53 protein-coding genes (2 of these 53 cut by a window edge) are annotated in these 56,726 nt (G+C 67.8%); 34 read left to right on the top strand and 19 right to left on the bottom strand.

Features of this window, described 5'->3' with window-relative positions; translation table 11 throughout:
• A protein-coding gene (locus tag AC3A56_RS06335) for an aminopeptidase P N-terminal domain-containing protein (RefSeq protein ID WP_487770028.1) crosses the window boundary here: on the top strand, positions 1-43 show its final stretch. It extends 1,298 nt beyond the left edge of the window; 43 of the gene's 1,341 nt are visible here — the last part of the coding sequence; its start codon lies beyond the left edge, outside the window; its stop codon occupies positions 41-43.
• On the opposite strand, the gene cydX is transcribed toward AC3A56_RS06335, so the two are convergent.
• From cydX to AC3A56_RS06300, 7 genes are all read right to left on the bottom strand, one after another.
• On the bottom strand, positions 40-180 hold the full coding sequence (gene cydX, locus AC3A56_RS06330; protein WP_056718487.1) for a cytochrome bd-I oxidase subunit CydX: 141 nt from the start codon (positions 178-180) through the stop codon (positions 40-42). The genes AC3A56_RS06335 and cydX overlap by 4 nt on opposite strands.
• Before the next feature lie 15 nt (positions 181-195).
• Complete coding sequence (gene cydB, locus AC3A56_RS06325) at positions 196-1,326, bottom strand: cytochrome d ubiquinol oxidase subunit II (protein WP_487769723.1); 1,131 nt, start codon at positions 1,324-1,326, stop codon at positions 196-198.
• Positions 1,319-2,869, bottom strand: coding sequence for a cytochrome ubiquinol oxidase subunit I (locus AC3A56_RS06320; RefSeq protein WP_487770027.1), 1,551 nt, complete (start codon positions 2,867-2,869; stop codon positions 1,319-1,321). The genes cydB and AC3A56_RS06320 overlap by 8 nt, the downstream gene beginning before the upstream one ends.
• Positions 2,869-3,099 (bottom strand): cytochrome oxidase putative small subunit CydP, encoded by a 231-nt coding sequence (cydP, locus tag AC3A56_RS06315; RefSeq protein WP_487769722.1) that lies wholly within the window; start codon positions 3,097-3,099, stop codon positions 2,869-2,871. The genes AC3A56_RS06320 and cydP overlap by 1 nt, the downstream gene beginning before the upstream one ends.
• Before the next feature lie 82 nt (positions 3,100-3,181).
• Positions 3,182-4,498: a Xaa-Pro dipeptidase gene (gene pepQ / locus AC3A56_RS06310; protein ID WP_487769721.1), complete on the bottom strand. Its 1,317-nt coding sequence runs from the start codon at positions 4,496-4,498 to the stop codon at positions 3,182-3,184.
• 133 nt (positions 4,499-4,631) lie between these two features.
• Entirely contained in the window at positions 4,632-4,979 is a 348-nt protein-coding gene (locus AC3A56_RS06305) for a PilZ domain-containing protein (RefSeq protein ID WP_056718482.1), read from the bottom strand.
• Entirely contained in the window at positions 4,976-7,342 is a 2,367-nt protein-coding gene (locus AC3A56_RS06300) for a DUF1631 family protein (RefSeq protein ID WP_487769720.1), read from the bottom strand. Before AC3A56_RS06300 ends, AC3A56_RS06305 begins: the two co-directional genes overlap by 4 nt.
• Positions 7,343-7,720: 378 nt before the next feature.
• Between AC3A56_RS06300 and AC3A56_RS06295 the strand changes: the two genes are divergently transcribed.
• Positions 7,721-8,566: a LysM peptidoglycan-binding domain-containing protein gene (locus tag AC3A56_RS06295; RefSeq protein WP_487769719.1), complete on the top strand. Its 846-nt coding sequence runs from the start codon at positions 7,721-7,723 to the stop codon at positions 8,564-8,566.
• A gap of 48 nt (positions 8,567-8,614) precedes the next feature.
• Here AC3A56_RS06295 and AC3A56_RS06290 read toward each other — a convergent pair whose 3' ends face one another.
• The 5 genes from AC3A56_RS06290 to rph all read right to left on the bottom strand — a co-directional run bounded on the left by AC3A56_RS06290 (position 8,615) and on the right by rph (position 13,583).
• Positions 8,615-10,339, bottom strand: coding sequence for a protein kinase domain-containing protein (locus AC3A56_RS06290; RefSeq protein WP_487769718.1), 1,725 nt, complete (start codon positions 10,337-10,339; stop codon positions 8,615-8,617).
• Positions 10,340-10,349: 10 nt separating this feature from the next.
• The gene (locus AC3A56_RS06285) at positions 10,350-10,964 is read right to left on the bottom strand and encodes an FHA domain-containing protein (RefSeq protein ID WP_487769717.1); all 615 of its coding nucleotides are present in this window, start codon (positions 10,962-10,964) and stop codon (positions 10,350-10,352) included.
• Positions 10,965-11,033: 69 nt separating this feature from the next.
• Positions 11,034-12,200, bottom strand: coding sequence for a radical SAM family heme chaperone HemW (hemW, locus tag AC3A56_RS06280; RefSeq protein WP_056718477.1), 1,167 nt, complete (start codon positions 12,198-12,200; stop codon positions 11,034-11,036).
• The gene (gene rdgB, locus AC3A56_RS06275) at positions 12,197-12,799 is read right to left on the bottom strand and encodes an RdgB/HAM1 family non-canonical purine NTP pyrophosphatase (RefSeq protein ID WP_056718476.1); all 603 of its coding nucleotides are present in this window, start codon (positions 12,797-12,799) and stop codon (positions 12,197-12,199) included. Before rdgB ends, hemW begins: the two co-directional genes overlap by 4 nt.
• 52 nt (positions 12,800-12,851) lie before the next feature.
• The gene (gene rph / locus AC3A56_RS06270; protein WP_056718475.1) at positions 12,852-13,583 is read right to left on the bottom strand and encodes a ribonuclease PH; all 732 of its coding nucleotides are present in this window, start codon (positions 13,581-13,583) and stop codon (positions 12,852-12,854) included.
• A gap of 91 nt (positions 13,584-13,674) precedes the next feature.
• On the opposite strand from rph, the gene AC3A56_RS06265 reads away from it, so the two are divergent.
• The 7 genes from AC3A56_RS06265 (at position 13,675) to AC3A56_RS06235 (ending at position 18,897) form a co-directional block, all read left to right on the top strand.
• On the top strand, positions 13,675-14,535 hold the full coding sequence (locus tag AC3A56_RS06265; RefSeq protein WP_056718474.1) for a YicC/YloC family endoribonuclease: 861 nt from the start codon (positions 13,675-13,677) through the stop codon (positions 14,533-14,535).
• 120 nt (positions 14,536-14,655) lie between these two features.
• Positions 14,656-15,288 carry a guanylate kinase gene (gene gmk / locus AC3A56_RS06260; RefSeq protein WP_056718514.1) on the top strand — a complete coding sequence of 211 codons (633 nt, stop codon included), beginning with the start codon at positions 14,656-14,658 and terminating at the stop codon, positions 15,286-15,288.
• 74 nt (positions 15,289-15,362) lie between these two features.
• The gene (locus tag AC3A56_RS06255) at positions 15,363-16,199 is read left to right on the top strand and encodes an ABC transporter ATP-binding protein (RefSeq protein WP_056763775.1); all 837 of its coding nucleotides are present in this window, start codon (positions 15,363-15,365) and stop codon (positions 16,197-16,199) included.
• A complete protein-coding gene (mlaE, locus tag AC3A56_RS06250; RefSeq protein ID WP_204110520.1) occupies positions 16,196-16,972 on the top strand; it encodes a lipid asymmetry maintenance ABC transporter permease subunit MlaE in 777 nt (258 codons plus the stop codon). The genes AC3A56_RS06255 and mlaE overlap by 4 nt, the downstream gene beginning before the upstream one ends.
• A gap of 34 nt (positions 16,973-17,006) precedes the next feature.
• On the top strand, positions 17,007-17,858 hold the full coding sequence (gene mlaD, locus AC3A56_RS06245) for an outer membrane lipid asymmetry maintenance protein MlaD (protein ID WP_056718471.1): 852 nt from the start codon (positions 17,007-17,009) through the stop codon (positions 17,856-17,858).
• A 50-nt stretch (positions 17,859-17,908) separates the two neighbouring features.
• Positions 17,909-18,586 (top strand): MlaC/ttg2D family ABC transporter substrate-binding protein, encoded by a 678-nt coding sequence (locus AC3A56_RS06240; RefSeq protein ID WP_056718470.1) that lies wholly within the window; start codon positions 17,909-17,911, stop codon positions 18,584-18,586.
• Positions 18,583-18,897 (top strand): STAS domain-containing protein, encoded by a 315-nt coding sequence (locus tag AC3A56_RS06235; protein WP_056763778.1) that lies wholly within the window; start codon positions 18,583-18,585, stop codon positions 18,895-18,897. Before AC3A56_RS06240 ends, AC3A56_RS06235 begins: the two co-directional genes overlap by 4 nt.
• A gap of 97 nt (positions 18,898-18,994) precedes the next feature.
• Here AC3A56_RS06235 and AC3A56_RS06230 read toward each other — a convergent pair whose 3' ends face one another.
• Positions 18,995-19,822, bottom strand: a complete 828-nt coding sequence (locus AC3A56_RS06230; RefSeq protein WP_056763780.1) for an MlaA family lipoprotein — start codon at positions 19,820-19,822, stop codon at positions 18,995-18,997.
• A 195-nt stretch (positions 19,823-20,017) separates the two neighbouring features.
• On the opposite strand from AC3A56_RS06230, the gene rpoZ reads away from it, so the two are divergent.
• The 7 genes from rpoZ (at position 20,018) to AC3A56_RS06195 (ending at position 28,306) form a co-directional block, all read left to right on the top strand.
• Positions 20,018-20,308 (top strand): DNA-directed RNA polymerase subunit omega, encoded by a 291-nt coding sequence (gene rpoZ, locus AC3A56_RS06225; protein ID WP_007509529.1) that lies wholly within the window; start codon positions 20,018-20,020, stop codon positions 20,306-20,308.
• A gap of 126 nt (positions 20,309-20,434) precedes the next feature.
• Positions 20,435-22,600, top strand: a complete 2,166-nt coding sequence (locus AC3A56_RS06220; RefSeq protein ID WP_056718468.1) for a RelA/SpoT family protein — start codon at positions 20,435-20,437, stop codon at positions 22,598-22,600.
• 122 nt (positions 22,601-22,722) lie between these two features.
• Complete coding sequence (locus AC3A56_RS06215; protein WP_056718467.1) at positions 22,723-23,106, top strand: RidA family protein; 384 nt, start codon at positions 22,723-22,725, stop codon at positions 23,104-23,106.
• A gap of 95 nt (positions 23,107-23,201) precedes the next feature.
• Positions 23,202-25,316: an ATP-dependent DNA helicase RecG gene (gene recG, locus AC3A56_RS06210; RefSeq protein WP_487769716.1), complete on the top strand. Its 2,115-nt coding sequence runs from the start codon at positions 23,202-23,204 to the stop codon at positions 25,314-25,316.
• 122 nt (positions 25,317-25,438) lie between these two features.
• Positions 25,439-26,374 carry a nucleoside hydrolase gene (locus tag AC3A56_RS06205; RefSeq protein ID WP_487769715.1) on the top strand — a complete coding sequence of 312 codons (936 nt, stop codon included), beginning with the start codon at positions 25,439-25,441 and terminating at the stop codon, positions 26,372-26,374.
• A gap of 81 nt (positions 26,375-26,455) precedes the next feature.
• Entirely contained in the window at positions 26,456-26,710 is a 255-nt protein-coding gene (locus tag AC3A56_RS06200; protein WP_007807226.1) for a type B 50S ribosomal protein L31, read from the top strand.
• Positions 26,711-27,010: 300 nt separating this feature from the next.
• On the top strand, positions 27,011-28,306 hold the full coding sequence (locus AC3A56_RS06195; protein ID WP_007807225.1) for a citrate synthase: 1,296 nt from the start codon (positions 27,011-27,013) through the stop codon (positions 28,304-28,306).
• Positions 28,307-28,370: 64 nt separating this feature from the next.
• On the opposite strand, the gene AC3A56_RS06190 is transcribed toward AC3A56_RS06195, so the two are convergent.
• The gene (locus AC3A56_RS06190) at positions 28,371-29,045 is read right to left on the bottom strand and encodes a hypothetical protein (RefSeq protein ID WP_204110527.1); all 675 of its coding nucleotides are present in this window, start codon (positions 29,043-29,045) and stop codon (positions 28,371-28,373) included.
• A gap of 67 nt (positions 29,046-29,112) precedes the next feature.
• Positions 29,113-31,638: a penicillin-binding protein 1A gene (locus AC3A56_RS06185; protein WP_487769714.1), complete on the bottom strand. Its 2,526-nt coding sequence runs from the start codon at positions 31,636-31,638 to the stop codon at positions 29,113-29,115.
• Positions 31,639-31,910: 272 nt separating this feature from the next.
• On the opposite strand from AC3A56_RS06185, the gene AC3A56_RS06180 reads away from it, so the two are divergent.
• From AC3A56_RS06180 to AC3A56_RS06130, 11 genes are all read left to right on the top strand, one after another.
• Entirely contained in the window at positions 31,911-32,969 is a 1,059-nt protein-coding gene (locus tag AC3A56_RS06180; protein ID WP_056718462.1) for a pilus assembly protein PilM, read from the top strand.
• Positions 32,969-33,688 carry a PilN domain-containing protein gene (locus AC3A56_RS06175; protein ID WP_056718461.1) on the top strand — a complete coding sequence of 240 codons (720 nt, stop codon included), beginning with the start codon at positions 32,969-32,971 and terminating at the stop codon, positions 33,686-33,688. The genes AC3A56_RS06180 and AC3A56_RS06175 overlap by 1 nt, the downstream gene beginning before the upstream one ends.
• 2 nt (positions 33,689-33,690) lie before the next feature.
• Positions 33,691-34,350: a type IV pilus inner membrane component PilO gene (locus AC3A56_RS06170; protein WP_487769713.1), complete on the top strand. Its 660-nt coding sequence runs from the start codon at positions 33,691-33,693 to the stop codon at positions 34,348-34,350.
• Positions 34,347-34,892 (top strand): pilus assembly protein PilP, encoded by a 546-nt coding sequence (locus AC3A56_RS06165; RefSeq protein ID WP_204110530.1) that lies wholly within the window; start codon positions 34,347-34,349, stop codon positions 34,890-34,892. Before AC3A56_RS06170 ends, AC3A56_RS06165 begins: the two co-directional genes overlap by 4 nt.
• Before the next feature lie 55 nt (positions 34,893-34,947).
• Positions 34,948-37,107, top strand: coding sequence for a type IV pilus secretin PilQ (locus tag AC3A56_RS06160; RefSeq protein ID WP_487769712.1), 2,160 nt, complete (start codon positions 34,948-34,950; stop codon positions 37,105-37,107).
• A gap of 179 nt (positions 37,108-37,286) precedes the next feature.
• A complete protein-coding gene (locus tag AC3A56_RS06155; RefSeq protein WP_487769711.1) occupies positions 37,287-38,282 on the top strand; it encodes an AAA family ATPase in 996 nt (331 codons plus the stop codon).
• Positions 38,279-39,214, top strand: a complete 936-nt coding sequence (locus AC3A56_RS06150; protein WP_487769710.1) for a DUF58 domain-containing protein — start codon at positions 38,279-38,281, stop codon at positions 39,212-39,214. Before AC3A56_RS06155 ends, AC3A56_RS06150 begins: the two co-directional genes overlap by 4 nt.
• Positions 39,211-39,717, top strand: coding sequence for a DUF4381 domain-containing protein (locus tag AC3A56_RS06145; protein ID WP_487769709.1), 507 nt, complete (start codon positions 39,211-39,213; stop codon positions 39,715-39,717). Before AC3A56_RS06150 ends, AC3A56_RS06145 begins: the two co-directional genes overlap by 4 nt.
• Positions 39,710-40,696, top strand: a complete 987-nt coding sequence (locus AC3A56_RS06140; RefSeq protein ID WP_487769708.1) for a VWA domain-containing protein — start codon at positions 39,710-39,712, stop codon at positions 40,694-40,696. Before AC3A56_RS06145 ends, AC3A56_RS06140 begins: the two co-directional genes overlap by 8 nt.
• Entirely contained in the window at positions 40,693-42,585 is a 1,893-nt protein-coding gene (locus AC3A56_RS06135; protein ID WP_487769707.1) for a tetratricopeptide repeat protein, read from the top strand. The genes AC3A56_RS06140 and AC3A56_RS06135 overlap by 4 nt, the downstream gene beginning before the upstream one ends.
• On the top strand, positions 42,582-44,282 hold the full coding sequence (locus AC3A56_RS06130) for a BatD family protein (RefSeq protein ID WP_487769706.1): 1,701 nt from the start codon (positions 42,582-42,584) through the stop codon (positions 44,280-44,282). The genes AC3A56_RS06135 and AC3A56_RS06130 overlap by 4 nt, the downstream gene beginning before the upstream one ends.
• Positions 44,283-44,314: 32 nt before the next feature.
• Here the strand turns inward: AC3A56_RS06130 and AC3A56_RS06125 are convergent, their stop codons facing one another.
• Complete coding sequence (locus tag AC3A56_RS06125) at positions 44,315-44,833, bottom strand: O-acetyl-ADP-ribose deacetylase (protein ID WP_487769705.1); 519 nt, start codon at positions 44,831-44,833, stop codon at positions 44,315-44,317.
• A 71-nt stretch (positions 44,834-44,904) separates the two neighbouring features.
• Between AC3A56_RS06125 and AC3A56_RS06120 the strand changes: the two genes are divergently transcribed.
• The 4 genes from AC3A56_RS06120 (at position 44,905) to AC3A56_RS06105 (ending at position 50,316) form a co-directional block, all read left to right on the top strand.
• Entirely contained in the window at positions 44,905-45,360 is a 456-nt protein-coding gene (locus AC3A56_RS06120) for a MarR family winged helix-turn-helix transcriptional regulator (RefSeq protein WP_487769704.1), read from the top strand.
• A 207-nt stretch (positions 45,361-45,567) separates the two neighbouring features.
• The gene (locus tag AC3A56_RS06115; RefSeq protein WP_487769703.1) at positions 45,568-46,680 is read left to right on the top strand and encodes an efflux RND transporter periplasmic adaptor subunit; all 1,113 of its coding nucleotides are present in this window, start codon (positions 45,568-45,570) and stop codon (positions 46,678-46,680) included.
• 4 nt (positions 46,681-46,684) lie between these two features.
• Positions 46,685-49,810, top strand: a complete 3,126-nt coding sequence (locus tag AC3A56_RS06110; protein ID WP_487769702.1) for an efflux RND transporter permease subunit — start codon at positions 46,685-46,687, stop codon at positions 49,808-49,810.
• Positions 49,811-49,926: 116 nt separating this feature from the next.
• Entirely contained in the window at positions 49,927-50,316 is a 390-nt protein-coding gene (locus tag AC3A56_RS06105; RefSeq protein WP_487769701.1) for a hypothetical protein, read from the top strand.
• Positions 50,317-50,452: 136 nt separating this feature from the next.
• Here AC3A56_RS06105 and AC3A56_RS06100 read toward each other — a convergent pair whose 3' ends face one another.
• The 3 genes from AC3A56_RS06100 to AC3A56_RS06090 all read right to left on the bottom strand — a co-directional run bounded on the left by AC3A56_RS06100 (position 50,453) and on the right by AC3A56_RS06090 (position 53,263).
• The gene (locus AC3A56_RS06100) at positions 50,453-51,889 is read right to left on the bottom strand and encodes a M20/M25/M40 family metallo-hydrolase (protein WP_487769700.1); all 1,437 of its coding nucleotides are present in this window, start codon (positions 51,887-51,889) and stop codon (positions 50,453-50,455) included.
• A gap of 196 nt (positions 51,890-52,085) precedes the next feature.
• Entirely contained in the window at positions 52,086-52,499 is a 414-nt protein-coding gene (mscL, locus tag AC3A56_RS06095; protein WP_204110543.1) for a large-conductance mechanosensitive channel protein MscL, read from the bottom strand.
• Positions 52,500-52,576: 77 nt separating this feature from the next.
• Positions 52,577-53,263, bottom strand: a complete 687-nt coding sequence (locus AC3A56_RS06090) for a fumarylacetoacetate hydrolase family protein (RefSeq protein ID WP_487769699.1) — start codon at positions 53,261-53,263, stop codon at positions 52,577-52,579.
• A 189-nt stretch (positions 53,264-53,452) separates the two neighbouring features.
• Between AC3A56_RS06090 and AC3A56_RS06085 the strand changes: the two genes are divergently transcribed.
• From AC3A56_RS06085 to AC3A56_RS06075, 3 genes are all read left to right on the top strand, one after another.
• Entirely contained in the window at positions 53,453-54,718 is a 1,266-nt protein-coding gene (locus tag AC3A56_RS06085) for an efflux RND transporter periplasmic adaptor subunit (RefSeq protein ID WP_487769698.1), read from the top strand.
• A 67-nt stretch (positions 54,719-54,785) separates the two neighbouring features.
• Complete coding sequence (locus AC3A56_RS06080; RefSeq protein ID WP_204110546.1) at positions 54,786-55,475, top strand: ABC transporter ATP-binding protein; 690 nt, start codon at positions 54,786-54,788, stop codon at positions 55,473-55,475.
• Positions 55,476-55,725: 250 nt separating this feature from the next.
• Positions 55,726-56,726, top strand: the 5' portion of a protein-coding gene (locus tag AC3A56_RS06075; RefSeq protein ID WP_487769697.1) for an ABC transporter permease. It continues 160 nt past the right edge of the window; the window shows 1,001 of its 1,161 coding nt (coding positions 1-1,001); its start codon is at positions 55,726-55,728; the stop codon falls past the right edge of the window.

The following is a 56,726-nucleotide window of genomic DNA, read 5'->3' as shown; positions in this document are numbered from 1 at the left end:
CCGCCAGGCCGAGGAGATCGAGGCGCTGCTGGCCGCGCGCTAGCTCAACTCGTCCGGCAGTTCGGCGTCGCTGCGCAGACGATTCGCTTCGTCCGTGGCGTGCACCTCGTACCACATGGCGTTGAGGATGGCGAAGGCGCAAGCCAGGCCCAGACCGAGGATCCACGAGAAATACCACATCGGTTCGTACTCCTCTTAATAACCGCCGTGCGCCTTGCGCACCTGCTCCAGCGTCACCCGTCCGCGCATCACCCGATAGACCCAGCCGGTATAGATGATGACGATCGGCAACAGCACCGCGGTGACCAGCAGCATCAGTTGCAGGGTGCCGCGACTGGACGAGGCATCCCATACGGTCAGGCCGGAGCGCGGGTCCAGGCTGGAGGGCAGCAGGAACGGAAACAGCGCGAAGCCGGCCGAGGCGATCGTGCTGCCCACCATCAGGCTGCTGGCGATGAAGCCGGCCACGCTGCGCCGGCCGATCAGTGCCTGCACGCCCACGGCCGAGGCCAGCGCCAGCAACGGCGCCACCCAGAACCACGGATACTGCATGTAGCCCGCAAACCAGCTGCCACCCACCGCGACCTGCTTGAACAGCGGATTGGCCGGGCCGTCGGTCACCACCGGTCCGGCGATGGCAAAACCGGGAACACCCCAGGCCAGCCACACCCCGGCCAGCACGTACAGCACGGCGAACAGCAGGGTGGTCCAGCGTCCGACCGTCACCGCCCGCGCCGCGATCGCGTGGTCAGCCTTCATCGCGGCGAAACAGCTGCCATGCGCCAGCAGCATCGCCAGCGAGACCAGGCCGCACAGCAGCGCGAACGGATGCAGCAGGTCGAAGAAGCCGCCCTGCCAGCTCATCCGCAGATCGCCGTCGAAACGGAACGGCAGGCCCAGGAACAGATTGCCGAACGCCACGCCCGCCACCAGCATCACCACCACGCCGGAAGCGCTGAGCACCCAGTCCCACGATGATGCCCAGCGCGGGTCGTGGATCTTGCCGCGGAAATTGAAGCCGACCGGGCGCAGGATCAGTGCCAGCAGCACCAGCGCGATGGCAAAGTACATGCCCGAGAACGACACCGCGTACAGCATCGGCCAGGCCGCGAAGGTGGCGCCGCCGGCCAGGATGAACCACACCTGGTTGCCTTCCCAAGTCGGCTCGATGCCTTCCAGGAGCACCTGTCGTTCCTCGTTGTTGCGGCCGAGTATTTTCAGCAGGCCGGCCACACCGAAATCGAAGCCGTCCATGATCGCGAAGCCGATCAGCAGCGTGCCCAGGATCGCCCACCAGAGCACGCGCAGCGTGGCGTAATCAAACATGGCGATCTCCCTGTGGCCAGATGCGCAAACCATCCGGCCCCTTGCGCACGAACTTCAGCATCAGGAACACGTCGATCACCGCCAGCGCGGTATAGAACAGCACGAAGCCGCCCAGCGACGTCATCACCTGGCCCGCGCTCACCGACGACACGCCAAGCGCGGTGGGCAACACGCCCTCGATGGCCCACGGCTGGCGTCCGTACTCGGCGACGATCCAGCCCAGCTCGATCGCGATCCATGGCAGCGGCAGACTCCACAAGGCCAGGTGCAGATACCAGCGCTGCGTATCGAGCTGGCGCGTGCTGGCCTTCCAGAACGAGAAGGCGAACAGCGCGATGAAATAGAAGCCGCAACCGACCATGATGCGGAACGCCCAGAACAGCACCGGCACGTTGGGGATGGTGCTGTCGGCGGCCTTCTGGATGTCCGCCGGCGTGGCCTGGCGCGGGTCGTCCACGTACTTCTTCAGCAGCAAGGCATAGCCCAGATCCTTGTCGTGCGTGGCCAGCGTGGCCCTGGCTTTTGCGTTGTCCCGGTCCTGGCGCAGCACCAGCATCGCGTCGTAGGCCTGGATGCCGGTGCCGATCCGACCCTTGGCGGTCTCCACCAGTTCGGCGATGCCGGGCATCGTCTCGTCGATCGAACGGGTACCGATCAGGCCCATGACCCAGGGAATCTTCACGGCATAGTCCGTGCTGCGTCGTTGCACGTCCGGAAGGCCAAACACGGTGAACGAGGCCGGCGCCGGTTCGGTGTGCCACATCGCCTCGATCGCGGCCATCTTCATTTTCTGGTTCAGCGACACCGTGTAACCCGAGGCATCGCCCAGCACGACCACCGACAGCGCTGCGGCCAGGCCGAAGCTTGCCGCCACCGTCATCGAGCGTTTGGCGAAGTCCACGTTGCGGCCGCGCAGCAGGTACCACGCGCTGATCGACAGCACGAACATCGCGCCCAGCACGTAGCCGGCGCTCACCGTGTGCACGAATTTCTCCTGCGCCACCGGGTTGAAGAACACCTCGGAGAACGAGGTCACTTCCATCCGCATCGTGGTCGGGTTGAACGCCGAGCCGACCGGGTGCTGCATCCAGGCATTGGCGACCAGGATCCACAACGCCGACAGGCTGGTGCCCAGCGCGAGGAACCAGGTCACCAGCAGGTGCTTGATCCGCGAGATGCGATCCCAGCCCATGAAGAACACGCCGATCAGGGTGGCCTCCAGGAAGAACGCCATCAGTCCCTCGATCGCCAGAGGCGCGCCGAAGATGTCGCCCACGTAATGCGAGTAATACGCCCAGTTCATGCCGAACTGGAATTCCATGGTCACTCCGGTGGCCACGCCCATCGCGAAATTGATGCCGAACAGCACGCCCCAGAAGCGCACCATCTGCCTCCACACCTCGCGCCCGGTCATCACGTAGACGCTCTCCATGATGGCCAGCATCCACACCAGCCCCAGGGTCAGCGGCACGAACAGGAAGTGGTACATCGCGGTCAGCGCGAACTGCAGGCGCGACAGCGTGACGACATCGGCGTCGATGATCATGGGCGGGTTTCCGCAGCGGCGTGGGACGCAGGGGCGAGCCGCTGCGCGATCGCCTCCGCGCTGGTGTCGGGCTTCGGCTGCGGTGCAAACACCACCCACCAGATCAGCGTCAGCGCCACGATCTTCAGCGCGATGATCGCGAACAGTTCAAGGCTCAACCGCCGCAATGGCCGCGGCGACGTGCCGAAGGTCTCGGCGGAAGTGCTGGAAACCGGGGAGCTGGACATGCGACGAATCCGGGCCTTGCCTGGCCGTCAGCATACGCCGCGGGGATGTCTCGGCCATGTGGACGAATGTCGCAGCGGCGACTTACAGCATGCCGAACGCATCCCGGGTGAGGTTTTCCGGCGCGTCGTCGGTGCACGCCACGTCGTCCTCGATGCGGATGCCGCCGTACTGGCGGAAGTGGTCGACCTTCGCCCAGTCGATGTCGGCCGCGACCGGCTTGTCGCGCAGTTCAGCCAGCAGCATGTCGATGAAATACAGGCCGGGTTCGATCGTCACCACCATGCCCGGCTCCAGCACGCGGGTCATGCGCAGGTACGGATGGCCGTCCGGACGGGCGATGCTGCCGCCGCGTTCGCCTTGCTGGAAGCCGGCCACGTCGTGCACCTGCAGGCCGATCGGATGGCCCAGGCCGTGCGGAAAGAACGCGCCGGTCACGCCGGATTCGACCGCGCTTTCCGCGCTCATGCGCAGGAAGCCATGCTCGCGCAGCACGCCGGCCAGCACGTGGTGGGCGTGGATGTGCAGCTCGGGGTAGCTCTGTCCGGCGCGCACTTTCGCCACGAAGCCGCGCTGCGCGGCGTCGACGCTGTCGATCAGCGCCTGGAATTCGCCCGCCTGCGGCGAGGCGTAGGTGCGGGTGATGTCGCTGGCGTAACCCGCCGCGCTGGCGCCGGCGTCGATCAGGAACGAGCGCGACGCCGCCGGCGGCGTGCGGTCGAAGTGCGTGTAGTGCAGCACCGCGCCGTGTTCGTTCAGGGCCACGATGCTGGCGTAGGGCAACTCGGCATCGATCTGTTTCGCGGCGGCGAGATAGGCCATGTGGATGCCGAACTCGCTTTCGCCGGTGCGGAACGCCGCTGCGGCGGCGCGATGGGCGCGCGTGCCGATGCGGCTGGCTTCGCGCATCAGGGCCAGTTCGTACGGCGTCTTGTGGCTGCGGTGCCAGTGCAGGTAGTCGAGCACGGCCGGTGGGTTGTTCGCCTCCACGCCATCGGTGACGGGGCAGGCGGCGGCGATCACCGCGCGCTTGCCGGCGGGCAATTGCGCGATCGCTTCGGCGGCGCTGCGCACGATCACGATGTCGAAGTGCTCCACCCAGTAGCCGTGCGGTGCCGCAGGCACCACGTGCCAGTAGTCGCGCGGTTGCACGAAGACCAGCTTCGGCTTGCTGCCCGGCGTGTACGCGACCCAGCTGCCCGGCGCGTCGGTCAGCGGCAGCCAGTGCTTGAAGTGCGGATTGACCACGAACGGGTAGTCCTGGTCGTCGAGGAACTTGCCCGGCGGCGTGCCGGCGGCGACCAGCAGGTGGTCGTAGCCGCCCAGCGCAAGCGCGCGGTCGGCGCGTTCGCGCACGGTGGCGAGGTGCTGCGGATACAGCGGGGCGAACAGGTCGGACATGGAGACTCCTGCGACGACGAATCGTGGCGCTGCCGCCGCGAGGATGCGGCGGGAGCGAGCGTTTCGCGGTGGACCGGGGATGGGCGGGGCAGGCGTCATGATGACGCCGCCGCGCCGCAACTTCCAGTCAGGGTCAGGCCTGCGCCAGCCAGCTCTCGAGGCGTGCGGCGTCGGCGTCGCTGATCGCCACGATGCGATAACCGGCCCAGATCTGCCCGGAACTGGCGGCCGCTTCGTGCCACTGTTCCTGGATGCCGACCTCGATCGGTTGCGACTGGGTCAGCATCCGGCCCGAGCCGGGCAGGGTCATGCTGACCTGGTACAAGGCCTCGCTGCGCGGCGCCTGGGCGCTGATCAGCAGCATGCCGGTGCTGGAAAGATTGCCGAGGTGGCCGATCGGCAGGCCGCTAATCACGTCGGTGACGATCGCATTGACGGAGGCCCGCTTGCGCTCGGCGCGGCGCTGGTTGCCGGTGCTCATGGGCGGGCGCTCCCGGACGGCGGACGTCGTGGCTGCAGGCTGCCGGTGAGGCTGCGCCATGCGCGGTCGAGCAGGCTGTCCGGCTGGGCCGGCACTTCGCAGACGCGGCCGCTGGCGACTTCATGGGCAAGCTGGGTCAGGCTCATTTCCTCGCCGCGCTGGCCGCGCCGGCTGACCAGCAGGCAGCGGCCGGACATCGGCGAGTACCACGCCAGCTTGCGTCGGGAGATTTGCCCGCTGGCCGGGTCGATGAACTCGAACCAGCTGCCGAACGGCAGTTCCTTCAGATGCTGTTCGATGCGCCGCACCCGCGGATCGACCGCGTCGTCCTGCTGCTGCGACGTCGCCACGGCGGCCGGCGCATGCGGCGGCGCCGGTTCGCTGCGGGCCGCCGGCGCGGTCGCGCTCTTGCGCGGGGACGGCGGGGCGGCGGCCGGGCCTGCCATCGTTTCGTGGCTGGACTGTTGCTCGCCCAGCCGCTGGTGCTGCTTCAGGCGCAGCGCCAGGTCGGTGGCGCTGGGCAGCTCGGTGGAAGGGTCCGGCGTGCCGGCGCCCAGCAGCCGCTGGGCCACCTGCACCGCCTCTTCGGCGTGCATGCCGATCTGCTGCAGGCCCGATTCCACTTCCGTCTGCAGGTGCAGGCGGTCGTCGACCGGCAGGCGGCCGAGCAGCTGGTCGGTGATCTTCAGTTGCTCGCGGAACGCCTCGCTCTGTTCGCCGTGGCGCAGCAGGGTCAGCGCCAGCACGTCCGACCAGGCGCGGTCGAGCAGGGCGCGCAGCAGGCCACGCGGTGGCGATTGCGCGAACCGCTCGGCCATCAGTTCGCCGGCGCGGCGACGTGCCTGGTCGAGTCGCTCGCGACCCTGGGCCGCTTCCACGTGGCGCCGCTCGGCGGCCTGCGCCTTGCGCGTGAGCAGGGCCAGATGATGTTCGATATCGGCCAGCAAGGTGGTGTACAGGCCGGCGCTGGGCGGCTCCTGGTTGGCGCGGCTGACCAGTTGCTCCAGCTTGCTCGCCAGCGGCCGGTTGCTTTCGTCGTCGCTGCCGTCCAGCCAGTCGTTGGCGGCGGCGGTGACGGTGTCCAGCAGCCGGCGTGCCGGGTGCTCGCGTTTCTCGAAGAAGCCGTGGTCGGCCACGGCCATGCGCAGCACCGGCAACTGCAGGTCGGTCAGCAGGTGGCTGGCGTTGCCGCCCTGCTGCAGCTGATGGCCGAGCTGTTCGAACAGGCGCGCGACCAGCTCCACCGTGTCGCCCTGTTCGTCGCTGAGCTGGGTGCGTGGCGCGCCGGCGGGCCTGCCGAAGTTGAGCTGGGCCACCAGTTCCTCGCGCAGGCGGGCGGCGGTGCGCAGTTCGCGGCTGGCCTGGTCGGTGACCTGGGCCAGGTGCTGCTGCAAGGCGCCCAGTGCCGACTGCAGTTCGTCCTCGCTGGCCGCGCGCCCGCCGGAGCCGCCGCTGAGACCGTCCTGGACGGCGCGTTGCTGCGCCAGCAGATCGCGCAGGGATTCCAGTACCTCGATCGGCGCTCCCGGTGCGCCGCCCGATGCATGGGCGGGCGTGGCGCTTGCGCCGGGGCTTGCCGGTGTCGTCGCGGCCTCGCCGGCGGCGTCGCCGCCTGCGCCGGTGGTGCGGGATCGCTTGCCGATGTTCCGCGGGATCGGGATGCTGCGCAGCTGCGGCAGGATGCCGTCGGCCTTGAGCTGGGCGTTGATGTTCTCGTACAGCGGGGCCAGCGGCTGGATCACCCATTGATCGAAGTGCTGCAGCAACAGCAGCTGGTGCTTGAGCGGCAGCTCGAACTCGCCGCTGGCGGCGTGGCAGGCCCTGGCCATGGCGTGAGGACCAAGGGGCAGCGCGGGACCTTCCAGCGGCGGTGCGCCAATCAGCACGGCCAGCCGGTAACCCAGCTCGTACAGGGCGTTGCTGTGGCGGACCTCGCCGCGGGCACCCAGTTGATCGAGCGTCATCGCCACTTCCTGCTCGCCCGGGTCGACCAGCTCGAGCACCTGCCACGACTTCTCGTTGCCGGCCGGCTCGGCCGATGCGGGGTTGCGCTCGTCGATCCGATCGAGCGCGGCGCCGAGCTGCTCCATGAAGCGCTGGGCAAACGCGGCGCGATCCTGCAGCACGCGTTGCCGACTGGCGAAGCAATCCTGCTGGACGCCGGCATTGTGGGCGCGCTCGGCCAGCGCAAAAAGCTGTTTCTCGAATTCGCCCAGGCAGCGCCGCAGGGGTTCCTGCAGTCCTTCCACGCACAGCGTGTAACTGGTTTCGAACAGGCGCTGCGCACGCGCAGGCCAGCGCGCGCTAGTCCTACCGCCCTGATGCGACGCAAACGAGTGACGTCGATCGTGTCCGACATCCATGCAAGTGCCTGTGAATTCCCCCCGGAGCGGCCAGTTTATGCTGGTTCCCGCGGCTATGTCATGCGGAGGCTGGAATCCGGGGGAGGATGATCGACGGGTGCGTGGCGAAAGCGGGGACGCGGCGGTCGCCCCAAGCCGCCGGGGCGGGGCTATATTGGGCGGCCGGAAAGGTTCGCGACGACGTTGCGTTGATCCTCAGTTCGGGCAGGTTGGCGAATTGGCGGGCGATCGCTGCGCCGCGGTGTGTGGCACGGTGGCCGGACAGGGCAGGGAAAACAGGCATTGCAAACAACATCGACAAGATCCTGGCGCCGCCAGCCACGGCAATGGACGACGCCGTGCGCGACGCTTCTGCTGGTACTGGCGGTATCCGGTTGCGTGCGACCGACCCGTTCCGTGGTGGTCAGCCCTTCGGCCCCGCGCGCGTCGGGTGTTGCCCGCACGGTGGGCACCGATGCGTCGTTTGCGACGATCGTCGACGAGCTGCAGCATGGTCATTACGCGGAAGGCGAACAGGCGCTGCGCCAGCATCTGGCGAGGCATCCGGGCGATCGTGCGGCGCAGGCCATGCTGCGCCAGCTCACCGGCGATCCGCAGCAGTTGCTCGGCCGTTCGTCGCAGGCCCATGTGGTGCAGGAGGGTGAGTCCTACAGCTTGCTGGCGGCTCGCCATCTCGGTGATGCCAGCCGGTTCCTGATCCTGGCGCGCTACAACGGTTCGACCAACCCCTCGCGATTGCAGGTGGGCCAGACGGTGCAGTTGCCGATGTCCGGGGCCGCTGTCCCGGCGGATGCGGAGCCGTTGGTGGCTGACACCGGCGAAGCCGGTCGTGGCGGCACGGGCGAGCCGTCGGCACCGGCGCAGGCGGATGCGGGACGCCCCGTGGCGGCAGTCGCGGAATCATCGGCGCAGAAGGCGCGACGGTTGCAGAAGGAAAGCGTGGCCCTGCTCGGCCAGGGGCAACGGCAGCAGGCGCTGGCACGCCTCGACGAAGCGCTGACCATCGATCCGCGGCTGCCGCCGGGCGGGGCCGCGGCAGCGTCCCTGCGCAAGGATCTGCTGGCCGGATGCCACCAGCGGGCCATCGTGCTGTATCGCAACCAGCAGCTGGACCCGGCCATCGCGTTGTGGGACCACGTGCTGGCCATCGATCCGGGCTATGAGCCGGCCACCATCTACCGCGCCCGCGCGCTCGAGTTGAAGCAGCGGCTCAAGCAGTTCTGATCGTCGGGCACGGGCAGTTGGCGGGATGCCGCCGGATCGCGTCGTCGATCAGGATGGGTGGTGTGTGTCGTCGTCGCCGTCTGCTGCCTGGCCGTCCGCCACCGGCAGGATCAGCGTGGGTCGGGTGACGTCTTCCACGGTGGCGGCAGCCGTTTCTCCGGGATGTCGCCGCCGGCCCTGCAGCGCACCGTTCATCAGGTTGAATGCGGCGAACAGCCGGCCCAGTTCGTCGCGGCGAACCAGCCGGATGCGGTAACGGAAGTCGCCCCGCGCCACCCGCAGCATCGCGTTTCCGAGCAGGTCCAGCAGGGTCAGCAATTGCCGGGACAGCCAGTACGTGGCGCCGATCACCGCGACCAGCGTCACCACCAGCACGGCGATGATGACCCACAGGGTGGTCTTGCGGGCTGCCCGCAGCGGCGCGTCGCTAATGCCCAGATGCAGTTCGCCCACCGTGGCCGTCTGGTAATGGATCGGCACGTCGAACAGCAGCATCTCGTCGCGGCCGGGGGCGCCGGTATCGCTGCCGCGATAGCTGTCGATATCGTCCGATCGCGACAGCGGCTTCTTCCCGGTCAGCGCCGGCAGCCGGGTGCCGACCTCATCCGCCTGCGTGCTGGCGATGATTTCGCCGTAACGATCGGCGATGGCCAGATAGTGGATCTGCTGGTTGCGGGCGATGCTCTCGACCAGCGCGCGGGTGGCGGCGCGATCGCCGAGCAGCAGGTTTTCCGCCGATTCGTTGGCGACCATGCGCCCCAGCGAGCTGCCGAAATCCAGCGCCAGGCCGGTGACGGCGGCGTTCTGCTTGGCGTGGATCGCCGCCAGTCCCAGCAGCAGGGTGAGGCTGAGCGTGGCGCCGAGGACGCCGACCCAGCGCAGGCGCAGCGAGGTGATGTGGCTGGTCAGCGGCCGTTCGTGCAGGCGCTCGTACTCGCGTCGGGCCAGCCGCAGGTCGGCGACGACCTCGCTTCCCCGCTGATAGCGCTCCGTCGCCGCGGGCGCCAGCAAGGTGTGCACGATGCCGACCAGGATCGACGGCGCGGACGGGTCGCGTGGCTGGATCGACGGGGTGGGCAAGCGCTGGCGCGCATGGATCAGCTGCCGGATGTCGCCGGTCTCCGGCCATGGCAGCTTGCCGGTGAGCAGCCAGTACAACACCACACCCAGCGAGAACAGGTCACTGCGTGCGTCGGTCGGTTCGCCGCGCAGGTGCTCCGGCGCCATGTAGGCCGGCGTGCCGGCGATCTGGGTACGCGTGGCGCCGGGCCTGTCTTGCCCGCCGCGTCGTTCGGCGATGCCGAAATCGTTGACCTTGGCGTGTTGCCAGCCCTCGGCCAGCATGATGTTCTCGGGCTTGATGTCGTGGTGCACGACCCCCTGGGCGTGGGCGTAGTCGAGTGCGGCGGCGATCTGTCCGGCCAGCTCCATGATCGCCGGCAGTGAAGGAAAGCCCTCGCGACTGACGCGGCTGGCCAGCGTCTCGCCGGAGAGCCGCTCCATCGCGATGTACGGACTGCCGTCGTCGGTCTCTCCCACGTCGAAGATGGTGACGATGTGGGGATGGGTGAGGTGGCCGGCGGCTCGCGCCTCGACCAGGAAGCGGTCGCGATAGACGGGGTCGGCGGCAACCTCCCGGTGCAGGCACTTGATCGCCACCGCGCGCTGGATGTCCGGGTCGAAGCCGGCGTAGACGACGGCCATCGCGCCCTCGCCGAGGACGCCGTCGATGCGGTAGCGACCAACCTTCGACGGGATCTCGCGCGCGGTCACGGCAGCGGGTTCAGATCAGCCACCAGGCCAGCGCGACCACGGCGATGAGCACCAGCGCCCCGGCCGCGATCCGGCGCCCGTTTGCTGTGCGGCGTTCATCGTGTTCGCGGGTCAGGAACACGAACTCCGCGTGACCCAGCCGGATGTGGTCGCTGTGCTTCAGCATCGTCATGTGGATGCGCTTGTCGTTCACGAACGTGCCATTGGTGGACAGCGTGTTCATGATGATGTGGCGGCCCTGCTTGTTGGTGATCCAGGCATGCGAGGCGGACACGCTCGGGTCATCGACGACGATGTGGTTGTCGTTGCCCCGGCCGATGGTCTGCCTGCCCTCGTTCAAGGTGAAGCGCCGGCCTGCCAGCCCGGGACTGATTCCCTCGAGCACCGGCTGGTGCACGCTGGCCAGGCCATCCAGGGTCGCCTCGGCCTCGCTGGTGTACTGGCGCAGCATCTCGGTCGCAAAGAACCGCGTTCCCTGCGGTCCCGCGGAGTGTTTGTCGGCCGGGTCCGCTGGCGTTTGATTGTGGCCGTTCATGAAGATCCTGGGGACCGATTTCGTGGTCACTATAACCAACCGCCCGACCAAGCGAACACCTCCCGGCGAGGCGTGCCTGCGCAGGTTCACCCCATCATTCAGCAACCGCGTGAGGGTGGTGTCGACGGCTTGCCGAACCCATGCCGCCGGGCGATCGCTTCAATCGAGAAAGCTGGCAATGACATCGTTGAGGAAGCGCTGGCCCAGTGCGGTGGCGTGCAGGCGACCCGGATCGTCGCGCAGCCAGCCGCGCTGGCGGGCGGCGGCCAGGCCGGCAGCGATGCGTTCGGCCGGCAGGCCGGTGCGCTCGGCAAAGGCCGCCATTGGCACGCCATCGATCAGTCGCAGCGCGTTGAGCATGTATTCGAACGGCAGCTCGCTGGCCTCCACCCGGTTGTCGCCACCGATGCGTGCGGGGCCGGCGGCAGCATCCATGTAGGCGCGCGGGCCGCGGGTCTTCCAGCGGCGGTGAATGTCGCCGCTGGCGGCGTCGCTGAGCTTGCCGTGGGCCCCGGCGCCGATGCCGAGGTAGTCACCGAACTGCCAGTAGTTGAGGTTGTGCACGCAGCGCCGGCCGGGCCTGGCATAGGCGGAGATTTCGTACTGGCCGTAGCCGGCGGCGGCCAGACGCGCCTCGCAGGCTTCCTGCATCGCCCACGCATCGTCGTCATCGGGCAGCGGAGGCGGGTTCGCGGCGAACACGGTGTTCGGCTCCAGCGTGAGCTGGTAGTGCGAGACGTGGGTGGGCTGCAGCGCGACGGCGCGTTCCACGTCGGCCAGAGCGCCGTCGAGGTCCTGCTGCGGCAGCGCGTACATCAGGTCGAGGTTGATGTTGTCGTAGCCGGCGTTCTGTGCCGACTTCACCGCGGCCTCGGCCTCGTTCGCCGAGTGGATGCGGCCGAGCCGGCGCAGCTTGTCGTCGTCGAAGCTCTGCACGCCGAACGAGATGCGGTTGACCCCGGCGGCCAGGTAGCCGTCGAAGCGGCCATGCTCGACCGTGCCGGGATTGGTTTCCAGGGTGATCTCCGCGTCATCGGCCAGCGGCAAGCGCTCGCGCACGCCGTCGAGCAGGCGGGCGATCAGCTCCGGCGAAAACAGGCTGGGCGTGCCGCCGCCGAAGAACACGCTGATGACGGGGCGACCTTCCAGCGCCATGGCGAAGTCTGCGCGGTCCGCGTCGAGGTCGGCCAGCAGATGGTCGATGTAGCCGGCGTACGGCGGCGGCTCGCTGCGCAGGCCGTGTGAGTTGAAGTCGCAGTACGGACACTTCTTCACGCACCACGGCATGTGCACGTACAGCGACAGCGGTGGCGCGATCAGGCTCATGCGTGGTGGCGTTCGCGCAGCCGCTCGTGCAGCTTCACCAGGGCCTGGCCGCGATGGCTGAGCCGGTTCTTCAGCGCGTCGTCCATTTCGGCCACGCTTTGCTGGTAGCCCTCGGGCAGGAACACCGGGTTGTAGCCGAAGCCGCCCGTGCCGCGCCCCTCGGTGAGGATGCGGCCGTGCCAGCGTGCTTCGGCGATCAGCGGGGCGGGGTCGTCGGCGTGCTGCAGCAGCACCAGCACGCAGATGAAGAACGCGCCGCGCTGTTCGGTCGGCACGCCGTCGAGTTCGCGCAGCAGCTTCGCATTGTTCGCCGCGGCATCGCCGTGGCCGCCGCTGTAGCGCGCCGAGTACAGCCCGGGTGCGCCGTGCAGGTGATCGACGCACAGGCCGGAATCGTCGGCCAGCGCAGGCAGGCCGCTGGCCTGGGCGGCGTGGCGTGCCTTGAGCAGGGCGTTCTCGACGAAGGTCAGTCCGGTCTCGTCGGCGTCGCTGATGCCCAGGCTGGTCTGCGGGACCACGTCGAGGCCGCTGTCGGCCAGCAGCGCACTGAATTCCTTCAGCTTGCCGGGGTTGCTGCTGGCCAGCACGATGCGTTGCATGGTGATGTGGTTTCCTTGAGTCCGGTTGATTGTCGCGCTGCGCGCGACGGCTTCAATGGGATAAAAGCGCCGCACGTTGCGCGGCAACCAGTTCGCCGATGCCTTTCTCGGCCAGGGCCAGCATCGCGTCCATCTCTTCGCGGCGGAAGGCATGGCCTTCAGCGGTGCCCTGCACTTCGATGAAACCGCCGCCGTCGTTCATCACCACGTTCATGTCGGTGTCGCAGTCTGAGTCCTCGGCGTAGTCGAGGTCGAGCACGGGCTGGCCCTTGTAGATGCCCACCGACACGGCGGCGATCGCGCCGATCACCGGATTGCGCTTGAGGTTCTCGCGCTTCATCAGCAGGTTCACCGCGTCGACCAGGGCCACGTAGGCACCGGTGATCGCCGCGGTGCGGGTGCCGCCGTCGGCCTGCAGCACGTCGCAGTCCAGCGTGATCACCCGTTCGCCTAGCGCCTGCCGGTTGATGCAGGCGCGCAGGCTGCGGCCGATCAGCCGCTGGATTTCCATGGTGCGGCCGCCCTGGCCGCCGCGCGCGGCTTCGCGCTGCATGCGGGTGTTGGTGGCGCGCGGCAGCATGCCGTATTCGGCGGTGATCCAGCCCTCGCCCTTGCCGCGCAGCCAGGCCGGCGCGCGATCCTCGATGCTGGCGGTGCACAGCACGCGGGTGTCACCAAAGCTCACCAGCACCGAGCCTTCGGCATGGCGGGTGTAGTGGCGTTCGATGCTGACGGCGCGCAGCTGGTCGCTGGCGCGGCCGCTGGGGCGGGAGACGGAATTCATGGGGCGGGTCCTGGGGTCAGCCTGGCCGGATTGGGCAAGCAGGATCGGAGAGTTTACCATTGCGTCCTTTCCCCACGCCCGGAAGGCGCCGATGATCCGCAGCATGACGGCCTATGCCAGCGCCGAAACCACCGGCCCCGCCGGTACGCTCGGCTGCGAGCTGCGCACGGTCAACCACCGCTACCTGGAGCTGAGTCCGCGCCTGCCGGACGACCTGCGCGCGTTCGAATCGCAGTTGCGCGAGCGGGTCGCGAGCAAGCTGTCGCGCGGCAAGCTGGACCTGACCGTGCGGCGTACCGGTGACGGGCGCAGCGAATCGCTGCAGGTGAACAGTGCGCTGCTGGCGCGCCTGTCGGAGTTGAACCTGGACATGGCCGCGCTGTTCCCCGGCCTGCAGGTGCAGTTCACCGAACTGCTGCGCTTCCCCGGCGTGATGCAGCAGGCCGAAACCGATCCCGAGGCGCAGCAGGCCGCACTGTTCGACGTGCTGGACCGCGCGCTGGATGCGCTCACCGCCACCCGCGAGCGCGAGGGCGCCAAGCTGGGCGAGATCCTGCGCGAGAAGCTGGACGGCATCGAGCGCGTGGTGGCCGACGTGCGCGGCTGGATGCCGGAGATCCGCGCCGCGTTGCGCACCCGCCTGGAAACGCGGCTGGCCGACCTGAAGCAACCGGTCGAGCCGGGCCGGCTGGAACAGGAACTGGTGCTGCAGATCACCCGCACCGACGTCGACGAGGAACTGGACCGGCTCAGCACGCATATCGCCGAGACGCGCCGCGTGCTTGGGCTGAAGGAGCCGGTCGGCCGCCGGCTGGACTTCCTGATGCAGGAATTCAACCGCGAGGCGAACACGCTGGGTTCCAAGTCGGTCGACGCGCGCAGCACCAACGCGGCGGTCGAGCTGAAGGTGCTGATCGAGCAGATGCGCGAACAGGTGCAGAACATCGAATGAACATGGGCTTGCTGATCTCGATTCCGCGCAGGCCGTGGCCCCTCACCCTCCGCAAGGGATTCCCTTCGGTCACAACCCTCTCCCCGGAGGGGAGAGGGGGCGAACGTGCTGCGCATCGTCATGAATATTGAGGCGGCGGGCACGCTGTTCGTGGTCGCCGCGCCCTCCGGCGCGGGCAAGTCCACCCTGGTGAACGCGCTGCTCGAGCGCGAGCACGCGATCTCGCTGTCGGTGTCGCACACCACGCGGCCGCCGCGTCCCGGTGAAATGTACGGACGGCATTACTACTTCGTCGAACGCGAGGAGTTCGAGCGCGAGATCGCCGAAGGCATTTTTTTGGAACACGCCGAGGTGCATGGCAACCTCTACGGCACCTCGCGCACCACGGTGCAGGAACTGCTGGCGCAGGGTCGCGACGTGCTGTTGGAGATCGACTGGCAGGGCGCCGAGCAGATTCGCCGCAGCAAGCCCGATTGCGTCAGCGTGTTCATCCTGCCGCCGTCGCGGGCCGAGCTGGAACGGCGCCTGCGCGGCCGCGGTTCGGATGCGCCGGAGGTGATCGAGCGCCGCCTGCGCAACTCGCGCGGCGAGATCGCCCACGCCCATGAATTCGACTACGTCCTGGTCAACGACGTGTTCGACGATGCGCTGGCCGACCTGCAGGCGATCGTGCGGGCGGTGCGCCTGCGCAGCGCACTGCAGTGGCAGCGCCACGAAGCCCTGATCGCCGAACTGCTCGCCCCCGGCGGCTGAAACGCCGGCCGTCGCATGGTCTTCGAACCGCGCATCGGCTACCTTGTCCGCTTTCTCCACGTCGTTTGCCGCCCATGACCGACCCCGTTCGCGCCACACCCGACGACGCCACCCTGGTGCGGATCCGTGGCCTGACCACGGTGCTCAACGGCAAGACCATTTTCGATGCGCTGGACATGGACATCCCCCGCGGCAGGATCACCGCGATCATGGGCCCCAGCGGCACCGGCAAGACCACCCTGCTCAAGCACATCACCGGGCAGATGCGCGCCGACGCGGGCACGATCCACGTCAACGGCGCGAACCTGGCCCAGCTGTCGCGCGAGCAGCTGTACAAGCTGCGCGAGGGGATCGGCTACCTGTTCCAGAATTCGGCGCTGCTGACCGACTTCGACGTGTTCGAGAACGTGGCGTTCCCGCTGCGCCAGCACACGAAGCTGCCGGAGGAGCTGATTCGCAACCTGGTGCTGCTGAAGCTGCAGGCCGTCGGCCTGCGCGGCGCGGCGCGACTGAGCCCGGACGAGCTGTCGGGCGGCATGGCGCGGCGCGTGGCGCTGGCGCGGGCGATCGTGTTCGATCCGATGCTGATCCTGTATGACGAGCCGTTCGTGGGGCTGGACCCGGTGGCGCTGAACCAGGTGCTGAAACTGATCCGCACGTTGAACGAGACGCTGGGCATCACCAGCGTGCTGGTGGCGCACGAGCTGGAAGCGGTCAAGCGGGTGGCCGACCACGTGTACCTGATCGCCAACGGCAAGGTGGTGGCGCAGGGCGATCCGAAGACGATCGCCGATGACGGCTCGGCGTGGACGCGCCAGTTCTTCGGCGGCGAGGCGGACGGCCCGGTGCCGTTCCAGTATCCGGCTGGTGATTACGCGCAGGCGCTGGGTCTGGCGGGAGTGGCGAAATGACCGCGCGCGGGCCACAAGCCAACAATGTCGTGCTCCGCTCGCTGGCGCAGATCGGGGCCAGCGGGCTGTTCCTGCTGACCCTGCTGGCGGCGGTTCCGCGCAGCTTCCGCCACGTGCGCGAGACTATCCGCCAGCTGTGGTTCGTCGGCGCGATGAGCCTGACCATCATCATGGTCTGCGGCCTGTTCGTGGGCATGGTGCTGATGCTGCAGCTGTACCACGTGCTGTCGATCTTCGGCGGCACCTCGGCCAGCGGCATGGTGGTGGCGTTGTCGGTGTACCGCGAGCTGGGGCCGGTGGTCACCGCGCTGCTGTTCGCCGGCCGCGCCGGTACCGCGATCACCGCCGAGATCGGCCTGATGCGCGCCACCGACCAGATCTCGGCGATGGAGATGATGGCGGTCGACCCGATCGCCTACGTCGCCACGCCGCGCTTCCTGGCCGGGCTGATCGCGATGCCGCTGCTGTGCTGCGTGTTCTGCGCGATGGCGGTGTTCGGCGGCCACCTGGTCGGCGTCACCTGGCTGGGCATCGACAACGGCACGTTCTGGTCGAACATGACTGCGGTGGTCGACGTGCGCACCGACATCGTCAACGGCGTGCTGTTCAAGAGCCTGGCCTTCGGCGCGGTGGTGTCGCTGATCGCGGTGTTCCAGGGCTTCACCACCGCGCCTACCAGCGAAGGCGTGGCGTATGCCACCACGCGCACCGTGGTCGCCTCGTCGATCGCCATCCTGGCGCTCGATTTCGTGCTCACCGCTTTCCTGATGTAACTGCCATGACCCATCGTTTTCCGAGGATTCTGCCGTGAGCCAACCCAGAAGTTCGTACGCCGTCGGCACCGGCCTGTTCATCGTGCTCGGCTTCGCCGCGCTGGCCTACCTGGCGACCCAGACCAGTTCGGTGGCGAACGTCCACCAGGGCGACAGCTACACCATCCAGGCACAGTTCACCAACATCGGCCAGCTGAAGGAGCGCGCGCCGGTGAAGATCGCCGGGGTGCGGGTGGGCCAGGTGCAGTCGATCACGCTGAAGCCCGATCACGACGTGGCCGACGTGACGCTGTCGATCGACAGGAACTACAACCACATTCCGCAGGATTCGGTGGCCACCATCTTCACCAGCGGCCTGCTCGGCGACCAGTACGTGGGCATCGAGTACGGCAGCGCGAAGCAGGCGGTGGCCGGCGGCGGCACGCTGGCGCGGACCAAGTCCACCCAGCCGCTGGAAGAGATGCTGGGCAAGTTCTTCGGCGCCGGCGGCGTGGTCGACAACGTGGGCGGCAGCTATGCGGTGAAGGCGAGCTTCACCAACGTCGGCACGCTCTCGGCCGGCGCGCCGGTGAAGATGGCCGGCGTGGTGATCGGCAGCGTGCAGTCGGTGCACGCCGATCCGGTCAAGCTCAACGCCGAAGTGGTGTTGTCGATCGACAAGCGCTACGACGCGATCCCCGACGATTCGGCCGCCGCGGTGTTCACCAGCGGTTTGATCGGCACCCAGTATGTTGCGATCCAGCCGGGCGGTTCACCCGATGCGCTCAAGGACGGTGACGAGATGATCCTGACCCAGTCCGCGATGCAGCTGGAGGACCTGATCGGCAAGTTCCTGGTGAACGGTTCGTCCAGTGACAAGAAAGACGCCGGCAACGGCAGCAAATAGCCCGCCATCCCTGTCGGCTCGACGAGCCGGTACCGCTTGAGGAGTTACCCATGTTGCGCAGACTGGCTCTTGCCACCGCGATCGCCTTCGGCACCGTCGTCGCCGCCCCCGCGTTTGCCCAGACGCCCGCACCCGCTGCCGCCGATGCCACGCAGCCGACGCCGGCCCAGGTCGTGCAGACGATCGCCGACCAGCTGGCCTCGGCGATCGAGGGGCATCGCGACGAGCTGAAGAAGAACCAGGAGAAGCTCATCAGCGTCATCGATGAGGTGTTCCTGCCGCATTTCGACCTGGACTACGCCTCGATCCTGGTGCTGGGCCAGCACGCCCGCGAAGCGACGCCCGCCCAGCGCGAGCGTTTCGCCAAGGCGTTCTACAACTCGATCACCCACCGCTACGCCGAAGGCCTGCTCAACTACACCCGCGGCCGGGTCAAGGTGCTGCCGTTCAAGGGCGACCTCAACGACAAGCGCACCGTGGTGCGTACCCAGGTGGTGCTGGACGACGGCAAGCTGGTGTCGATCGACTACGCGTTCCGCAAGGGCCGCAATGGCGACTGGAAGGCCTACGACGTGATCATCGAGGGCATTTCCTATGTCACCAACTACCGCAACCAGGTGGATGCGGAAATCCGCAAGGTCGGCATCGAGCAGCTGATCACCAACCTCGAGACCCAGGGCGAGAAGGCGCTGGAGACGATGGCCAAGGACAACAAGGACAAGCCGTGACGAAGGCCGTCGCTGCTTCCGGCTTCCGCCTGGGCGTGGCCTCGCCGGCGACCCTGGCGGTGGCCGGCGAGCTCGGTTTCGACACGGCGAAGGATGCCCTGCAGGCGATGCAGTCCGCACTGGTGGCCGACGTTCGCATCAGCCGGCTCGACCTGGCCGGGGTGACCCGCAGCGACAGCGCCGGGCTGGCCTGCGTGCTTGCCGTGGTGGCCGACGTCCGTGGCCGTGGCCGATCGCTGGAGGTCACCCACATGCCTGCGGGGATGCGGGCGCTGGCCCAGGTCTGCGAAGTCGACCGGATGATGGGCTGACCCGACGGAGCAGCAAAATGAAAAGGGGCCTCGCGGCCCCTTTTTTTTGTGGTCATCCGGTCGCTCCCTCCGGGATCGCTCGGCGATGCCGGCTCGGTCAGCGCTGGCCCGATTGGCCCGGATGGCTGTTTTCCCACTGATGCTGCTGGTCGAGCAATTCCTCGGGATCGAAGTTCTGCTCGTCCAGGCCCTGCATCTGCTGGATGATCTCCACCGGCGGGTTGCCGTCGTAGATCTTGTACAGGCGCTGCTGCCGGTAGGCGTCGCGGATGAACACGTACGGGTCATAGGCGGACTGCAGGAAGCCCTCCGCGTCGATCGCGCGCGAGCGGATCGTCACCAGGTACATCATCTGCGGCATGTACTGCAGGCCGTTGTAGTGATGGTTGTTGGCGAACAGGGTCAGCGGGTCGAAGAAATAGCTGTCCACCGGGCGCTGCCAGATGTCGCGCACGGTGCTGGGACCGAGCAGGGGCAGCATCAGGTAGTCGCCTTCCGGGGCGCCCCAGCGTGCCAGGGTGACGCCGAAATCGTTGTCTTCCAGCGGCAGGCCCAGCTGGCTGGCCGGATCGAAGAAGCCGCCGATGCCCAGGGTCAGGTTGACCAGGAACCGGCCCGTGCTCTGCAGCGCCTGCTTCGGCCGCGCCTGCAACAGGTCGTTGGCGACCGTGATCGGCATCCGGATGTTGGTGAAGAAGTCGCTGAACGAGCGGCGCACCGGCGGGTTCGTCACCTTGCGGTAACCCAGCGCGACGGGACGGATCACCGCCTTGTCCACGGCGTCGTTGAATTTGTAGGCGCCGCGGTTGAACTTCTCCAGCGGATCGTCGGTGCGCGGCTTGGCAATCGTGCAGCCAGCCAGCAACGCGATCGCCAGCACGGGCAACCAGCGGCCAAGCAGGGAAGAGCGAAGCGAAGAAGGCATCAGTGCAGGGTTCGCGTCGGGGGACAGTTAAGTGTACTGTCTGGTTTTGTATCTTGCACGGTTTTCGGCAGGTTTTTGCCCAGCGCGTCCATCCGTGGCCAGCCGGCCATGATACGCGCCGTGCGCATTGCCAGCAAAGCATCCGCTCAACTACACTGTCAGACCATATAAGTCTCTATTCCCTAAGGAATTCGCATGGCCCGTATTACCGTGGAGGACTGCCTTGAGGTGGTCGACAACCGTTTTGAACTGGTATTGATGGCGACCAAGCGCGCGCGCCAGCTGGAAAAGGGCGCCGAACCGGCCGTCAATCCGGATCACGACAAGCCCACCGTACTGGCCCTGCGCGAGATCGCCGCGCGCCGCATCGATCAGGCCACGATCGACCAGATCGACAAGGCCGAGCGCGAGCGCGCCGAGCGTGAGGCGCTGGAATGGGCGGCGGCCGAAGTGGACGACGATCTCTCCAAGGGTGGCGACGACTGATGGATGGCGGTTGCTGTAGCACGTGCTCGCGCGACATCGGCATGGCCGGTGTCATCCAGCGCGCACGTCCGGCAGCCGCACGCTTCACCCGACTCGAGGCAGGCGCCTGAACAGGCGCCGGCAACGATGACTGCGGCCACCCACCCCGCCACGGTCGACCTGTCCGCGCTACCACCGTATGCGCTGGCCCTGAAGGAACGCATCAACTACCTGCCCGAAGCGCAGGTGACGCGGGTATTGCGCGCGTTCCAGATCGGCGCGCAGGCGCACGCCGGCCAGGAGCGCAAGAGCGGCGAGCCGTACATCACCCATCCGGTGGCGGTGGCGGGCATCCTGGCCGAACTGGGGCTGGATGCCGAGACGATCATCGCGGCCATCCTGCACGACACCCTGGAAGACACCGAGCTCAGCCGCGAGGACATCGCCGCCGAGTTCGGCGAGGTCGTGGCCGAACTGGTCGACGGCGTCACCAAGCTGGACAAGATGCGCTTCGGCACCCGCCAGGAGGCCGATGCGGAAAGCTTCCGCAAGATGCTGCTGGCGATGGCGCGCGACATTCGCGTGATCCTGATCAAGCTGTCCGACCGGCTGCACAACATGCGCACGCTGGGCGCCAAGGACGGCTCCTCGCGCCGGCGCATCGCCCGCGAAACGCTGGAGATCTTCGCGCCGATCGCGCAGCGCCTGGGCATGAACAAGTTCAAGGCCGAGTTGCAGGACCTGGGCTTCCACGCCCTGTATCCGGACCGCTATCGCGTGATCAGCGAGCGCATCCGCGCGGCGATCGGCAACCGACGCGAGGCGATGGGCAAGATCGAGGCGGCGCTGACCGCGCGCCTGCAGGCCGACCACCTGCCGGCCCTGGTGGTGGGGCGGATCAAGTCGCCGTGGAGCATCTATTCGAAGATGCGTGGCGAGCACAAGAGCTTCGCCCAGCTGATGGACGTCTACGGTTTCCGCGTGGTGGTCGACAGCGCGATGAGCTGCTACATGGCGCTCGGCATGGTGCACGCGCTGTACAAGCCGGTCGACAAGCGCTTCAAGGACTTCATCGCGATTCCCAAGGCGAACGGCTACCAGTCGCTGCACACCGTGCTGCTCGGGCCGTTCGGCGCGCCCATCGAGGTGCAGATCCGCACCGCCGAGATGGATTCGGTCGCCGAGAGTGGCGTGGCGGCGCACTGGGCCTACAAGACCGAAAGCGGCCCGGCCAACAGCGCGCAGGCGCGTGCGCGGGAGTGGCTGTCCTCGCTGGTCGACAGTTCGGCCAACACGGTGTCGTCGTCGGAGTTCATCGAGAACGTCAAGATCGACCTGTTCCCCGACGAGGTCTACCTGTTCACACCGCGGGGCGACATCCTGTCGCTGCCGCGCAATGCCACCGCTCTGGATTTCGCCTACGCCGTGCACACCGACGTGGGCGACCACGCGGTGGCCGCGCGGGTCGACAAGCGGCTGCTGCCGCTGCGCACCCGACTGGAATCCGGGCAACTGGTGGAGATCATCACCGCGCCGTCGGCGGTGCCCAACCCGGCATGGCTGGAAGTGGTGGTGACCGGCAAGGCGCGTGCCGCCATCCGCCAGTACCTGAAGCACCTGCAGCACGAGGACGCGGTGGATTTCGGCCATCGCATGCTCGATCGCGCGCTGGATGCCCTGGGCAGCAGCCTCGATGGCGTCCCGGCGGCGGTACTCGACCGCTTCCTGGAGACCTCCAAGCTCAAGCGGCTGGAAGAGTTGCTGTCCGACATCGCGCTGGGCAACCGCATGCCCGACGTGGTGGCCAGCCAGTTGCTCGCCTCGCGCGGCAAGAAGGCCGGCAAGCCGCAGCTGCCGGTGCACACGCACGAGAAGATCCGCATCACCGGCGCCGAGCGCGGCGTGCTCAGCTTCGCCAACTGCTGCCACCCGCTGCCGGGCGACGACATCATCGGCTACCTGTCCTCGGGCAAGGGCATCGTGGTGCATCGCGAGGAATGCCCGAACGTGTTCGAGCTGAGCAAGTCGCCCGAACGCCGCGTGGCGATCGAATGGGACCGCGACGTGCAGGGCGACTATCGGGCCGAGCTGCGGATCGAGGTGATCAATCGTCCCGGCGTGCTGGCCACCGTGGCCGCCGCGATCGCCGCCGCCGATTCGAACATCGAGAACGTGGAGTACGTCGAACGCGACTCCGCGGCAGCCACCCTGCTGTTCGCGATGGAAGTGAAAAGCCGCAAGCACCTGGCCGACGTGATCCGTCGCGTGCGCCGCACCGGGGTGGTCAGCGGGGCGTATCGGTATCCGCTGTAAGCCGGGAACGGAGAATCGGCAATGGTTCGCCGTTTCGATGCTCCGGGGGTTTGCATGACCACGACGACGCGATAACTTTCCCGATTCCCGATTCCCGATTCCCGATTCCCTGAGGAAACCCCATGTCCCGCAGCATCATCACCACCGAACAGGCGCCGGCCGCGATCGGTCCGTATTCGCAGGCGGTACGAGCCGGCAACACCGTTTACTTCTCCGGCCAGATTCCGCTGGACCCGGCCACCGGCGCGCTGGTCGATGGCGATGTCACCGCGCAGACACGGCGCGTGTTCGACAACCTCACGGCGGTGGCCACGGCCGCCGGCGGCTCGCTGGCGCAGATCGTGCGGGTGGGCATCTACGTCACCGACCTGGCGAATTTCGCCGCGGTGAACGCGGTGATGGCGGAGTACTTCCAGCAGCCGTATCCGGCGCGCTCCACAATCGAGGTATCCGCGCTGCCGAAGGCGGCCCAGGTCGAGGTGGACGCGGTGATGGTGCTGTCCTGAGCGACATCGGCTGATCCAGCGCGAGGCCGGCGCCGACAGCGTGCGTCGCCGTCCGGCTTACGATGGATGAGGATGCTCGGGTAGGCTTGTCGTTCATGGCCACACGTCCCGCCCGCCCCGCAGTCCCCATCGACACCGATCCCGGCCTCACGCCGGTCGGCAAGCTGCCTGGAGTGGGGCCGGCGCTGGTCGCGTCGCTGGCCCGGCTGGGGCTGGAACGGGTGCAGGACCTGTGGTTCCACCTGCCTTTGCGCTACGAAGACAAGACCCGGGTCACCCCGATCGCCGACCTGCGTCCGGGCGACCGGGCCCAGGTCGAAGGCGTGGTCGAGGCGGTCGAGCGGGGCTTTCGCTATCGACCCCAGCTGAAAGTGGCGATCGGCGACGACAGCCGGCAGACCCTGCTGCTGCGCTTCTTCCATTTCAATCGCGCCCAGGCCGAGCAGTTGCTGCCGGGCGCGCGGCTGCTTTGCTATGGCGAGGTTCGCCATGGCGCGCAGGGCCTGGAAATGGTGCATCCGACTTACCAGCGCCTGACCGGCGAGGCCGTGGCGGCCGTCGACGACCTGCTCAGCCCGGTCTATCCGACCACCGAGGGGCTGGGGCCGAAGCGGCTGGCCGGGGTGATCGGCAAGGCACTGGCGCTGCTGCCGCCCGCGGCCCAACTGGAGCTGATTCCGTCGGCGCTGTGCGCCGAACATGGCCTTACGTCGCTGCGTGACGCACTGCTGTACGTGCATCGCCCGCCGCCGGACGCGCGTCTGGACCAGTTGGTGCTGGGCCGGCATCCGGCGCAGCAGCGACTGGCGTTCGAGGAGTTGCTGACCCAGCACCTGAGCCTGCGCCGCATGCGCGAGGCGGTGCGCCGCCGCCGTGCGCCGAAGCTCGGTGGTGACGGCGGGCTGCGCCGGCAGTTGCTGGCCAGCCTGTCGTTCCGGCTGACGGCGGCGCAGCAGCGGGTCACCGACGAAGTGGCTGGCGACCTCGCACGCAACCATCCGATGCTGCGACTGGTGCAGGGCGACGTTGGCAGCGGCAAGACCGTGGTGGCGGCGCTGGCTGCGCTGGCGGCGGTCGAAGCCGGTCATCAGGTGGCGTTGATGGCGCCGACCGAACTGCTGGCCGAACAGCACCTGCACAATTTCCGGCACTGGCTGCAGCCGCTTGGCATCGAGCTGGAGTGGCTGGCTGGCAAGGTCACCGGCAAGGCGCGCCAGCAGGCGCTGGCCCGGGTCGCCGGCGGCGCAGCGGTGGTGATCGGCACGCACGCCCTGATGCAGGAGGGCGTGGCGTTTGAACGGCTCGGTCTGGTGATCGTCGACGAACAGCACCGCTTCGGCGTGCAACAGCGACTGGCCCTGCGCGACAAGGGCAGGGACGGGCAACTGGTGCCGCACCAGCTGGTGCTGACCGCGACGCCGATCCCGCGCACGCTGGCGATGAGTGCGTATGCCGACCTCGATGTCTCGTCGATCGACGAACTGCCGCCCGGGCGCACGCCGGTGCAGACCATCGCGATCTCCAACGCACGGCGGATCGAGGTGATCGAGCGCATCCACGCCGCTTGCGGTGAGGGGCGCCAGGTGTACTGGGTGTGCACCCTGATCGAGGAATCCGAGCAGCTGCGTGCGCAGGCGGCCGAAGTGGCGCACGCGGAACTTTCCGCGGCGCTGGCCGGCTTCAAGGTCGGCCTGATCCACGGCCGCATGAAGCCGAAGGAAAAGCAGGCGGTGATGGATGCGTTCAAGGCCGGCGAGCTCGCCGTGCTGGTGGCCACCACGGTGATCGAGGTCGGCGTGGACGTGCCGAACGCCAGCCTGATGGTGATCGAGAACAGCGAGCGGCTGGGCCTGGCCCAGTTGCACCAGTTGCGCGGCCGGGTCGGCCGCGGCGCGGTGGCCTCCAACTGCGTGCTGCTGTACCAGCCGCCGCTGGGCCAGCTGGCACGCGAGCGCCTGCAGGTGATGCGGGAAACCAGCGACGGGTTCCGCATCGCCGAGAAGGACCTGGAGCTGCGCGGGCCCGGCGAAGTGCTGGGTACCCGCCAGACGGGGCAGCTCAGTTTCCGCATCGCCGACCTCACCCGCGACGCACACCTGTTGCCGGCCGTGCAGCAGGTCGGCGAACGGATGCTGGCAGAGCATCCGCGGCAGACCGGCCAGTTGATCGAGCGCTGGATCGGCGGCGCCGCCCGTTACGCGCATGCGTGAAGGGTGGAGCGGGAACGGGGAACGGGGATGGACCGGGATAGTCGCCGCTCTGGCCCTTGTTCCCTGTTCCCCGTTCCCTGTTCCCTTTAAGCTACTCAGCTGATCTCACCCGACCCGTCCACATGACCAAGCCGCAACTCCTGATCGACACCGATCCCGGTGTCGACGACGCCCTCGCCATCCTGATGGCTTACGCCCATGCCGATGTGGCCGGCCTCAGCATCGCCGCGGGCAACGTGGGCCTGGGCCACACCGTGCGCAATGCGCGCACCCTGGTCGACCTGGTGGGCATGACGACGCCGGTCTTCGCCGGCTGCGCCATGCCGCTGGTGCGCGCACCGGAAGAAGACGCCGCCTTCGTGCATGGCCAGGACGGTTTCGGCGATGTGGGTTTCGCCGAACCCGCCGCCGCGGTGTCGGCCGAGTCGGCGGCGCTGGCGCTGTTGCGCCTGACCCGCGAGCGCCCCGGCGAGTTGACCCTGGTGGCGTTGGGTCCGCTGACCAACCTGGCGCTGGCGCTGCGGCTGGACCCGAGCCTGCCCGAACGAGTGGCGCGACTGGTGGTGATGGGTGGCGCGGTCACCGGCCACGGCAACACCGGCAAGGTGCCGGCGGAATTCAACATCGGCTTCGACCCCGAGGCGGCCCACGTGGTGTTCGAGGCGTTCCCGGCATTCGACCTGGTCGACTGGGAAGCCACCCTGCGGCACGCATTCGACGATGCCGAGTTCGACCGCTGGCTGGCCGCCGGTGACCATCGCGCGGATTTCTTCGGGCGGATCGTGGCCACGGCGCGTCGCTACAACGCCCGGCACGAACGCACCGGACTGGTCGCCGCGGACGCCCTGGCGATGGCCGTCGCGCTGGACCCCTCGATCGTCACCCGCTGTGAAAGGCGGGCGGTGGCGGTGGAGCTGGATGGTCGCCTGACCCGCGGTGCCACCGTGGTCGACTGGACGGCGCGGCTGGGCCGACCGGCCCAGGCGAACATCGTGCTGGAGGTGGACCAGGCCCGCTTTGCGGCGATGGTGAAGCGCGCGCTGGGCGTTCCGGCCTGATCCGCGGGTGGGGGCGACTTGCGCAGCCAGGCGCATCCTCGTTACAATGCCGCTCTTTTCACCACCGCTTTAGAGCCAGCCATGAAGCCTGATATCCATCCGAATTACGTCCCGGTGGTGTTCCAGGACCTGTCGTCCGACTTCTCGTTCCTGACCAAGTCGACCATGTCCAGCAAGGAAACCATCAAGTGGGAAGACGGCAACGAGTACCCGCTGATCAAGGTGGATATCTCCAGCCATTCGCACCCGTTCTACACCGGCAAGCAGAAGACGCTTGACGTGGGCGGCCGCGTCGACAAGTTCCGTCGCCGTTACGCGGGCTCCGTCAAGGAGTAATCGCCGGTTGCTGCGGGCCGGTCGCTGCAGGCGCCTGGCGCCGGTCAGCAGACCCGATCGCCAACGCGGTTCGAAGACACGGGGCAGGCGCAGGCCTGCCCCGTGTCTTTTCGTGTCCGGCATTCGACCATTCGCCATCGAATGCGCGCGTGGCCTTGTGCGATAATGGCGGGTGAGCTGACGCCAAGGCGTTCGTTGCTTCGGCTGTTTTCCCCGGCCGCCGAAGCCAGGCATTCCGCACAGGACGGCATCGCCCATGGCGATGCCGTCCTGTGATGACCCACATGCAAGGAGATTTCCGTGTCCGATCCCAAGATCGTCAAGTTGGTGGATGAGTCGACCAGTCGCAGCAGCGAGCTGCCCCTGGTCAGCGGCACGCTGGGACCAGCGTGCATCGACATCGCCACCCTGTACAAGGACACCGGCCACTTCACCTACGACCCAGGTTTCGGCAGCACCGCCAGCACCAAGAGTGCGATCACCTACATCGACGGTGACAAGGGCGTGCTGCTGTATCGCGGTTACCCGATCGAGCAGCTGGCGGAGAAGTCCAGCTTCCTCGAGGTGGCCTACCTGCTGCTGAACGGCGAGCTGCCCAAGGCGGACGAGTTCGCTGCGTTCGAGCACGATGTCTCGCATCACACCATGCTGCACGAGTCGCTGAAGAACTTCTTCCAGGGCTTCCACCACGACGCGCACCCGATGGCGATGCTGGCCGCGGCCGTCGCCTCGTTGTCGGCGTTCTACCACGACGACCTCAACGTCGATGATCCGGCCGACCGCAAGCTGGCCGCGATCCGCCTGATCGCCAAGATGCCGACGATCGCCGCGGCCTGCTACCGCTATTCGATCGGCTGGCCGTCGCGCTATCCGCGCAACAACCTCGAGTACGTCGACCGTTTCCTGCACATGATGTTCGAGGTGCCGAGCGAGCCGTTGCAGATGAATCCGGTCGCGGCCAAGGCGCTGGACCTGCTGTTCATCCTGCACGCCGACCACGAGCAGAACGCGTCGACCTCGACGGTGCGCCTGGTCGGTTCCACCGGCGCCAATCCGTATGCGTCGATCGCCGCCGGCATCACCGCGCTGTGGGGCCCGGCCCACGGTGGTGCGAACGAGGCCGTGCTCAAGCAGCTCGAGGAAATCGGCAGCCCGGACAACGTCGAGTCGGCGATCCTGCGCGCCAAGGACAAGAACGACAGCTTCCGCCTGATGGGCTTCGGCCATCGCGTGTACAAGAACTTCGACCCGCGCGCGAAGATCATCCGCGAGATGTGCCACAAGGTGCTGGCCGAACTGGGCGTGAAGGATCCGCTGCTGGACGTGGCGATGAAGCTGGAAGAGGCGGCGCTGAAGGACGAATACTTCATCGAGCGCAAGCTGTATCCGAACGTCGATTTCTACTCGGGCATCATCTACAAGGCGCTGGGCATTCCCACCGAGATGTTCACCGTGATGTTCGCCATCGCCCGCACCGCCGGCTGGATCGCGCACTGGATCGAGCAGCATGAAACGCCGGGATCGCGGATCGGTCGCCCGCGCCAGGTCTATACCGGTGCCGACGTGCGCGACTTCGTGCCGACAACGAAGCGCTGAGTATCTGCGGTTGAAGGAAAGCCCCGGCCATGGTCGGGGCTTTTTTCATGCGGGACAGATCGCTTCAGCGCAGGGCGGCGCTCAACTGCTGCTCGAAATCGTCGGCGGGATCTTCCGCCAGCAGCAGTTCCACCTGGGTCAATGACGCGCGCCGCATCGGCCGGTCGTCGGCACGATCCAGTGGCGCCTGGCGCAGCGCGTCGCGCGGCAGCACGGTGAGGTCGAACGGCAGTTCGTCGGCGGCGAACAGCAACACCTGATATTCCGGCTGATCCTCGTCGCGGCCGTAGCGTAGCCGGCGCACCTGGGTATCGAACGGCACGCCGTGTTCGCGCAGGTAGAGCATCACGGCCTCCGGATCGTCGCTGTAGACGTGCAGGCACACGGCCGAGTGGGCGTCCGCCGTGCCTTCCAGCACCGCGCCGACCAGGCGGGGTTCGAAGGCGGCCAGGAAACGCATCGCGTCGAGCGCCGCCTCCCGGCGTTGCCGCAGCAGTTGCGGCTGGCTGTCGCCGAGGAACAGGCGCTGGTGTTCGCGCAAGGCCTGCTCGATTTCCTGGTTGCGGGGCAGCGCCTGGGTGTCGAGGATGCCCAGGCGTTCCGCCGCCTTCAGCTTGGCGTGGTGGAAATCGCGGATGCCGTGCTCGCTCATCAGCCGCGCCGCTTCCTGGGCGATGCGGACACGGTTGCGTTGCAGGCGGTCATGCGTGTGGATGCGGTGGTGCTCGCCTCGTGACATGGACAGGGCGCTCCTCATCATGCGGAAACCGGCAGCTTCCGTCAGTCGGGCCGCTGCCGGCGAGGGTTCAGAAGATGTCGTAGGCGTGTTGCTGGTCCTGCTCCTTTTGCTGGGCGGCCTGGCTGCGCAACCGGTCGACGTCTTCCACCTTGAACATCTCGCTCATGGCATCGGGATCGCCCGCGCCGGAGGGCAGTCCGCTGTAACGGTTGATCATTACCGTACTGATTCCCGGCGGCATCGGCAACGTGCTGGACGGCTGGTCCTTGAGCGCGCTGCCCATGTAGGACATCCAGATCGGCAGCGCCGCCTTGGCGCCGAACTCGCCCCGGCCGAGCGAGCTGTAGTCGTCGAAGCCCACCCACACGGCGGTCGACAGCTCGCCGTTGAAGCCGACGAACCAGGCGTCGCGGTGGTCGTTGGTGGAGCCGGTCTTGCCGGCCAGGTCGTCGCGCCCCAGCGCGCGGGCGGCCGAACCGGTGCCGCGCAGGATCACGTCCTTCATCAGCGACACCATCAGATAGTCGTTGCGCACCTCGATCACGTGCGGCGCCAGCACCGGGGCGTGCGCACCGGCGCCGTGCGCATCGGCCGGAAGCACGGCTTCGCCCACGCCGTCGACGCTGCTCGACTCGGCCGGCTCGCCGGCCTGGTTGGCCAGGTTGTTGGCCGGCGTCGGATTCATGTCGGCTGGCGGCGGGCCGGGCGGATTGGTGTCCAGCAGGCGCTCCTGGCAGTTACGACAGGCGCGCGCGGGGTTGGCCACGTAGACCGGCGTGCCGTTGCGGTCGTCGATCTCGTGGATGAAATACGGCGTGACCAGGTAGCCGCCATTGGCGAACACGGCGTAGCCGCGGGCCATGCTCATCGGCGACACCGAGGCGGTGCCCAGCGCCATCGACAGGTTGGCCGGGATGGCGTCCTGCGAGAAACCGAAGCGGGTTGCGTACTCGCGCATGAAGCGCACGCCGATGGCGTCGAGCAGGCGCACCGAGACCAGGTTCTTCGACTGCACCAGCGCCTCGCGCAGGCGCATCGGACCGGCGAACTTGCCATCGTCGTTGGATGGCGTCCAGATGCCGTTCGGTCGCGATGGGTCGGGCAGGGCCAGCGGTGCGTCATTGATGATCGAGGAGGGCGTAAAGCCCCGCTCGAACGCTCCCGAGTACAGGTACGGCTTGAAGCTGGAACCGGGCTGGCGGGCGGCCATGACCGCCCGGTTGAACTTGCTGCGGACGAAGCTGAAACCGCCGACCAGGGCCTGGATCGAGCCGTCCTCCGGATTCACCGAGGTCAGCGCGGCTTGCGCGGCGGGGATCTGCGCCAGCTGCCATTCGCCCTTGTCGTCGCGGGCCAGGCGGATGATGTCGCCGCGCTTGAGCACGGCATCGACCCGCGTCGGCGTGGCTCCGACCCGGTCGTCACTGATGTGCGGGCGAGCCCAGCTGAGGGCGGCCAGGTCGAGAATCGCGCTTTCGTGGCTGGACAGGTAGACCGTCGCCTGTCCGGCGTCGCTGGCGGTGACGATGCCCGGCTGCATGCCCGAGATGCTGCCGTAGCCGCCCAGCAGGTTGTCGAAATCGGCGTCGCCCGCATTCGCCGGCAGGTCCTGGTGGGCTTCCGGGCCGCGCCAGCCGTGGCGGCGGTCATAGGCGATCAGCCCTTCGCGCACCGAATCCACCGCGGCCTGCTGACGGCCGCTCTGCACCGTGGTCTTCACCACGTAGCCTTCGGTCAATGCGTCGTTGCCGAAACGGTCGAGCACCTGTCGGCGCACCATCTCGGCCAGGTAGGGGGCGTCCACCTCGATCGGCTGCTCATGCGGGTAGGCGTGGTTCGGCTCGGCGATCGCCTGCTCGTAGACGGCCTTGGTGATGTAGTCGTGGCGCAGCATTTCGCCCAGCACCCAGTTGCGCCGCGCAATCGCCCGCTTCTGCCCGTTGATCGGATTGACCACCGAGGGCAGCTGGAAGGTCGAGGCGATCAGCGCGCACTCGGCCACGCTGAGCTGGTCCAGGGTCTTGCCGTAGTAATACTCCGCTGCCGCGGCCACGCCGTAGGAACGGTGGCCGAGGAACATCTTGTTGAGGTACAGCTCGAGGATCTGGTCCTTGCTCAGCTCGTGCTCGATGCGCAGCGCGATGAAGATTTCGGTGAGCTTGCGCGAATACAGCTTTTCGGGGCTGAGGAAGAAGTTGCGCGCCACCTGCTGGGTGATCGTCGAGCCACCCGGGCCCTTGTCGCCGCCGGTCACCACCACATGCCAGCCGGCACGCGCGATGCCGTGCCAGTCCACGCCCGGGTGGTGGTAGAAGTCGGCGTCCTCGGCCGAAAGCACCGCATGCTTGAGCCGGTCGGGCACCTTGTCGATGTCCACCGGGATGCGCCGCGTCTCGCCGAAGCTGGCGATCAGCTTGCCGTCGGCACTGACCACCCGCAGCGGTACCTGCATGGGGTAGTTCTTCAGCTCGGCCACCGAGGGCAGCCGGGGGGAGATCAGCCAATACGCCACACCCACCGCGATAACTGTCAGGAGCAAACCGGAAAAGGCCAGGAGCAGAGCCCAGCGCAACAAGCGTTTGAAAATTTGCATGGTGTGGAGATAGCGAGACCTGAGTCAAAACATGGCAGAGTATAGATGTAGCAGTATTCCCCGCATGAGGCGTGGTTTGCCAAAGCTCGAACCGGCCCGCCGAAGCAAGGGTCGAGCCAAGAAGGGGTTTCGCCTAAATGTGGCCCGGATCACGCCAATCACTTGAGAAAGTTTCCGTAGACCGTTGCCATTGCATTAATTTTTCGATTTAATGCCACTGCGCACCCCGCCAGGTTTCTGGCTACGGGCGTCAGCGGCAAGGGGGAAACACCGTGGGGCTCTTTACACCGAAGAAGCCGGCGCTGATTGGTGTCGACATCAGTTCGACTGCCGTCAAGCTGCTGCAGCTAAGTCAGGCGGGTGGCCGTTATCGCGTGGAGCACTACGCGGTCGAGCCACTGCCGCCGAACGCCGTGGTCGAGAAGAACATCGTCGAGATCGAGGCGGTGGGTGATGCGATTCGTCGCGCGTTGGCACGCTCGGGCTCCAAGCTCAAGCACGCCGCTGCGGCGGTGGCCGGCTCCGCCGTGATCACCCGCATCATCCCGATGACCAGCGAGTTGTCCGACGACGATCTGGAAGGCCAGATCCAGGTCGAGGCGAACCAGTACATCCCGTATCCGATCGACGAAGTCAGTCTCGACTACGAGGTGCTCGGCCCGGTCCGCGACAACCCCGACATGAACAACGTGCTGCTGGCGGCCTCGCGCACCGAGAACGTCGACATGCGGGTGGCCGCGCTGGACCTGGGCGGACTCACCGCCGCGGTGATCGACGTGGAGGCGTTCGCGATGGAGAACGCCTTCGCCATGATCGCCGACCAGCTCAATGTCAGCCGTGAGGCGCTGGTGGCCGTGGTCGACATCGGCGCCACCATGACCACCCTGTCGGTACTGCGCAACCAGCGCACGATCTACTCGCGCGAGCAGGTCTTCGGCGGCAAGCAGCTGACCGACGAGATCATGCGGCGCTTCGGCCTTTCCTACGAGGAAGCCGGCCGCGCCAAGCGCAAGGGCGGCCTGCCCGAGTCCTACGAGACCGAGGCGCTGGAGCCGTTCAAGGAATCGCTGATCCAGCAGATCAGCCGCCTGCTGCAGTTCTTCTTTGCCGGCAGTGAATACAGCAAGGTCGACCAGGTCGTGCTGGCCGGTGGCTGCGCCTCGATCGAAGGCCTTGGTCCGATGCTCGAAGAGCAGCTCGGCGTGCCCTGCGTCGTCGCCAATCCGCTGGCCCGCATGTCGCTGTCGCCTCGGGTCCAGGCGCAGTCGCTGGCGCAGGACGCCCCCGCGTTGATGATTGCGGTGGGCCTCGCCTTGAGGAGCTTCGACTGATGGCACACGTCAATCTACTTCCGTGGCGCGCCGAGCGACGCAAGCAACGCGAGCGCGAGTTCTACATGCAGCTGGTTGCCGCCTTCGTGGTCGGCATTGGCGCGTTGCTGGTGTGGATGTTCTGGATGGACCAGCGCATCGACAACCAGAATGACCGCAACGCCTACCTGCAGACCGAGATCAAGCAGCTCGACGTGCGCATCGCCAAGATCAAGGAGCTGGAGAAGGTGCGCGAGCACCTGCTGGCCCGCAAGCAGATCATCGAGCAGTTGCAGGCCGACCGCTCGCAGATGGTGCATCTGTTCGACGAACTGGTGAAGACGATCCCGACCAGCGCCCGACTGACCGGACTCAAGCAGAGTGGCCAGTCGATGTCGCTCGACGGCGTGGCGCAGTCCAACGCCAGCGTGGCCGAATACATGCGCAACATCGAAGTCTCGCCGTGGATGGGCCATGCCGACCTGCGCCAGACGCAGAACACGCATGATGCCTCCCGCATGCCCTACTCGTTTGGCCTGAACGTGCAACTGAGCAAGCCGAAAACCGACGAAGTCGACCCCACCAAGACGCCGTTGCCGCCCGCGGGCAGCAGCTCCAGCGCCGCGCCGGCCGTACCGGCACCGCTGGGTGCGGCGGCCAAGGCAGTGACCACGCCCGCGGCCCCGGTGACGCCGGAAGCCAAGCCGGTCAGTGCGCCGGCTGCGAAGGGAGGTGTCTGATCATGAGTTTCCTCAGTGATATCCAGAACCTCGATCGCAACAACGTCGGTGGCTGGCCGCAGTCGGTAAAGATCTTCTTCACCACGTTCCTGTTCGGCCTGGTATTGCTGGCCGGCTGGTACTTCGTCATCAGCGACCAGCAGGACAGCCTGAATTCGCTGGTCGGCAAGGAAGGTTCGCTCAAGCAGGAATTCGCCACCAAGCAGGCCAAGTCGGTCAACCTTGAGGCGCTGCAACAGCAGCTCGACGAGATGCAGGACATGCTGCGCCAGTTGCTGCGCCAGCTGCCCAGCAAGACCGAGATGCCGGAGCTGCTGACCGACATTTCGCAGACCGCGCAGTCGGCCGGCCTGGAGACCGACCTGTTCCAGCCCGGTCCGGAGACGCCGAAGGACTTCTACGCAGAGCGACCGATCGCCCTGAAGTTCAGCGGCACCTACCACCAGTTCGGCACCTTCATCAGCGGCGTGGCTTCGTTGCCGCGGGTGGTGATCCTCACCCTGCACGACGTGTCGCTGACACCGAAGGCGGCGGGCGACAAGGGCGCGAACGGGCAACTGGTCCTGCAGGGCACCGTCAAGACCTATCGCTACCTCGATGACGATGAGAGCGCGGCATCAGCCAAACCCGCGGGCAGGAACAGGGCGGGGGGCCGGAAATGAACAAGCAGACATTCATCAAGCCGGCACACGCCGCACGCTTCGCGCTGATGCTGGGCGCCGTGCTGGTCCTCGGCGGCTGCACCCGCGGCATGTCCGACCTGCGCAGCTGGGTTGCGCAGGAAAAGGCCAAGAAGGGCGCGCCGATCCAGCCGTTGCCGGTGATCAAGACCTTCGAAACATTCAAGTACGACGACCAGGATCGCCGTGACCCGTTCAGCCCGAGCACGGCCGAGCTGGACAACAACAGCACCGCCAACACCGGTCCCAGGCCGGACGCCAACCGCGCCAAGCAACCGCTTGAGCTGTTCGCGCTGGACAGCCTGAAGATGGTCGGCACGGTCGGTGCCGGCGGCAGCATGGAAGTGCTGGTCAAGGACCCGGGCGGGGTGATCCACCGCGTCCATGTCAACGAGTACATGGGTCAGAACTACGGGCATATCACGGCGATCAGCGAAGACCATATTGATCTGGTCGAGCTGGTATCCAACGGTAATGGTGGCTGGATGGAACGTCCTGCCAGCATCGCGCTCGACGCGAAATAGGTAGACAGGGGCTGATGCAATGAGCAACCAAATCCAATCCGTGCGGGGCCGTGTCATGCGCCATGCAAGCCGTTACATGCTGATGGGCCTGCTGATCGCTGGCGCCACCTGGACCAGCGCTGCGATGGCAGCCACCACCACGCTGAAGAACATCAGCTACGACGCACTGCCCGGTGGCAGCGTGGAGTTGCACATGGACTTCGGCAATGGCCCGGTGCCGGATCCGAAGATCTTCACGACCGGCAACCCGCCGCGCATCGCGGTGGACTTCGCCGACACCGACAACGCGGCGCCGCGCCATCTGGACATCGGCAAGGGCTCGACCTCGGGCGTGTCCGCCGTGTCCGCTGGCGGTCGCACCCGCGTCGTGGTGGAACTGATGCGTGAGTCGAGCTACCGCTCGCGGATCGACGGCAGCAGCCTGATCCTGACCGTGAACAACGGCAGCGCCGACCAGGCGGTGACCACCGCCGCCACGATCGACCCGACCAAGGCCCTGCCTTCCTCGTCGAACGGTCCGGCCATCTCCAACATCGACTTCCGTCGTGGCCCCAACGGCGAAGGTCGCGTGCTGATCAACTTCAGCGGCAGCGGCGCCAATGCCGAAATGACCCGCAGCGGCGACAAGGTGCTGGTCACCATCGATCACGCCAACCTGCCGGCCAACCTGGCCCAGCGCCTCGACACGCTCGACTTCGCCACGCCGGTGCAGTCGATCGTCACCCGTACCGGCAACGGTGGCGGTGCGCGCATGGAGATCGCGGTCAAGGGCAACGTGGAAACGTCCGCCTACCAGACCGCCGACCAGTACGTGGTCGAAGTGGCGCCGAAGAAGGCCGACGCCAAGCAGGCCCAGCTGGGCAAGCTCGACCAGGAGCCGAGCTACAACGGCAAGCGCGTCACCTTCAACTTCCAGGACATCCCGGTGCGCTCGGCTCTGCAGCTGATCGCGGACATCTCCGGGCTCAACCTGGTCGCTTCGGACAGCGTCGGCGGCAGCGTCACCCTGCGTCTGGTCAACGTGCCGTGGGATCAGGCGCTGGACGTGATCCTGCGTGCCAAGAGCCTCGACAAGCGTCGTAACGGCAACGTGGTCTGGGTTGCCCCGCAGGCCGAGCTGGCCAAGTACGAACAGGATCTGGCCGATGCGAAGCTGAAGGCGCAGGACACCGCCGAGCTGGTGACCGACTACGTGCCGATCAGCTATGGCAAGGCTTCGGACATCGCCACCTTGCTCACCACCGGCAGCAAGCAGGGCCAGGGCGGTGGCGGCAGCAGCAGCGGCAGCAACACCCAGCGTGGCTTCCTCTCGCCCCGCGGCAGCGTCTCCTTCGACGTGCGTACCAACACCCTGCTGCTCAACGACACGCCGGAGAAGATCCGCCAGTTGCGCGAGCTGATCGCGGTGCTGGACAAGCCGGTGCAGCAGGTGCTGATCGAATCGCGCATCGTGGTTGCCACCGACGACTTCACCCGTGAACTGGGCGCGAAGTTCGGCATCAGCGGCAAGCAGACCAACCCCAGCGGCCAGGTGCTGCAGCTCGGCAGCGGCGTGCCCAGCGCGATCGGCGACAACAGTGCTCCGGGCACGGTCGGTTCCGGCGGCCTCAACGTGAACCTGCCCACCACCCTGAAGGGCGGCAGCTTCGGCCTGGCCATCCTCGGCGCGAACTACGCGCTGGACCTGGAACTCTCCGCCGCCCAGACCGAAGGTCGTGGCGAGGTGATCTCCAGCCCCCGCGTGATCACCGCCAACCAGCAGGAAGCGGTCATCCGCCAGGGTCAGGAAATCGGCTACGTGACCTTCCAGAACAGCGCCGGCGGCGGCGCCGGCAGTGGCACCGCCACGGTCCAGTTCAAGGACGCCGTGCTGGAGCTGAAGGTCACCCCGACGATCACCGCCGACAACCGCGTCTACCTGATGATCAACGTCAAGAAGGATGCGCTGGCCGGTTACGTCGACGCCCCGGGAAGCGGCAAGATCCCGACCATCGACACGCGTGAAGTGAACACCTCGGCCCTGGTCGACAACGGCCAGACCGTCGTCCTCGGTGGCATCTACGAGGTCAACAAGTCCAACACCATCACCAAGGTGCCCGGTCTGGGCGACATCCCCGGCATCGGTGCCCTGTTCCGCAGCACGTCGCGGGTCAACACCAAGGCCGAGCTGCTGATCTTCGTGACGCCGCGGATTCTCAGCGACACCTTGCAGTAAGTTCTGGCAGCACCACGAAAAGAGGCGGCTTCGGCCGCCTCTTTTTTATGCGTGACGGCTGGCATGTGCCCGGCTATGGAATTTCCGGCATGGTTGATGGTCTGTAGCACGCCGAGCGAACTTGCGGTCAGGTCGCCCCATCGATCAGGCCGCCTTCGCCTCAAACCACGGAACGCCTCATGGATACACCCGAAACCGGGCCTTCGAGCCACCTGCAATCTTCCTTTGCGCAGCTGCGCGACGATCTGCAGCAATGCATCATCGGCCAGCCGCATCTGGTGCAATGCCTGCTGGTGGCGCTGTTGGCGGACGGCCACCTGCTGGTCGAGGGCGCGCCCGGGCTGGCCAAGACCACCGCGGTCAAGGCGCTCGCGGCGCGGATCGAGGCAGACTTCCACCGCGTGCAGTTCACCCCCGACCTGTTGCCGGCAGACCTCACCGGCACCGATGTCTTCCGTCCGCAATCGGGCAGCTTCGAATTCGAGCGCGGCCCGCTGTTCCACAACATCGTCCTCGCCGACGAGATCAACCGGGCGCCGGCCAAGGTGCAATCGGCCCTGCTCGAGGCGATGGCCGAGCAGCAGATCACCGTCGGTCGTCGCACCTGGCAGCTGCCCGAGTTGTTCATGGTGATGGCGACGCAGAATCCCATCGAGCAGGAAGGCACGTTCACCTTGCCCGAGGCCCAGCTCGATCGCTTCCTGATGCATGTGACGATCGGTTATCCCGATGCCGCCGCCGAGCTGGCGATCCTCAAGCTCGCCCGTGAACAGGCGAGTCGTCGGGCCCATCCGGTGGCCGCTGCTCCCGCGCTGTTGAGCCAGGCCGACGTGTTCGCCGCACGCGATGCGGCGATGGCGGTGCACATGGCGCCGGCGCTGGAGGAATACCTGACCCAGCTGGTGCTGGCCACCCGCGATGCCGGGCACTACGGGCCGGAATTGAAGCGCTGGATCGCCTGGGGCGGCAGCCCGCGGGCCACCATCGCGCTGGATCGCTGTTCGCGGGCCCAGGCATGGTTGTCGGGGCGCGATTACGTGCTGCCCGAGGATGTGCACGCGATTGCCCATGAAGTGCTGCGCCATCGCGTGCTGCTCAGCTACGAGGCCGAGGCCGAAGGCGTGCGGCCCGACCAGGTGATCGGTCGCCTGCTGGATCTCGTGCCGCTGCCGTGAACGCCGTCGTCTCCCGAGCCGCCGACGGCGATGGACTCAGCCGGGTATCGCTGTCCGAACTGATCGCCTTGCGCGCCAGGGTCGGCAAGGTGCGGCTGGCGCCCTTGCTGAGCCGTGCCGCCCGCAGCGGCCAGCAGTCCAGCCGTCTATACGGCCGCGGCATGGACTATGCGGAATCGCGGGTCTACCAGGCTGGCGACGACGTGCGTCGGCTCGACTGGCGGCTGACCGCGCGCAGCGGCAAGCTGCATACCAAGCTGTTCCAGGAGGACCGCGAAGGCTGCCTGCTGATCCTGCTCGACACGCACGCCAGCATGCGTTTCGGCACCCGCGTGCGCTTCAAGTCGGTGCAGGCCGCGCGCGCCGCGGCGGCGGCGGCCTGGTACGCGGTGCGCGCCGGCGAACGCGTCGGCGTGATGGCGTTCGGACACGCCGACCAGTTGGTGCGGCCACAGGCTGGCCCGCGCGGTGCGCTGGCGGTGTGCGGCGCCATGGTCGAATGGGATGCGCACGCTGTACCGGATCGGCTCGAACCGCTTTCCGATGCGCTGGCGCGTGCCGGCCGCGTCCTGCACGGGGCCAGCCGCGTGCTGCTGATCAGCGACGGCTTCAGTTGCGACGATGCGGCACGCAAGCGGCTGCTCGATCTGGGCCGCCATGCGCAGGTCAGCGTGCTGGTGGTAGCCGACGTGCTGGAACTGGCGCCGGCGACGCCGGGTCGTTACCCGCTGGAGCATGCCGGCGAACGCTGCGAGGTGATGCTGCAGTCCGAGCGACAGCGTGGCGATTTCCAGCGTGCGCTGGGGGCCGGGCAGGCGCGACTGGGTGAACTGGCCCGTTCACTGGGGCTGCGCTGCAGCAGCATCGACACCACGGCGGATGCCTTCGATGCGGTGAGCGGCTTGCTCGGCACGCGGAGGGGCGCCCGATGATCGCGCCCGGCGGCCCGCAACTGCGCGACATCCATCTGCCCGCCGAGCCGGCGTGGTGGCCGCCGGCGCCGGGCTGGTGGGCGCTCGCGGTCATCGCGCTGCTGCTCATCGGGGTGGCGGTCGCGTTCGCCCGCAAGTATCGGGATGTGCTGCGTCGGCGGCGCGAGGTGATGAGCGAACTGGAGCGGATGGCCGCGCAATACGATCGGGATGCCGACGCGGCGCGACTGGTCAGCGGACTGCATCAGCTGCTGCGCCGGGTCGCGCGTCGCCACGATGCGCGCTCCACCCGGCAGCGTGGCGAGGACTGGCAACGCACGCTCGCGCGGGTGCCGCTGGATGCGGCGACGATGGCGCAGCTGGCGGAGCTGGAGCAACACCTCTATCGACCGCCGACGGCATTCGACCACGTCGCGGCGATTGCCGCCGTGCGCCGCTGGCTGCAGCAGGCGCTGCAGCCGCGACGCTGGAAACCGCTGTCCGCGGAGCAGGCCGATGGCTGAGTTCGCCTGGCCCTGGGTGATCGTGTTGTTGCCGCTGCCGTGGCTGCTGCGGCGCTGGCTGCATCCCGTCGCGCCCGGCCAGGCATTGCATCTGCCGCAACCTGGCGTGCGGCTGGCCAGCGTGGCCGGCAAGCGTGCGAGTGGACTGACGCCGTGGTTGCTGGCGCTGGCCTGGCTGTGCCTGCTGGCGGCCGCGGCGCGACCGCAATGGGTGGGTCCGCCGCAGGCCCAGCAGCGCAGCGGGCGAGCGCTGATGCTGGCGGTGGACCTGTCCGGCAGCATGCGCACCGGCGACATGCAGCTGGCCGGACAGCAGGTCAATCGCTTCGCGGCGGTCGAGGCGATCGCCGGCGACTTCATCGCCCGCCGCAACGGCGACGAAATGGGCCTGATCCTGTTCGGCAGCCAGGCCTTCCTGGTCACGCCGCTGACCTACGACCTTTCCGCCGTGCGCGCTCAGCTGCAGGGCGCGGCGGTGGGGCTCGCCGGCACCGAAACGGCCATCGGCGACGCCATCGCGGTGGCGGTCAAGCGCCTGTCGGCCTTGCCCGAGCAGGCCCGCGTGCTGGTGCTGCTCACCGACGGCGTCAACAACGCGGGCAGCATTGCGCCCCGCGATGCGGCCCGCGCCGCGAAGGCGGCCGGCGTGCGGATCTACACGATCGGCATCGGCGCCACGCGGCTGCGCATCCCCGGCTTCTTCGGCAGCCAGCTGGTCAATCCTTCGGCCGACCTCGACGCCGACATGCTCACCGACATCGCCACGCAGACCGGCGGCCGCTTCTTCCGCGCCACCGACAGCAGCGAACTGGCCGCAGCATACCGGGCGATCGATGCGCTGGAGCCGATGCCGCAGCATGGCCCGGCGCTGCGCCCGCGTCATGAGTTGTTCCGCTGGCCGTTGCTGGCGGCCATCGTGCTGCTGTTGCTGGTGGTGCTGGCGCAGCGCTTCTCGCGCGTGCCGGAGCGGACGGCATGAACGAGTTGCTGCAGCAGTTCCATTTCCTCCGGCCGGACTGGCTGCTCGGCCTGCTGGCGTTGCCGCTGATCGGCTGGTTCGGCACGCGCCGCGATGGCGGACAGGTTGCGTTGTCGCACCTGGTCGATGCAGCCCTGCTGCCGCATCTTTTGCGCGGGCGTGCCCGCCACGCGCATCTGCCGGTGTGGCTGTTCGCGCTGGCCTGGACGCTGGCTGCGCTGGCCCTGGCCGGACCGACCTGGAGCCGCATCGAACAACCCCTGTATGCCAGCCGCCCGGCGCAGGTGGTGGCGATCTCGTTGTCGCAGCACATGCTGGCCCGTGACGTCGCGCCCAGCCGGCTGGATCGCGCGCGCTACAAGGCGCGCGACCTGCTGCGCGCAAACCGGGACGGTCTGAACGCGCTGGTCGGTTACGCGGGCGAAGCCTTCGTGGTGGCGCCGTTGACCGCCGATGCACACAGCCTGGATGACCTGCTCGACGCGATGGCGCCCGACACCATGCCGGTGGATGGCGACAACGCCGCCGCCGCGATCGAACGGAGCGTGACGCTGATCCACGATGGCAAGGCCGGCGGTGGTTCGCTGGTGCTGATCACCGACCAGGCCGATGCGGTGGCGCAGGCGGCGGCGCGCAAGGCAAACGCCGCGGGTGTGCACGTCTCGGTGCTCGGCGTGGGCACGCCCGCCGGCGGTCCGGTGCCCTCGCCGGATGGCGGCTTCCTGCGCGACGCGGGCGGCAACATGGTGCTGTCGCGCCGCGATGATGCCTCGCTCGGCGCACTGGCCGCCGCCGGCGGTGGACGCTACGTGGTGATGAGCGCCGACCAGGCCGACATCGACGCCCTGCACGGCGAGTTGCGCCACACCCGCGCGACCCTGGCCGAAGGCCAGGTCGGCGATGAGTGGCAGGATCGCGGTCCGTGGTTGCTGCTGCCGCTGTTGCTGATCGCCGCGATGGCGTTCCGTCGTGGCTGGTTGCTGGTCGTGCCGCTGCTGGTGTTGCCGTTGTTGCCCGGCACCGCTTCGGCCACCAGCTGGAAGGACCTGTGGCAGCGCCCCGACCAGCAGGCGGCGCAGGCCCTGCGCCAGGGCGACGCGAAGCGCGCCCTGCAGCTGGCCCGCGATCCGGCCTGGCGCGGCGCCGCCGCCTATCGTGCCGGCGACTACCAGGCGGCGGCGCAATCCCTGCACGAGGTTCCCGGCAGCGACGGTGCCTACAACCTGGGCAATGCGCTGGCGAAGCAGGGCGAATACAAGCAGGCGATCGCCGCCTATGACGAAGCCCTGAAACGCGATCCGGCCAACGCCGACGCCAAGGCGAACCGGCAGGCGGTCGAGGACTGGCTGCGCCAGCAACAGCAGCAGTCGCCGCAGGACCAGAAGGAACACGAAGGCCACGACGGCAAGAAGAACCAGTCGTCGGCGGGCGAGCAGGGCAAGGCTGGCCAGCAGGGTTCGCAGGGCCAGCAGAAAGACGGCGAGGGCCAGGATCAGCCGTCCGGACAAGCCGGCAAGGGCGACCAGCCGCAGGACGAGAGCGGCAAGCGCGACTCGTCGCAGGACCCGTCCGGCAAGGAAGGCGAGAACCAGACCAAGCCACAGACCGCGCAGGAACAGGCCGAACAGAAGGCGCAGGCCGAACGTGCGCAGCAGGCGTTGAAACAGCAGATGGACGAGGCGCTGGCCCGGCAGGCCGGGGACAAGAACAAGGACGGCCACCAGCTCGGCGCGCTGGCCAAGGATGATCCGCAGGCGAAGCTGCCGGCGGATCTGCGCCACGCGCTGCAGCGCGTGCCGGACGATCCCGGCGCGCTGTTGCGGCGCAAGTTTCAGCTCGAGTACCAGCAGCGCCACGGTGGCGCCACGAACGAGGATGGAGAGCCGTGACCCTGCGAAAGTTCATCGGCGGATGCCTGCTGGCGCTGGCCTTGCTGCCGGCGCTGGCACTGGCCGGCGACGTCTCCGCCACGCTGGATCGAAACGATGTCCAGCTGGGCGAGACGGTGACGCTCAACGTGCGGGTCAACGGCCAGGGCATGGGTGTCGCCGCGCCCGACCTGGGCGCGTTGAACCGGGATTTCCAGATCCTCGGCAGCTCGCAGAACAGCAGTTACAGCATGGTCAACGGCAAGGCCAGCGCCGAGCTGACCTTCGGCATCGCGCTGCGCCCGCGGCACACCGGCGTGCTGCAGATTCCCGCGCTGAGCGTGGCCGGCAGCCAGACCACGCCGCTGCAACTCACGGTGACGGCGCCCGATCCGAATGCGGCCAGCGCCTCGTCGAAAGACGTGTTCATGGAATCGCAGATCAACCCGGCGCAGGGCTATGTCGGCCAGCAGTTCACCTACGTCACGCGGCTGTATTACGCCGCCCGCATCGGTGGTGACGCGCCGCAGCCGCCGCAGGTCGCCGGCGTGGAAATCGCGCCGCTGGGCAAGGGCCTCAACTACGACACCGAGCGCGGCGGCCGCAGCTATCACGTGCTCGAACAGCGCTACGCGGTGACGCCGCAACATGCCGGCAAGGTGGAAATTCCGCCGGTCGATTTCGAAGGCCAGGCGGCCGATCCGAGCGACCCGGACAGTTTCTTCGGCGCCACCGTGCCGGTCAGCGCCAGCGCCCCGGCGCAGACCCTCGACGTGAAGGCGGCGCCAGCGGACTTCGGCGGCAGCGCATGGCTGCCCGCGCGCGAACTGAGCCTGAGCCTGGATGGCTGGCCCACCGCGCAGGACGCCGCGCCGCGGGTCGGCCAGCCGTTCAACCTCACGATGAATCTGCAGGCCACCGGACTGTCGCAGGAAGCCCTGCCGGCGCTGAGCCTGCCGCCGCTGGATGGCGCCACCGTCTACCCGGACAAGCCGGTGAGCGGCAATCGCCAGGACGGCGAATGGGTCACCGGCCGGCGCCAGCAGTCGTTCGCGATCGTGCCCGAACGCGCCGGTCCGCTGACCATTCCCGCCACCACGCTGAAGTGGTGGAACGTGGTCAGCGACAAGATGGAAGTGGCGCGGATACCCGCCCATACGATCGACGTGCTGCCCGCCGTGGGCGCGCCAGCCACGCCACCGGCAGCAGCGGCATCCACGGCGGCGGTGACGGGCGATCACACTGTGGCCACCGGCTCGACGGACGCGGCGGCGAGCACGCCGTGGCGCTGGGTCGCGCTGGCCAGTTTCGGCCTGTGGGTGCTCAGCCTGGCGGTCTGGTGGTGGCGTCGCCGCCGTTCCGGTGAGGCGGCGACGCCGGTCGCGCCCGCGCGGTCGTCCGCCCGAAATGCCCAGCTGGCGTTCCTGGCCGCCGCACGCGGCAGCGACCCGGCGGCGCAGGCGCGCGGTCTGCTGGCGTGGGCGCGGGCGGAACGTCCCGCGATCCAGCATCTGGGCGATCTGTCGGCGGCGCTGGATGATCCGCGTCAGCATGCGGCGATCGCCGCGCTGCAGCGGCGACATTACGCCGGCGCCGCCGTGCCGGAGCCCGACGCGAACCTGGCCGAGGCATTCAGACGCGGCTTCGCGTGGCGTGCGGCGGGTGCGGCAGGCAAGGATTCCGGGCTGGCGCCGTTGTATCCGTTCAAGCTGGACTGAGCGTTCCGGCACCGCGCGGCGAGGGCGGTTCCCTAGGTGGCAAGCGCCTGTGCGAACACCGCGCGCATCGCCTCGCTGAAGCAGCACAACGTGACGTCGATGCCGCCGTCGTCGGCCAGCTCCTCGCGCAGCGTGCGCACCGCCACCGTGGCGGCGAGTTCGGGCGGGTAGCCGTAGACGCCGCAGCTGATCGCGGGAAAGGCGATCGTCCGCAGTTCCCGTTCGCGCAGCAGGCGCAGTGCGTTGCGATAGCACTGGCCCAGCAAGCGCGCTTCGTCGTGGTGGCCGCCATGCCAGACCGGTCCCACCGTGTGGATCACGTGACGCGCAGGCAAATCGAAGCCCGGCGTGATGCGTGCCTCGCCGGTGGGGCAGCGCACGCCGGGAGCGGACTGGGGAAGCACGCGGCAAACAGCCAGCAGGCCGGGACCGGCGGCGCGATGGATCGCGCCGTCGACACCGCCGCCACCGAGCAGGCCGGGGTTGGCCGCGTTGACGATGGCGTCGACGTCGAGGCGGGTGATGTCGGCGTGGAGGGTGCTGATCGGCATGACTTCGCGCAATGGGCGGCTTGCCCTATGCTTCAGGCAGGCATTCTGGCGCGCTGGGGTAGCAACGCATCATGGCGAAAACGGAAGACATTTCCTTTGGTTACCTGCTCAGCGACGTAACCTTGCTGTTCCGCAAGCACTTCGATCGTCGCGCGGTGAAATTCGGTTTGACCCGCGCCCAGTGGCGTGCCACCAAGATGTTGTACCACCGCGAGGGCCTGCGGCAAAACGAGCTGGCCGAGTTTCTGGAAATGGAACCGATTGCGGTGGGCCGCGTGATCGATCGCCTGCAAGCCGCCGGCTTCGTCGAGCGCCGGCCCGACCCGAAGGATCGCCGCGCATGGCGCCTGTACGTCACCGACCAGGCCAAGGTGATCGTGGGCGACATGGAGGTGATCGCGCGGGAGCTGCGCCGGGACGCCACCCGCGGCATCGACCACGACGAGTTGAAGAAGGCGCTGGCGGTGATCGGCCAGATCAAGGAAAACCTGCAGGCACTGGAACAAGGCCCCGGCGCCGACGATTGATCATCCCGCGGCTGACCAGTGCCATCAGTCGCGGTCATGACTTGCGTCATGCGGGGCATAGTGGGCGGTGTCCCGCCCCCGCGGGGTCAACCGCAGGCGCGCTGCCGCGTTGAACCGTGGCTGCGCCAGCATCGGCCAGTGACCCGCTTCGCCACCGAGCGATCCGCCGTCGTCGCATCAGGCAAGAAGATCGAGAATCCACCGCGCATGTCCTGGAAAAAAATCGTCCTCGTGCTGGCCGCCCTGCTGGTGGTCGCTGTCGCCGTCCACTTCGGGCGCGGCGGTGGAGGCGGAGCCGACCCGGTTCGCGCGCCCGCGGCGGTGCCGGTGGAAGTGGCGACGGTCACGCAGGGTGACATCGAGTTGTCGTTGAAGCTGGTCGGTCGCGTCGAGCCGTGGTCGACGGTGACCTTGCGCGCACGGGTGTCGGGCCAGTTGCAGTCGCTGTCGTTCACGCCCGGCGCGCTGGTGCGCAAGGGCAGCGTGCTGGCGCAGATCGACCCGGCCCTGCTGAAGGCGCAGCTGGACCAGGCGCGTGGCAACGTGTCGCGTGACCAGGCGCTGTTGCAAAAGGCCGAGGCCGACCAGCGGCGCTATGCCGACATGCTGGGCAAGGGCTTCGTCTCCAGGGCCGACTACGACCTGTACCAGGCCAACCTCGCCGTGGCCAAGGCCAACCTGCAGACCGATCGCGCCGCGCAGGAACTGGCGCAGACCCAGCTCGACTATGCGCGGATCGTGGCGCCGTTCGACGGCATCGCGGGCGCGCCGCTGGTCTATCCCGGCGCGCAGATCAGCGCCGACAGCACCGACATCGTGCTGCTCAACCAGGTCGAGCCGGTGCGCGTGGCGTTCAACATTCCCCAGGACGGCCTGCCGGCCGTGCGCGCCGCGCGGCAGAACGCTGCGCTCGAGGTGCAGGTGGCGATCTCGGGCGATCAGGCCGCGCCGCTGACCGGCGCGCTGGACTTCATCGACAACGCGGTCGACACCAGCACCGGCACCATCGTGCTGAAGGCGCGCTTCGACAACGCCGAGCACCGGCTCACCCCGGGCCAGTTCGTGCAGGTGATGCTGCCGACCACGCGGCTGACCAACGTGGTCAGCGTGCCGGTGCATGCGCTGCAGAGTTCGACCAACGGCAGCTTCGTGTTCGTGCTCGGCGCCGACGGCAAGGTGCAGCAGCGCACCGTCACCACCGGGCCGACCAGCGCGGGGCGCACGGTGATCGACAAGGGCCTGAAGGCCGGCGAGAAGGTGGTGACCGAAGGCCAGATGCTGCTGGTCGACGGCAGCGCTGCCACCGCCAAGCGGGGCTGAAGCCATGAATATCCCGGAGCTCTGCATCCGCCGCCCGGTGATGACCACGCTGCTGATGACGGCGCTGCTGGTGTTCGGCCTGGTCGCCTATCCGCAATTGCCGGTGAACGAGCTGCCGAACGTCGACTTCCCCACCATCAGCATCAGCGCCAGCCTGCCCGGGGCGTCGCCGGAGACGATGGCCTCGGCGGTGGCCACGCCGCTGGAAGGCAAGCTGTCGACGATCGCCGGGATCAGTTCGATGAGCTCGACCAGCGCGCTGGGTTCCACCTCGATCACGCTGACCTTCGAGCTCGATCGCAACATCGACGCGGCGGCGCAGGACGTGCAGTCGGCGATTTCCTCCGCGTTGCGCCAGTTGCCGAAGGAGATGACCACGCCGCCGACCTTCCGCAAGGTCAATCCGGCCGACTCGGCGATCCTGTACCTGGCGATGAGTTCCTCGACGATGCCGCTGACCCAGGTCGACGAATACGCCGAGACCGAACTGGCGCAGCAGCTGTCGATGATCGATGGCGTGGCCCAGGTCAGCGTGTACGGCTCGCAGAAGTACGCGGTGCGGATCAGCGTGGACCCGGACCGGCTCGCCGCCGCCGGCATCGGCATCGACCAGGTGCAGAACGCGATCGCCGACGCCAACGTCAACCAGTCCACCGGCTCGCTGTACGGATCGCGCCAGCAGCTGCCGATCCGCAGCGACGGCCAGCTGCAGCGCGCCGCCGCGTACAACGACGTGGTGGTCGCGTATCGCAACGGCGCGCCGGTGCACGTGGGCGACATCGGCGTGGCGCGCGACAGCGTGCAGGACGACCAGAAGTCCAGCTCGTACAACGGCACCCGCGCGATCGTGCTGGCGATCCAGCGTCAGCCCGGCGCGAACACGGTGGCCACGGTGGACCGGATCAAGGCCGTGCTGCCAAGCTTCCGCGCCAGCCTGCCGCCGTCGGTGAAACTGGAAACGCTGTATGACCGCTCGCAGTCGATCCGCGCCTCGGTCGACGACGTGCAGTTCACCCTGCTGCTGGCCGGCGCGCTGGTGGTGTTCGTGATCTACCTGTTCCTGGGCAGCCTGTCGGCCACGCTGATCCCCGCGGTGGCCCTGCCGATCTCGGTGCTGGGCACGTTCGGCGTGATGTACGCGCTGGGCTACAGCCTCGACAATCTCTCGCTGCTGGCGTTGACCCTGGCGGTCGGTTTCGTGGTCGACGACGCGATCGTGATGCTGGAGAACATCGTTCGTCACATGGAAGCCGGCGTGCCGCCCTACGAGGCCGCGCTGCAGGGTGCCGGCGAGATCGGCTTCACCATCTTCTCGATGACGCTGTCGCTGATCGCGGTGTTCATCCCGGTGATGTTCATGGGCGGCATCGTGGGCCGGCTGTTCCACGAATTCGCGATCGTGATCAGCGTGGCGATCCTGATTTCCGGCATCGTGGCGATCACGCTGACGCCGATGCTGTGCAGCCGCTTCGTCAAGGCGCACGGCCACGGCGATGCCGACAGGAGCAGGAAGAACTGGCTGGTCGGCGGCTTCGATCGCGGTTTCAACGCGGTGCAACGCGGCTATGGCGACAGCCTGCGCTGGTGCATGGACCGGCCGCGGCTGGTGCTGGCCGCGTTCGGCCTCAGCCTGCTGGCCACCGCCCTGCTGTTCTACGTGGCGCCGAAGGATTTCATCCCGGCCGGCGACAACGGCACCCTGCACGTCAACACCGAGGGGCCGGAGGATGTGTCCTTCGACGGCATGCTGGCGCGACAGCAGAAGCTGGTCGACATCGTGGCGGCGGACCCGAACATCGCCGGCTACATGTCCAGCATCGGCGCCGGCGGCTCGCGCAGCACGGTCAACAACGGCTCGATCCTGCTGCTGCTGAAGCCGGCGAACCAGCGCAAGCTGGACGTGGACGGGATCACCGCCGAGTTGCGCCGGAAGCTGGCGGCGGTCACCGGCATCCGCGCCTATATCCAGAACACGCCGGCGATCCGCATCGGCGGGCGCCAGTCCAAGGCGCAGTACCAGTACACCTTGCAGTCGATCGACATGCCGGCGCTGTACGACTGGAGCGGTCGGGTCACCCGCGCGTTCGCCGCCTTGCCGGGCTTCGAGGACGTCACCAACGACCTGGACCTCAACAGCCCCTCGATCGTGGTCAAGGTCGACCGCGCCAAGCTGGCGCCGCTCGGTCTCACCATGGCCCAGGTGCAGACCGCGCTGGGCATCGGCTTCGGCGAAAACCAGGTTTCCACCATCTATGGCTCGTCGACCCAGCACTGGGTGATCCTGCAGGTCGAGCGCAAGCTGCAGGACGATCCCTCGGTGCTGTCGCAGCTGTACGTCACCTCGGGCAGCGGCGCGCTGGTGCCGCTCAGCGCGGTGGCCAGCTTCAGCCGCGAACCGCAGGCGCTCACCGTGAATCACCAGGGCCAGCTGCCGGCGGTGACGGTGTCGTTCAACCTTGCCCAGGGCGTCAGTCTCAGCGACGCGGTGGCCAGCATCGACGGCGCGATGCAGACGATGGGCCTGCCGGCGACCATCAGCGGCAGCGTGCAGGGCACCGCGCAGGCGTTCCAGCAATCCCTGCAGGGCATGGGCATGCTGTTGCTGCTGGCGGTGTTCGTGATCTACCTGGTGCTGGGCATCCTGTACGAAAGCTTCATCCACCCGCTGACCATCCTGTCCGGCCTGCCGGCGGCGGCGGTCGGCGCGCTGCTGACCCTGGTGATCTTCCACGCCTCGCTGGACCTGTTCGCCTTCGTCGGCATCGTGATGCTGATCGGCATCGTCAAGAAGAACGCGATCATGCTGATCGACTTCGCGCTGGAGCGGCAGCGCGAGGAAGGCATGCCGCCGGCGCAGGCGATCTTCGAGGCCTGCCGCGTGCGTTTCCGCCCGATCATGATGACCAGCATGGCGGCGATGGCCGGCACCCTGCCGATCGCGCTGAGCATCGGCGCCGGCGCCGAAGTGCGTCGCTCGCTGGGCCTGGCCGTGGTCGGCGGCCTGATCTTCTCGCAGGTGCTCACGCTGTATCTGACGCCGGTGATCTACATCTACATGGATCACCTGCAGCAGCGCTTCGGGCGCAAGCCGCACGTCGATGCCGCCGCCTTGCCGAACGGATCGCGCTGACGCGATGAATATGGCCCGCACGCCCGCTCGTCCGTGAAGGGCGCGCGGCGGCATCTACACGACAACGTCGCCCGGGTTGCGCTAGGGTCACCGCGACCTTCAACGGGAGTCATGCCATGTCACGCAACAGCATCCTCGTATCCGCCGCCTTCGTTGCCCTGCTGAACGCCGGTTGTGCCGTTCGCGCCAGCGAGCCGGGCCAGCTGGACGCCGCGGGGCTGCAGGTACAGGCTGCCAAGCCGTGGGACAAGGCCAGCCTGATGCACACGACCGTGGTTCTGGGCAGCTACCGCGGCGTGCCGGTGGTGGCCGAGCATCCCTGTTCGGACGTCTGTCCGCAGTACACGGTGCGGATCATCCACTACCAGCTGCCGGCGGATGCATCGTGCGCCAGCGTGGGCGGCGTGGAGAAACAGGTGCTGGTGCCGATCGCGATCGCGGTGCGGCCGAAGACGTTCTGCGTGCCCGAACCGCTGGTGGCTTCGGGAGCGTATTACGCGAAGTAGGCGACGCTCCTGCTCCCTCCCCCTGCAACGCAGGGGGAGGGTTGGAGAGGGGGTTCGCTTTTGATGTTTGATTCTGCGGGAAGAGCAACCCCACCCCAGCCCTCCCCTGCGTTGCAGGGGAGGGAGCAAGGCAGAGCTACTCGCCGGCGCCGTCTTTGGCGAATGCACCGGGCGCGGAACCGAAGTCGCCGTCCGCCTGGGCGGCCATGTACGAGAACGCAGCGTATACCGCCACGTTCTGGGCCAGTTCCTTCGGATCGATCTTGTCCAGAGTGTCGGCGGCGGTGTGGTGCCAGTCGAAATATTTGGTGCCGTCCTGGGTCAGCGACAGTGCGGCCATGCCCTTGCCGTGCATCTGCGACAGGTCCGAACCGCCGCCGCCGGGGCGCTTGGCGTCGTAGGCCACGCTGATCGGCGCCAGCACCTTGGCGATCTGTTCGATGGCGCCGCGCGCTTCGGGCTTGACGCTGGCGCTCATCCGCCAGACCTTGCCCGCGCCGAAGTCCGATTCGGTGCCGAGCTGGAATTTCGCCACTTCGTCCGCGTGCTTCTCGGCATAGGCGCGGCCGCCCCACAGGCCCATTTCCTCGTTGGCGAAGGCGATCACCCGGATGGTGCGATCAGGGCGCTGCGGCAGGTCGTGGATCAGCTTGCCGGCAGCCATCGCGATGGCCACGCCGGCGGCGTCGTCGATCGCGCCGGTACCCGGGTCCCACGAATCCAGATGGCCGCCGATCGCGACCACCTGGTCGGGATGCTTGGCGCCGGTGACCTCGCCGATCACGTTGGCGCCGGTGTATTCACCCTCGATGCCGCAGTCGAGGTCGAGCCTGACCGTCACCGGCTTGCCGTAGGCGAGCACGCGTGCGAGCTGGTCGGCGTCGGGGTTGGATATCGCGGCGGCGGGGATCGCCTTGGCCGGATCGCGGAAGCCGGTCACGCCGGTGTTCGGCGTGCGGCTGTGCGGGTCGGTGCCGGCGGTGCGCAGCAGGTAGCCGACGGCGCCCTTGGCCTGCGCCACCACCGGACCCTGGGTGCGGATCGGCGAACCGACGCCGTAGTCGTGGCCGTCCCGGTAGCGCTGCATGCGGTAGTCGACGAACACGATCCTGCCCTTGATCGTGGCCGGGTCGGCGGCCTTGAGCGCGTCGAGGCTGTCGAACTTCACCACCTGCGCGGTGAGCCCGCCCTTGGGCGTGCCCGGCGAATAGCCCAGCGCGGTCAGCACCATCGGCTGCGGGAACGGCGACACGATCGCGCCGTGTTCGCTGCGGCGCACCCACTTCGGGTAGGTGACCGCCTCGGTGTAGACCTTGTCGAAGCCCAGCGCCTTGAACTTGGCCACCGCCCAGTCCACGCCGCGCTGGTCGGCCTCGCTGCCGGCCAGGCGCGGGCCGACTTCGGTGGTCAGCGACGTGACGATGCGGTAGCCGGTGTCGTCGTGCATCGCCTTGTCGCGCAACTGTTCGGCCGTCTTTACGGCCGTGGCGGGAATCGTGGTGTTGGCGGCGCTGGCGATGCCGCTGGCCAGCAGCAGGCTGGCGGCGAGCAGGGTGAGGGGAAGACGGCGCATCGGGAGACTCCGCGGAGGAAACCCCGATTATGGCGCTCAGGTCAGGCGGCGCTTAGGCCAGAAGTCATGGGTGGGGAACGGGGAACAGGAACGGAGCAGCGCCGTAGGGCGGACATTGTCCGCCGCCCTTGCTTGGCCACGTCGGCAGGAGCCGGCGTGCAGTGCCCGCCCTACGAAGCTGGCCGTCCCCCGCTCTTCAACCCGGCCGGTTCTTCAACAGATCGCGGATCTCGGTCAGCAGCGCCACGTCGGCGGGTGGGGCGGCCGGCGCTTCTTCCTGCTTGCGGCTGAGCCGGTTGATCGCCTTGATCACCATGAAGATCGCGAACGCGATGATGATGAACTGGATCAGCGTGTTGATGAAGGCGCCATACTGGATCGCCACCTCGGCCACCTTGTGCGCCGGGTCGCTGGCGTCGGCCGGCTTGAGCACCCACTTGAGCTGGCTGAAGTCGATGCCACCGGTGAGCCAGCCGATCGGCGGCATGATGATCTGGTCGACCAGGGAGCTGACGATCTTGCCGAACGCGCCGCCGATGACCACGCCGACCGCCAGGTCGATGACGTTGCCGCGCATGGCAAAGGCCTTGAACTCGCTGAGCATGCTCATTGTCTGGTACTCCCTTGATTTGGCCGATTGGCCGGTCGAATGTAGCGCAACCTGCCGGGTTCAGGGGTTGCCGCCGATCACGCGATGCGCCCGTCGAGTGCTGCCACGCCGACCAGTTCGGCGTGAAAGCGGTCGCCCCGCTGCAGGGCGGCGACACCCGCGGGTGTGCCGGTGAAGATCAGGTCGCCTGGCTTCAGTTCGAACAGGGTGGACAGCGCCGCGATGATCTGCGGCACGCCGTGCACCATCTCGCCCAGCCGGGTCTGCTGGCGCAGCTCGCCGTTGACGGTAAGCCGCAGCACGCTGTCGTCGTCCAGTGCCGCCTCGTGCGCCGGGCGCAATGCGGACACCGGTGCGGAATGATCGAAGGCCTTGGCCACGTCCCACGGATGGCCCTTCGCCTTGGCCTGCGCCTGCAGGTCGCGGCGGGTCAGGTCCAGACCCACGCCATAGCCGAAGATCAGCGAGCCCGCCTGTTCCGGGGCGATGTCGCGGCCACCGGCGGCCAGCGCCACCACCATTTCCACTTCGTGGTGCAGCTCCGTCGTCATCGAGGGATACGGCACATCCGCACCGTCGCTGACCACCGCGTCGGCCGGCTTGCAGAAGAACATCGGGGCGGACTTGTCCACCACCGCGCCCATCTCGCGGGCGTGCTCGGCGTAGTTGCGGCCGATGCAGAACACGCGGCGGATCGGAAAGCGCTGGTCGCTGCCGATGATCGGCAGGCTGGGGACGGCGGGAGCGGCGATGGCGTAGGTCATGCGGCAAGCGTAGCAAAGGCGGCCCTGCCGGCGCAGGCTGCGGAGCAGGCGCGGGCGTCGGGCTGTCGATCCGCCACGGTCCCGTTCGTCGACAGACAGTGGGGCGGATGACAGCTGTCACGTCCGATGATTGATGCCGGCTCATGGCGACGCCCCGGCGTGTCGTTCAAGCTTTGTCTCATCGGAAACATGGCCTGGAACGCGGGAGTGGATGTGGACAACACCGAGCTGCTGAAGGAACTGCGCATCGAGCGCCATCAACGCGAGGAACACGGCGGTGGCGGCGTCCGCTGGCCGTGGATCGTGGCCGCCGGGCTGGCCCTGGTCGTGCTGCTCGGCGGTGCCGGCTGGTTCTGGCTGGGCCATCGCGCCGTGCCGGTGCAGACCGCGACGGCGGTGGCGGCCAGTGCGGACAGCGGCGCCGGCGCCGTGCTGCAGGCCACCGGTTACGTCACCGCCCGTCGCCAGGCCACCGTGTCCGCCCAGATCACCGGCACGCTGACCGCGGTGCTGATCGAGGAAGGCGACCACGTGAAGCAGGGCCAGGTGCTGGCGCGTCTGGACGACAGCGGCTACCGGGCCAACCTCGCCGCGGCCCGGGCCCAGGCCGACGCGGCGCATGCGCAGGTCGCCCAGTACCAGGCGCAACTGGCCCAGGGCGTGGCTGATGCGCGGCGGCTGCAGTCGCTGGTCGGTCGCGGGCTGGTCTCGAAGCAGAGTGCCGAGCAGGCGCAGACCCAGGTGGACAGCCTGCGTGCCCAGCTCGGCGCGCAGCGCCAGCAGGCCAAGTCCGCCGATGCGCAGGCCGCCGTGGCCCAGGTCAATTTCGACTACTGCGTGGTGCGCGCGCCGTTCAGCGGCGTGGTCACCACCAAGGACGCGCAGGTGGGCGAGATCATCTCGCCGCTGTCCGCCGGTGGCGGCTTCACCCGCACCGGCGTCGGCACCATCGTCGACATGAGTTCGCTGGAAGTGGACGTGGACGTCAACGAGGCCTATATCGGCCGGGTCAAGCCGGGCATGTCGGCCGAAGCCGTGCTGGATGCCTACCCGGACTGGAAGATTCCCGCCCGCGTGGTCGCCATCGTGCCCACCGCCGATCGTGGCAAGGCCACCATCAAGGTGCGCGTGGCGCTGGAACAGAAGGATGCACGCGTGGTTCCCGACATGGGCGTGCGGGTGTCCTTCCTGGAAGAGCGGCCGGATGCTGCCGCGCAGGTCCCGCAAGGCGTGCTGGTGCCGGCCACGGCGATCGTGCAGCGCAACGGCCGCAGCGTGGTGTTCGTGGTCGACGGCGGCGCAGTGCGCCAGCGCACCGTCAGTCCCGCGGCGCAGGCCCAGGGCGAGTTGCGCCTGCTGCCGGCCGCGGTGAAGCCGGGCGACAGCGTGGTGCTGGCCCCGCCCGCCGACCTGCACGACGGTTCGGCCGTCCAGACGAAAGCGGCCACGCCATGAGTCATGAACAGATGTCCTCTTGCGGCGGCCTCCGTCGCGACCGTCACGAAGCCTTCGGAGAAACAGCATGGGCACCCTGATCGATATCCAGAACCTGGCCAAGACCTATGAGCGCGGCAAGCAGAAGGTCGAGGTGTTGCACCACGTCAACCTGGCGATCGCCGAGGGCGACTTCCTGGCCCTGATGGGCCCGTCCGGTTCCGGCAAGACCACCTTGCTCAACCTGATCGGCGGGCTCGATACGCCAAGCGCGGGCAGCATCAGCGTGGGCGGCCAGCGCATCGATCAGCTCGGTGGCGGCGCGCTGGCGAAGTGGCGTGCGTCGAACGTGGGCTTCATCTTCCAGTTCTACAACCTGATGCCGATGCTGTCGGCGCAGCGCAATGTCGAACTGCCGCTGCTGCTGACCAAGCTGTCGGCGTCGCAGCGCCGGAAGAACGCGGCGATCGCGTTGCAACTGGTCGGCCTCGCCGATCGCGCCAGCCACAAGCCGAGCGAACTCTCCGGCGGCCAGCAGCAGCGCGTGGCGATCGCCCGCGCGATCGTCTCCGATCCCGAGCTGCTGGTCTGCGACGAGCCCACCGGCGACCTCGACCGCCAGTCCGCCGAAGACGTGCTCGGCCTGCTGCAGCAGCTCAACCGCGAGCATGGCAAGACCATCGTGATGGTCACCCATGATCCGAAGGCGGCCGAATACGCCAGCCATACGCTGCATCTGGACAAGGGCACGTTGGTCGAGCAGGGAGCGCTGGTGTGATGGGCTTGCGGCGAAGAGCGACCCCACCCCGGCCCTCCCCTGCGATGCAGGGGAGGGAGCGCAGCGGCTTTGCCCCTCCCCCTGCTTGCAGGGGGAGGTTGGGAGGGGGTAAGGCTTTTGACCTTGCGATCAAGAGCGACCCCACCCCAACCCTCCCCTGTAAACAGGGGAGGGGGCTTTACGCGCACTTCTCCGGCTTCCGCGTCGCCGTGCCGACGTGGCAGCACCGTGATCCGCAGAGGATTCCGTCATGAAATATCTCCACCTGATCTGGGCCGCGCTGTTCCGGCGCAAGACCCGCACCTTCCTCACCCTGGTCTCGATCATCGCCGCGTTCCTGCTGTTCGGCATGCTCGACGCGGTGCGCACCTCGTTCGACCAGGCGGGCAAGAGCGCCAATGGCGCCGAACGCCTGCAGACCGGCTCGAAGCTGTCCTTCATCCAGACCCTGCCGTCGTCGCTGGAGCTGCCGATCGGCAAGGTGCCCGGGGTCAAGGCGGTGGCCTATGCGAACTGGTTCGGCGGTGCCTACCAGGACCCGCACAACCAGATCTTCAGCTTCGCGGTGAGCCCGAACTACATCGACCTGTTCCCCGAGGTCGAGGTGCCGGCGGCGCAGCGCAAGGCGTTCGACGAGACCCGCACCGGCGTGCTGGTCGGCGAGGACCTCGCGGCGAAGTACCACTGGAAGGTCGGCGACAAGCTGCCGCTGCAGTCCACCATCTTCCCGACCCATGACGGCAGCAAGAACTGGTCGTTCGACATCGTGGGCATCCTGCATCCGAAGGACAAGAACGCCGGCGGCATGTTCAAGCAGCTGATCCTGCTGCATTGGAAATACTTCGACGACAGCACGCCCTACAACCGGGGCGCGGTGGGCTGGTACGTCAGCCGCGTCAGCGACGTGAACCAGGCCGATCGCGTGGCCAAGGCGATCGACGCGATCTCGGCCAACTCCGACCACGAGACCCGCACGCAGACCGAACAGGCCGCCGCGGCGAACTGGATCAAGCAGATGGCCGACATCGGCCTGATCGTCAGCTCGATCATGGGCGCGGTGTTCTTCACCCTGATGCTGCTGTCGGGCAACACCATGATGATGGCCGTGCGCGAACGGACGTCCGAACTGGCGGTGCTGAAGACGATCGGCTTCTCCAGCACCAGCGTGCTCGGCATGGTGCTGGCCGAATCCGTGCTGCTGTTGCTGATCGGCGGGGTGATCGGGCTGGGCATCGCCACCGCGCTGATTCC

Source organism: Rhodanobacter sp. Soil_C_14, assembly GCF_057657335.1.
The sequence above is the reverse complement of the archived record's forward strand: the minus strand, read 5'-3'. Positions and strand labels throughout refer to the sequence as shown.

Bases quoted from the DNA above. Each gene is read 5' to 3' on its own strand.
- cydX (WP_056718487.1), bottom strand. From the start codon at position 180: ATGTGGTATTTCTCGTGGATCCTCGGTCTGGGCCTGGCTTGCGCCTTC.
- cydB (WP_487769723.1), bottom strand. From the start codon at position 1,326: ATGTTTGATTACGCCACGCTGCGCGTGCTCTGGTGGGCGATCCTGGGC.
- cydP (WP_487769722.1), bottom strand. From the start codon at position 3,099: ATGTCCAGCTCCCCGGTTTCCAGCACTTCCGCCGAGACCTTCGGCACG.
- pepQ (WP_487769721.1), bottom strand. From the start codon at position 4,498: ATGTCCGACCTGTTCGCCCCGCTGTATCCGCAGCACCTCGCCACCGTG.
- AC3A56_RS06305 (WP_056718482.1), bottom strand. From the start codon at position 4,979: ATGAGCACCGGCAACCAGCGCCGCGCCGAGCGCAAGCGGGCCTCCGTC.
- AC3A56_RS06300 (WP_487769720.1), bottom strand. From the start codon at position 7,342: ATGGATGTCGGACACGATCGACGTCACTCGTTTGCGTCGCATCAGGGC.
- hemW (WP_056718477.1), bottom strand. From the start codon at position 12,200: ATGAGCCTGATCGCGCCACCGCTGTCGCTGTACGTGCACATGCCGTGG.
- rdgB (WP_056718476.1), bottom strand. From the start codon at position 12,799: ATGCAACGCATCGTGCTGGCCAGCAGCAACCCCGGCAAGCTGAAGGAA.
- rph (WP_056718475.1), bottom strand. From the start codon at position 13,583: ATGAATTCCGTCTCCCGCCCCAGCGGCCGCGCCAGCGACCAGCTGCGC.
- AC3A56_RS06265 (WP_056718474.1), top strand. From the start codon at position 13,675: ATGATCCGCAGCATGACGGCCTATGCCAGCGCCGAAACCACCGGCCCC.
- gmk (WP_056718514.1), top strand. From the start codon at position 14,656: ATGAATATTGAGGCGGCGGGCACGCTGTTCGTGGTCGCCGCGCCCTCC.
- AC3A56_RS06255 (WP_056763775.1), top strand. From the start codon at position 15,363: ATGACCGACCCCGTTCGCGCCACACCCGACGACGCCACCCTGGTGCGG.
- mlaE (WP_204110520.1), top strand. From the start codon at position 16,196: ATGACCGCGCGCGGGCCACAAGCCAACAATGTCGTGCTCCGCTCGCTG.
- AC3A56_RS06240 (WP_056718470.1), top strand. From the start codon at position 17,909: ATGTTGCGCAGACTGGCTCTTGCCACCGCGATCGCCTTCGGCACCGTC.
- AC3A56_RS06230 (WP_056763780.1), bottom strand. From the start codon at position 19,822: ATGCCTTCTTCGCTTCGCTCTTCCCTGCTTGGCCGCTGGTTGCCCGTG.
- rpoZ (WP_007509529.1), top strand. From the start codon at position 20,018: ATGGCCCGTATTACCGTGGAGGACTGCCTTGAGGTGGTCGACAACCGT.
- AC3A56_RS06220 (WP_056718468.1), top strand. From the start codon at position 20,435: ATGACTGCGGCCACCCACCCCGCCACGGTCGACCTGTCCGCGCTACCA.
- AC3A56_RS06215 (WP_056718467.1), top strand. From the start codon at position 22,723: ATGTCCCGCAGCATCATCACCACCGAACAGGCGCCGGCCGCGATCGGT.
- recG (WP_487769716.1), top strand. From the start codon at position 23,202: ATGGCCACACGTCCCGCCCGCCCCGCAGTCCCCATCGACACCGATCCC.
- AC3A56_RS06205 (WP_487769715.1), top strand. From the start codon at position 25,439: ATGACCAAGCCGCAACTCCTGATCGACACCGATCCCGGTGTCGACGAC.
- AC3A56_RS06200 (WP_007807226.1), top strand. From the start codon at position 26,456: ATGAAGCCTGATATCCATCCGAATTACGTCCCGGTGGTGTTCCAGGAC.
- AC3A56_RS06190 (WP_204110527.1), bottom strand. From the start codon at position 29,045: ATGTCACGAGGCGAGCACCACCGCATCCACACGCATGACCGCCTGCAA.
- AC3A56_RS06185 (WP_487769714.1), bottom strand. From the start codon at position 31,638: ATGCAAATTTTCAAACGCTTGTTGCGCTGGGCTCTGCTCCTGGCCTTT.
- AC3A56_RS06175 (WP_056718461.1), top strand. From the start codon at position 32,969: ATGGCACACGTCAATCTACTTCCGTGGCGCGCCGAGCGACGCAAGCAA.
- AC3A56_RS06170 (WP_487769713.1), top strand. From the start codon at position 33,691: ATGAGTTTCCTCAGTGATATCCAGAACCTCGATCGCAACAACGTCGGT.
- AC3A56_RS06165 (WP_204110530.1), top strand. From the start codon at position 34,347: ATGAACAAGCAGACATTCATCAAGCCGGCACACGCCGCACGCTTCGCG.
- AC3A56_RS06160 (WP_487769712.1), top strand. From the start codon at position 34,948: ATGCGCCATGCAAGCCGTTACATGCTGATGGGCCTGCTGATCGCTGGC.
- AC3A56_RS06155 (WP_487769711.1), top strand. From the start codon at position 37,287: ATGGATACACCCGAAACCGGGCCTTCGAGCCACCTGCAATCTTCCTTT.
- AC3A56_RS06145 (WP_487769709.1), top strand. From the start codon at position 39,211: ATGATCGCGCCCGGCGGCCCGCAACTGCGCGACATCCATCTGCCCGCC.
- AC3A56_RS06140 (WP_487769708.1), top strand. From the start codon at position 39,710: ATGGCTGAGTTCGCCTGGCCCTGGGTGATCGTGTTGTTGCCGCTGCCG.
- AC3A56_RS06135 (WP_487769707.1), top strand. From the start codon at position 40,693: ATGAACGAGTTGCTGCAGCAGTTCCATTTCCTCCGGCCGGACTGGCTG.
- AC3A56_RS06125 (WP_487769705.1), bottom strand. From the start codon at position 44,833: ATGCCGATCAGCACCCTCCACGCCGACATCACCCGCCTCGACGTCGAC.
- AC3A56_RS06120 (WP_487769704.1), top strand. From the start codon at position 44,905: ATGGCGAAAACGGAAGACATTTCCTTTGGTTACCTGCTCAGCGACGTA.
- AC3A56_RS06115 (WP_487769703.1), top strand. From the start codon at position 45,568: ATGTCCTGGAAAAAAATCGTCCTCGTGCTGGCCGCCCTGCTGGTGGTC.
- AC3A56_RS06110 (WP_487769702.1), top strand. From the start codon at position 46,685: ATGAATATCCCGGAGCTCTGCATCCGCCGCCCGGTGATGACCACGCTG.
- AC3A56_RS06105 (WP_487769701.1), top strand. From the start codon at position 49,927: ATGTCACGCAACAGCATCCTCGTATCCGCCGCCTTCGTTGCCCTGCTG.
- AC3A56_RS06100 (WP_487769700.1), bottom strand. From the start codon at position 51,889: ATGCGCCGTCTTCCCCTCACCCTGCTCGCCGCCAGCCTGCTGCTGGCC.
- mscL (WP_204110543.1), bottom strand. From the start codon at position 52,499: ATGAGCATGCTCAGCGAGTTCAAGGCCTTTGCCATGCGCGGCAACGTC.
- AC3A56_RS06090 (WP_487769699.1), bottom strand. From the start codon at position 53,263: ATGACCTACGCCATCGCCGCTCCCGCCGTCCCCAGCCTGCCGATCATC.
- AC3A56_RS06085 (WP_487769698.1), top strand. From the start codon at position 53,453: ATGGCCTGGAACGCGGGAGTGGATGTGGACAACACCGAGCTGCTGAAG.
- AC3A56_RS06080 (WP_204110546.1), top strand. From the start codon at position 54,786: ATGGGCACCCTGATCGATATCCAGAACCTGGCCAAGACCTATGAGCGC.